Raw genomic sequence first — 57671 nt, 5'->3', positions numbered from 1 at the left:
CGCGGTCCGGCGGAACGGGCACGCCCGCGTCCCAAGCCCAGGAGATGTGCGCGGCGCAGGTGGCCTGGGTGCAGGTGGCCAGCGAGGGGCGCCCGGTCTCCGCGTCCGGGAAGAAGCGCACGGGGGCGCCGGGGAGCGCGTTGGGGGCACTCACGCCCAGCCGGACCTGCAACTGCTCGATGTCCTGGGACACCGCGGTGTAGCCCGCGGGCCCCAGGGGCCCATCCGCGTCCATCTCCAGCACGGGCGTGCCGCCGGGCCAGTTCACCCGGTAGCTGCGGCTGGTGAGCGGAAGCAGGTACATGCCTCCTTCGCGCGGTTCCCGTATGCCAAGCCAGGGCGACTCGGGAAGCGTCACGGCATCGGGATGACAGTTGCCGTCGGCGGGCGCGGGCCGGCCTGGGATGGCGGGCGTCCACTCCACGCCTTCCGCCACGAGGTTCGTCACCTGCCCCACGCAGGCCCAGCCCCGCTCGTCCTCCGTGCCCGGGAACACCACGGCGATGACCGCATTGTCCAGGAAGGCGGGCGGCAGGCCTCCGATGCACAGCGTGTCCTCGAACCAGGCCGCGGTCGCCGGCAAGGGACACTGCTCCAGCAGCACCATGCGCGCCGGGTCCGTCTCCCAGACCTCCAGGGCATCCGACAGCAGCGCGGCGTTGGCGGGTGGGACGAAGGTGGCGTCATCCGGGAAGGTGGCCTGGGGCCGGGCCCACACGGCGTAGAACAGGTCTGCTTCGCCGGCGGGCGTCCGGCCGCCGGTGAGGGAGACGCTGCCGATGCCCGCGCCCGCCCGTTGCACGCCGAACGCCATCAAGTCACGCGCGGCCCGGCCCTTGTTCTGTGTCTCCATGATGCGCTCTTCCAGCAGGCCCCGGCGCTGGAGGTGGACGCTCACGCCAATGGCGGTGGCGAGCACCACCATGGACATCGATGCGGCCACCATCAGCTCGATGAGCGTGAACCCGCGCGGCGTCGTCGAACGAAGTCGCTTCATGGCGCCATCCGGGTCTGCAGGGCCACCGCGCGGCGGGGCGCACCGGGCTCTTCCATCCAGCTCACGGTGACGCGGACGTTGACGACCTGGTGCAGGGCCAGGTTGCTGGCGTGGGGAAGCGGGATGGCGCGGTTCAGCGCGGGCTCGCCTGTCTCGGCGCCCTCGAAGGGTGGGTCCACGTCCAGCGTCAGCGTGTAGGCCATTTGCGGCGTCGCGCCCGGAAGGGGCGGCGTCTCCGTCATGCGGCCATTGGCGGACCACCACACGTCGCGCCTCGTGTTGTCGAGCTGCTTGATGTTGACGCAGGGGTCGTTCAGCGGCTCGCCCACGCAGCGGAGGTTGACCACGCGCTCCAGTTCCTGTTCGGCGATGAGGCTCGCCTGGCTCAGGTTGTTGTTGCGGCGGTTGTGACGGGACGCGGTGCCCAGCGTGAGCATGATGCCCAGGATGCCGAGCATGAGCACCGCGGCGGTGGCGATGGTCTCCAGGATGCTGAGGCCGCGCGGATGGGCGTGGAGCCTGCGCCGGTTCATGGCACCACCTCCTGGACGCGTGAGCCGGACTGCACGTCCCAGATGAGGACCCGGGAGCTGCTTCGCGGCGACTCCGAGGTGGGGTTGTTGTACGTCCCGCTTCCCAGCGCGCGCACCTGTCCGTTCTTCACGATGAGCAGGTGATTGTCATAGAGCACGGGCGCGTGCGTGCCGTGGCCGTCGATGGGGGTGTCGTTGCCCGCGAGCGCATTGCCCGAGGTGCTGTAGGCGTAGACCCTGCCGCTGGTGGTGCTGTCCAGGTCGCACGCGCTGGCGGCGCGGCCCACGGCGCTGGTGGTGAAGACGCCATCCTGGGTGGTGGAGACGCCGCCCCAGACGACCTGGCCCTCGCCCAGCTCGCGTGTCCATTCGAGGTGCGCGGGGCAGCTGGCCCCTGGACGCGTGGCGGGCACCGGGTCGCGGTCCTCGAAGGCCATCAGGTGATAGCGGGGCCGCGGGTTGGCGGTGTCGTCCGGCTCGTTGGCGATGTCCGGGTTGTTGGCGGTGCCGAAGTACAGCCGCACCCGGCGGGAGCCGCTGTCAGGCACCACCGACGCGGAGATGGTGGAGTAGATGCGCTGGCTGGTGGGATTGCGGATGCCGGGCACGGCCTGCGCGTCCGCGACGACACAGGAGGCCAGCACCTTGCCCAGCGGCGTGTTCGTCCCGGTGTTCGAGTAGGTGGGGTTGATGCGGTAGATCTTCCCCGAGGTGGACGGGACGTAGATGACGTCGATGTTGCCGTCGCCATTCACGTCCAGCGGGATGGGCTCTCCGCCGATGCCTTCATTCGCGTCCGCGGTGGTGCCCAGCGTGACGACGCCCGCCAGCCGCGCCTTCGCGCTGTTGCCCGTCACCTGCGCGGGCAGGCCCGTCTTGAGGTCCATCAGGTAGACGGTGCCCACCGTGCCGGACTCAGGCGAATAGTCCGTGCCGAACATGGACACCCACTTCTTGCCGCCCGCCTGGCCGAAGTCCATGCGCACCAGCGAGGGCGCATGACGCGAACCGCGTGTGTCGGGCTTGGGCGTGGCGCCGGTGAAGAGCGCCGGCAGCGGGTTGCAGCCGTTGCCGGTGCTGGTGCACGGAATGCCCGCTGACGTGAAGCGGTCCCGCTTCATGTCGAACTCCCACAGGGGCGTGGGATAGCTCGAGTCCGTGGGGTTGGTGACGTCGAGCGCGAAGAAGACGCTCTGCTTGGGGCCCGTGGCGCTGGCCAGCACCGTCTTCGCGCCCTCGTTCCGGGCGGGGCGGGGACGCCAGGCCTCGTCGGTCTCCCGAGGGTCGTGGCCGGTGTCCGGGCGGTAGTCGTCGCTCCGCAGGTCCACGTCCGCCACGGAGGGCGTGGCGTCCATCGTGGCGCGCTCGGTGGAGTACGCGTCATTGGCGCGGCGGTAGTTCTCCACGTAGTAGGGCAACATCTTGAAGGGCAGGTAGGCGAACAGCTCGTTGCCCGCGCCGTAGTCGTGGCCACTGGCGCAGCTGCCGGCCCGGCCGAAGTAGCCCTGGTACTCCACGCGGCCTGGCGTGCAGGGGTCATCCCCCGTGCGGAAGTAGCCCGTGCCCAGCGCGTGGAGGTACCCCTGCGTGGTGCCCACGTACGTCACCGTGGGGCGGCCCGTGTTGGCCGCGCTGAAGTTCTCCGTGAACTTCCGGCGCTCCGCGTCCAGGTTGCGGCCTTCGATCAGCCACGCGGGCACGTTGGGCGGCCCGATGACAGCCGCCGTGGACAGGTTGACGCCGCCCAGCGGCCAGGTGCGCATCCGGTTGCGGATGACCGAGGACTGGCGGTCCTCCCAGCCGTAGAGCCAGTCGCGCAGCGCCACGCGGTCATCCGCGGTGCAGCCGTTGCGGCCGTCCAGGTCATACAGGTACACGCTGCCGTTGCGGCGGGTGCAGTAGGTGTCTGGGAAGACGGGGCTGGTGGTGTTGGCGCGCGCCATCAGGTCCTTCACGTCGATGGCCTGCTGGTTCGCCGGATTGAGCGTGACGAGCCTGCGCGTGTCGAGCGGCTCGCCGGGACGGGTCTCCAGCGTGCGCATCAGGTCGCGCATCCACTTGCCGGAGTCCCAGACCTCCTGGGTGGGCTCATAGGGCACCAGCGTGGCGGGCTCGTAGAGCTTCTTCAGGTAGATGTGGCCCCGGTCGATGGTGTCTGGACGGTTGTCGTAGGTGCGGATGGAGACCTGGTCCACGCCTCCGTCGGCGACCCAGGCGCGCCCGGGCGTTTCATAGACGCCGTGGATGACGGCGTTGGCCATGGGGATGAGCGACGCGCGGCCGTATTCACCGCTGCGCTGCGCCTTGTAGGAGACGTTGATGTTGTGGATGGTGGGCTGGCAGGACTCACCCGGGCTCTCCATCACCGCGCGCCAGCACAGCTGTGTTCCCACGCGGCCCTGCTCCAGGAAGTCCTGCAGGACGGCCGTCTCATTGCGCACGCCGCCGTCGCTGTCCGGAATGGGGACCCGGAGCCAGTTCGGATTGTCGTTGAGGATGTACGTGGGATTGGAGGTGTTGCAGGGCTCCTGGCAGACCTTGCAGTCCAGCGCCACGTCATAACTGATGTCCGGCCTGCGCTGGCCCGTGCCGCCGTCCGGCAGCTTGACGGAGAGCGAGCAGGGCGCGACGCCGCCGCCATCCGCCGCGTAGTAGGGCTGGTCCTCCACGGTGAACGTCACCTCGGTGATGGTGAAGTCCAGGGAGATGTCCGGAGCGATGTCCGACACCACGTCGGAGCGGTAGGAGCCGTTGTTCTGCTTGTTGATGAGGATGACGATGTCGCTGTACGTGCGGTCACCGCCCGCGTTCTGGTCTTCCCAGCCCAGAATCCAGACCAGGGGGTTGTCACGCGGCGCGCCCACAATCGTGTGCGCCGCGCGGCGGTTCACGGAGGGGACATCCTGCGTCTGGTCGAACGGGAAGACGACGCCGCCATAGGCCGGGTCGTTCTCCAGCCGGGGGTACACCACGGGATTCAGCCAGTTGGTGCGGAGGTTCTTCTGTCTCACCACGAGCGGGTCGCTGCCCTGGTGCAGGTCCATGTTGAGCGGCGTCTTGGTGAAGAAGACGTTGATGTCACCGTGCATCCACAGGTCGCACTGCACCTCGCGCCCATCCGCCGTCGGACGGGTGATGAAGCACGAATCCGTGGCCGGGCCGTACACCTGCTCCACGTAGGTGACGAGGAAGAAGACGATTTCACGCCGGTCCGCGAGGCGTCCCATGGGGACGACCTGGTCCTCGGCTTTGGTGATGGCGGCGGTCGTGCTCTTGCCGGTGATGAGGCGGCCCGCGCTGTCGAACGCGCTGGCCTTGTAATCAGGAATGCCGTCCGCCTCATCGGATTTGTCCCAGGCCGTGCCGGTGCGCATGAACTGGCCGTTGCCGTCGAGCGTCCAGCCCTGACGTGGCGCGAAGCACTCCGCCGATTCCGATTCGTGGCACGACGTCTCGTCGTCGTCCGTGGAGAGGAAGACGAGGTTGCCGATGCCTCTGTTCCCGTTGAGGGCATGCCGGGGCTCCAGCAGGTTCGGGATGTGCGGGAACAGGCCCTGGTCGCTGAAGTACGTGTCGATGAGGCCGGAGGTGACCGCGCTCTGCCGCAGGTTGTCTCGCCCGTGGTAGGGGTCATAGGCGAACAATGCGTTGGTGAAGTCGCGCACCGGGCGGCCTACCACGCCGCCCGTCGAAGGCCGCGTGGGGTAGTCAGCGCGCCCCTGCCACCTTCGAGGCCCCGTATTGGCGGCGTAGTTGCTGCCGGAGTTGCACGGGCCCATCAGCAGGTCGGGCTCGCGCAGCGTCACCGTCCCCGCGTCGCCCCATCGCTGGTGGGTGAACGTCCGGTTGGGGCAGCGGGGCTCCACGCCGATGTAGCGCGTGGGGTTGAGGTTGTAGAGGTCCTCGTGGAAGTCGGGCACGCCGTTGTTGTTCTTGTCCAGCAGCCGGTCGTCGTCGGAGTCCTCTCGCGTGCCGTTGTCGTCGATGTATTCGGCGTCGATGAGCTCGTCGTAATAGAACCAGCCCAGCGTGCTGGAGGCGCCGCTGCCCGCGCGGTCATCGACGATGAGCGCGGTGAGCTCCTGCTCGAAAGGCAGGATGATTTTCTCCGGGTCCAGGACGTTGAGGTTGGTGTTGAGCCGCAGCTTGGGCGGGTTGTCATCCGTGACGATGATGGCGCTGGGGATGCCCGCGTCCCTGCTGAAGTCGGGTTGCTTGTCCTGGTCCGTGGTGTCGATGCACAGCGCGAGGCTGCTGGCGCCGCCATCCGTGCCGCCACTGCCCGTGTCGCCGCCGGGACTTTGGGCGAGCACGGCTCCCGCGGCGGCCACGGCCACCGCGGCCATCCAGGTTCGAGTCCAGCGCATGATGTCCCCCCTGGCGGCCGGTGCTTCAGGGCCGCCCGATTCAGGTGCAACGGATTGCGGTCGAAGGCTTGGGAATCAGAATGTCGGAAGGCCGCTGCTGGAGGTGCCGTTGCCCCGGCAGCCCATCTTCATGCCGTAGCCGCACGCGAGCCCTCCCGGGGTGCTGCTGTGCTCCAGGAGTGAGCGGACGATGGTGCGGTAGGGGAGGCCCGCGCCTGGGGGTTGGACCTCGCCCACCGACACCAGCCAGATGCGGCCATTGGCGTCGGCGTTGCGGTCGGCGTCGTCGTCGTCCTCCACGACGAAGACGCGGAAGGAAACGCTGCGAGCCTCCGGGTAGGCGCGGATGGGCTCGCCCTCCACGTCGTTGATTTCGACGGAGGCGCCCTGCACGGTGTCGTCGATGGCCGTGCCACGCGCCAGCGTGTACGGCGTCTGGGGAATGAGCTCTCGCCAGGGTACGCCGCCCGCGGCGACGTCGGGCAGGCCCTGCTCGGCCACGACCTGCAGGCGCTGGAGGACGTCCTGGCTGTAGCTGCCAACGCCTCCCGCGACGGGGTTGTTCATCATCGCCAGGACGACGGCGCGCCCTTCAGCCATGCCCGCCTCAGCGGCGAAGAGGGCTTCACGCGAGCGGCGCTCATGGGATTGGAGCGTGCTCTCCGTGCTCACCGCGCGGAGGGACACGAGCACGCCCGCGGTGACGAGCGCGATGAGGCCCAGCGCCAGCAGCAGGGTGAACCCTCTCCTCGCGCCAGAGGCGTGTGCGGGCTTGCGGGTCGGATGACAGCGCACCGGGGACTCCTTGCCCTGAAGGGCAGCAGGGAAGCGCAGGTGTCTGTCTCAGCAATCCTCAGGCCCGCTCTCGCCATGCAGCCATGTCAATGCATCCAGCCGCTTGGCCAGAGGCCTGGGTAAAGCCTGACACGGAATCACACGACACGAATTGCGGACCTCGCAAAACTTGCGAGTCAGCGACAAAGTGGGACGGACCGTGAGGCTCATCCCAGAGGGCGAGACGGGTGGTGGCTCCGTGACAGTCTCACGGAGCGTCGTGTTTCAGCCGCGCCCGCGAGGCCAGAACGTCACGTCACGTTCCGGGGCGTTCAACCAGACGGACTTGAGGAAACGCACGGCGTTGCGGTCCGCGGTGTCATGCCGGCTGGTGAAGACATGCGCCGTGCCCAGCAGCAGCAGCAGCACCAGGGATGCCCCCAGCGCGGGCGCCGCGGGCCATGTCTGGCCGGGCTTCCGCGCCAGGCTGACGAAGACCCAGGCGGCGGTGCCCAGCAGCAGCCCCGCCAGCACCCCACCCGCCAGTCCCGTCGGAAGCCCCAGGAAGGTCAGCACGCCGGGCGGGAAGTAGCCCGCACGCAGCAGCGGCAGCGCCAGGGCGCCCACGGCGTTGGAGACGTCATCGGGGATGTAGTTGATGAAGGTGGCCACGCCGGTGGCGACGATGGACACCGCGCACAGGAGCGCGGCCATGCCCAGGGCCCACGCGCCCTGGCCGGCCGCGCGCAGGCGCTCCAGGAAGAGGCCGGCGGGCAGCAGGAGGAAGGGCACCAGGCCGGTGAGGTGACGCGGCCCCGTCGTCCAGCCCCACGAGTCGTAGGAGAACGACGAGGTGAAGTACGTGTAGCCCAGGAGCAGGGCCAGGCTCAGCCACGCCAGCGCACGGGCTTCCGGCGACTGGCTCCGGCGGCGCCACACGAGCACCAGCCCCGGTAGCGCCAGCAGGAGGAAGGGCGCCAGGGTGAACAGGCCCCGCAGCGGGGAGAAGAAGGACAGGGCGAAGGCGCGCGGGTCCGGCGTGCGGATGCCCAGGAAGCCGCCCAGGTGCCAGGGCTGGTAGCCCGCGTCGTTGAGGTACTTGTAGCCGCTCGTCAGCGGGTGGCCGAACGTCACCTGGTGGTAGGCCATCAGCGCCACCAGGAAGGGCAGGGCGCCCAGCGTGGCCAGCCCCGCGGCCCGGCCCAGGCGCGCCCAGCGAACACGCGCGGGCGCGTCCTGGAAGGCGATGGTGAGCACCGCGTACAGCACCAAGCCGAGCACGCCCAGCGCGCCGGTGTACTCGGCGGCCACGGTGGCGCCCGCGAAGGCGCCCGCCAGGACGTAGCCCCGCTCGCGCCATTCACCACGCGCGCAGCGCCACAGCGCGTAGAAGCTGGCGAAGAGCAGCACCGCCGTCGTCTGGTGGCTCATGAAGAGCAGCGAGTAGCTGAAGGCCAGCGAGCCCAGCCCATACGTCACCGTGAGCGCGTCCGCGACGAGCGGCTCCAGGGATGCGCGCAGGTAGCGGCGCATCAGCCACAGCAGGCCCAGCGTGGGCAGCACGGTGAGCAACAGGCGCGAGAAGAAGACCAGGGGGACTTCCGGCACGGCATGCCGGTGGCCGCCGCCCACCGCGCGCAGCGCGGCGTAGAGGGGCACGGCGGCGAACGACAGCAGCGGCGCCTTGCTGGGGTAGTACTTCCCGTCCTTCACGGACAGGTCACCGACCTTGCCGTAGTCGTGCAGCGCCTGGTTGATGTGCAGGGTGCCGTACTCCACCAGCGCGCGCGTCTGCCACAGCCGGCACAGCTCGTTGGGCGAGCGCAGGCCCGGGTGGTACGGGAACAGCAACACGTACAGCGCCGCCAGGGCGGCCCATACGGCGCGCGGCGCGCCTCGGGATGGCAGGGGCTGGCGCTCGGGAGTGGGGGCCGTGGTGGGCTCCGGGGGCGCGGCGGCGGGCAAGGGCGTGGAGTTCATGGCGGCGGGGCCCTGCTCTCGGGCGAGGCCGCCTCGGAAGGCGGCTGCGATTCAATGGACAGCCGGGGTGTCACGCGTGGCGGCGGTGCCTCACGCATCGCCGCCGGTGGCGCGCGCCACGGCGAAGAGGCTCATGCCCACCGGCAGCTTCACGTGCGACTCCGCCCGCGCAATCAGGGGCGCCAGCGTGTCGTAGAGCTTGAGCTGGAGCTTGGGCACCGAGCGGCGGCGCAGCAGGCGGCTGTTGACGAACCATCCCGGCAGGCCGGCCAGGTTCATCCACTCCAGGGTCTCCACCTGGAAGCCGTTCTCCTCCAGCACCGCGCGCAGCGTGGAGGGCGTGTAGCGGCGGTAGTGGCCCACGGCCTCGTCGATGGCGCCGAAGAGCTGCTGGAGCGCGGGCACCAGGATGACCACCCGGCCCCCGGGCGCCAGAATCTGCTTGAAGCGCCGGATGGCGGACGCGTCATCCGGGATGTGCTCCAGCACGTTGGAGAGGACGATGGTGTCCAGCCGCTCCGTCTTGAGCGACTCCCAGTCCGCCAGGGCCACGTCGGACAGGTACGGCCGGATGTGCGGCTTGCCGCGGAAGAGGTTCTTCAGGCGGTCCACGTAGAAGCGGTCCACCTCCAGCGCGATGAGCAGCTCCAGGCCCGACTCCAGCTCGCGGGTAATCGTGCCGATGCCGGCGCCAATCTCCAGCACCCGGCGGCCCAGGTGCTCGCGGAAGCGGCGGCCCAGCCACTGGTTGTAGTGGACGGCGCCGTCCATGCGCTCCAGCGTGGTGTAGCCCTCGTGCTGGTTGTCCGCGTCGTCGCGCACCGTGGCGTAGCGGACCAGCGTCTTGAGCCGGGACAGGTGCGCCGCGGGCGTCCGGCGAGGCACCGCGCCCGGGGGCAGCGTCACCTCGGTGAGGCGGAACAACTGCGCGGCCAGCTTCACCACCAGCTCCGCGTCCACCGCGTCGTCGTCGCTGGTCAGCGTGACGGAGCGCAGCGCCTCGGTGCGGAAGGCGCGCAGACCGGTGAGCGGGTCCGTCAGCGGCACGTCGGTGACGAAGCGGGTGACGTGGCCCAGGGCCCGGTCCGCCAGCAGCTCCGGCGCCAGCCCCTGCGCCGTGCGCAGGCCGAAGACGGCGTCCGCGGTGTCCGCCTGGATGGGGCGCACCAGCGCGTCATAGACGTCCTGCGAATACGAGGTGTCTGGATCCTGCAGCACCGTCACCGCGCCCGACACCTTCTCCAGCGCGGCGCGGATGGCCGCGCCCTTGCCACCCGGCACCGAGAGGACGTGCACGTTGGGCGAGGAGGCGGCGTCGACGGAGCCCTCTCCAGCGAGGACGACCTCCGCGCCAGGAGGCAACGCCTGGGCGAAGCGGGAAGCGGCAGCCGCGGTGTCGGGCGAGAAGGGGAGGACGAAGGAAAGCGGTGGCGTCACGCCGGGCTGACTAGCACAGGCGGCTCGGCCATGCGCGTCAGTGCCCGCGAAGAAGCGTGGATGGAGGGCATCCAGGCGACCGCGGAACGATGGACAACCCCGCGGGGACACGGCACGCTCGTCGCGGTCCCCAAGCGTGTGGGTGTAGGTCGGCGGAGTGCCGCCAGGCCGTGGAGTCGCTCTGGAGACAGCAGGGAGACGTGACGTGGATGGAACCGGTTTCGACCCCGCCGGCGGCGCCGGTGGCCTGACGCCCGCGGGCCTCATGCAGTATGTGCGCGCGGTGTGGCGCCGCAAGTGGGTCGTCCTTGGCGTGGCGGTGGTGGTGGCGGCGCTCACGGCCGCCCACACGTTGCGCCAGCCCAAGGTGTACTCGGCCAGCGCCTCGCTCATCATTGACGTGATGGCGCCTCGCTTCCTGGATGGGGAAGTGAAGGAGGTGATGGGCGAGGAGCGCAGCAACTACTGGTTCAACAAGGAGTACTACGCCACCCAGAGCCAAATCATCACCTCGCGCGCGGTGGCGGGCCGGGTGGTGGACAAGCTGGGCCTGTCCACGGACGCGGACTTCCTGGGCTTGGCGCACATCACCGACGAGAAGGCCCGCCTGCAGGCGATGCAGGGCGCGGACGCGGTGGCGCTGGTCCAGTCGCGCATCCGGGTGATTCCCGCGAGGGACTCGCGGGTGATGAACATCGCGGTGGATGACTTCGACGCCAAGCGCGCCGCGCTGCTGGCCAACGAGGTGGCCGCCGCGTACATGGCGGAGAACCTGGCCCTCAAGCTCCGGACGACGGAGGACGCGCGCGACTGGTTGGAGATTCGTCTGGCCGAGCTGGAGTCGCAGTCCAAGACGAGCGAGCTGGCCGTCTACGACTTCAAGAAGGACGCGGACATGCTGTCCACGTCGCTCGAGTCGAGGATGAGCATCGTCAGTGAGCGCATCAACAGCTTCAACCTGAAGCTGACCGAGGTGCGCATCCAGATTGCCGCTCAGCAGGCGCGGGTGGAGGCCATCCACCGGCTGCGCAAGGCATCTCCGGAGGATGAGACGTGGGCGGAGGCGCTGTCGGGCGCCTCGGACGGACCCATCCAGGACCTGCGGCGCAGCTACACCGAGCTGCGCATGACGTGCGCGGAGCTGGGTGAGCGCTACCTGGCCGAGCACCCGAAGCTCCTGGAGTGCAACCGCAAGCTGTCGGTGGTGCGCGAGGACTTCCTCAAGAGCCTGAGCAACGTGGTGCGCAGCGCGGAGACGTCGCTGGCGGAGTCGGTGGCGCAGGAGAAGAACCTGGTGCGCCTGCTGGACGCGGAGAAGTCGGAGGCCTTCCTGGTGAACAAGAAGGCCATCGAGTTCGACCGGCTCAAGCGCGACTCGGACAACAACCAGCGCCTCTACGAGCTGGTGGCCAGACGCCTGAAGGACATCGAGCTGTCCGGCATGCTGCGCACCAGCAACGTGCGCGTGCTGGACCCGGCGCGGCCCATCCTGGTGCCGGTGAAGCCTCACGTGCGCCGCAACCTGGCGGTGGGGCTGGTGCTGGGATTGCTGGCGGGCCTGGGCGTGGTGCTGCTGCTGGAGCTCCTGGAGAACAGCGTGGCCACGCAGGCGGACGTAGAGGAGCGGCTGGGGCTGGCCTTCCTGGGCGTGATGCCGCGGCTGGACGGCAGCAAGGCGCCACGCGAGCGGGACCTTCACGTCCACCGCGAACCCAAGTCGACAGCGGCGGAGTGCTGCCGCGCCATCCGCACCAACCTGCTGTTCATGTCGCCGGACAACCCGTTCAAGACGCTGGTGGTGACGTCCAGCGGGCCGCAGGAGGGCAAGTCCACCACCTGCATCAACCTGGGCGTGGCCATGGCCCAGAGCGGCAACCGGGTGCTGCTGCTGGACACGGACATGCGCCGGCCGCGCCTGCACCGCGCCTTCGGAGTGCCCAACGAGCTGGGCATCTCCTCGCTGGTGGTGGGTGAGGGCACACTGGACGCGGCGGTGAAGAGCACCGAGGTGCCCGGCCTCTTCGTGCTGCCGTGTGGACCGCTGCCGCCCAATCCGGCGGAGCTGCTGCACACCCAGGCCTTCACGGACCTGCTGAAGGCCGCCTCCGAGCGCTTCGACCGCGTCATCCTGGACAGCCCGCCCATCAACGCGGTGGCGGACGCGGCGGTGCTGGCCACGAAGTGCGACGGCGTGGTGCTGGTGCTGAAGGCGGCCAAGACGAACCGCGAGTCGGCGCGGCGTGCGCTGCGCTCGCTGGCGGACGTGCAGGCGCGCATGTACGGTGCCATCCTCAACGACGTGGACCTGTCGGCGCCGCGCTACGGTGACTCGTATCTGGGCTACCAGGGCTACGGGCAGTACGCGGAAGACTCCAAGGATGGGGTGGCGCAGTCGTGAACGCGCCATCAGCGGGCGCGGGCTTGCGGGTGCTGCACCTGGGCAAGTTCTATCCTCCCGCGTCGGGGGGCATGGAAGCCCACGTGCAGACGCTGGCGCGCGCCCAGGCGGCGCTCGGCGCGCAGGTGGAGGTGCTGTGCGCCAACCATGCCGCGGACGGCGCGGGCACCAGCCACGAGTTCCAGGGCCGCAGCCCCACGTGTGAGACGTGGGACGGACCGGTGCGCGTGACGCGCCTGGGCCGGCTGGCCTCCGTCGCGCGCATGGACGCGATGCCGGACCTGCCGCGCATGCTGGGACGCGCGTTGTCGCGGGGCGTGGACATCGTGCACCTGCACACGCCCAACCCGACCTGGGTGCTGGCCCTGGATGTGGTGCGCCGGCTGCCTCCTGTCTTCATCACCCACCACAGTGACGTCATCCGGCAGAGGGTGGCGGGCGCGCTCTTCAAGCCCTTCGAGGCGCTGCTCTACGCGCGGGCCCGGCGGGTGCTGGCCACCAGCGAAGCCTATGTCTCGGGCTCACCGCTGCTGCGCGCCTTTCGCGGCAAGGTGCGGGCGCTGCCGCTGGGGCTCGACCTGGCGCCATACCTCCATCCCTGCGCCGCCGCGCGGGAGGCGGAGGCCCACTGGCGGGCACAGGCCGCGGGCGCGCCGCTGTGGCTCATGGTGGGGCGGCTCGTCTACTACAAGGGCCTGTTCACCGCGCTGGAGGCCCTGCGCCGGGTGCCGGGGCGGCTGGTGGTGGTGGGGCAGGGGCCGCTGGAGGCGGAGGCTCGACGCCGGGCGCGCGCGCTGGGCGTCGCGGACCGGGTGACGTGGGCGGGCTATCTGCCTCCGGACTCGCTGGTCGGCGCGCTGCACGCGGCCACCGCACTCTGGTTCTGTGGCAATGCCCGCAGCGAGGCGTATGGGTTGTCGCAGGTGGAGGCCATGGCCAGCGGTCTGCCCGTGCTGAACACGGCGATTCCGCACTCGGGCGTCGCGTGGGTGAGTCTGCATGAGCAGACGGGGCTGACGGTGCCGGTCGGCGACGCGGAGGCCCTAGCGGCGGCGGCGCGGCGACTCCTGGAGGAGCCCGCGTTGGCGCAGCGACTGGGGCGCGAGGCCCGCGAGCGGGCCGTGGCGGAGTTCCGGCATGACGTCATGGCCTGGCGCAGCCTGTCCCTGTACTCGGAGGCGCTGGGCCGGCCCGCGCCGGTGATGGCGCCCGACGTGGCGCTGCTGCGCTTGACGGGGAGCGTATGAGCCATCCCCTGCGCGTGTTGCACATCTCCAGCGGCAACCTCTACGGTGGCATCGAGACGCTGCTGCACACGATGGCGCGCGAGCGGAACCTTCGCCCGTCGCTGTCACATGCCTTCGCGCTCTGCTTCGAGGGCCGGCTGGCTCGGGAGCTGCGCGACGCGGGCGTGGAGGTGCGTGTGCTGGGGCCCGCGAAGACAGGCCGGCCCTGGTCCGTGTGGCGCGCGCGGAGCGTCCTGCGAGAGCTGCTGCGCAGCGGGCGCTACGACGTCGTCATCTGCCACGCCATCTGGCCTCAGGCCCTGTTCGGGCCCGTGGTGCGCACCGCTGGCGTTCCCCTGGCCTTCTTCCAGCATGACGCACTGACGGGCCAGCATTGGCTGGAGCGGTGGGCGCGTGTCACGCCGCCCGACCTGGTGCTGACCAACAGCCGCTTCGCCGCGGGCACGCTGGTGTCCGTCTATCCCCAGGTGCCTTGGCGTGTGACGCACTGTCCGCTGCCCATGCCACCGCCGGCGCTGGGCGCGTCCGAGCGCGCGCGCGTGCGCTCGGAGCTGGGGGCCTCCGAAGGGGACGCCGTCATCTTCCACGCCAGCCGAATGCAGGAGGGGAAGGGCCAGCGCTTGTTGCTGGAGGCGCTGGGCCGGCTGCGAGCGGTGCCGGGCTGGCGCGTCTGGTTCGCTGGCAGCGCTCAGCGTCCGGACGAGGACGCCTATCTGGAGGGGCTGCGGGCGCAGGCGAAGCACCTGGGGATCGAGGGGCGGCTGCGGCTCCTGGGGCAACGCTCGGACGTGCCGCGGCTGCTGCGCGCCGCGGACATCCACTGCCAGCCCAACTCGAGGCCGGAGGCGTTCGGTCTGGTCTTCGTGGAGGCGCTCCAGGCGGGCCTGCCCGTGGTGACCACGCCGATGGGGGGCGCGCTGGAAATCGTGGATGCCTCCTGCGGGGTGTTCGTCCGTCCGGAGCCGGAGTCACTGGCCCTGGCCCTGGGGCGGCTCATCGAGGACCCCCAGACGCGTGCCCGGCTGGGCGCGGCGGGGCCCGCGCGTGCCGCGGCGCTGAGCGATGCGGGAGGCTTCCTTCGCGGCATGGAGGAGGCGCTGCGCGCGCTGTCCGAGCAGGCGGTGCCGGTGTGAGGGCGCCCCAGCTTCAGGGCCCCGGCGTGCTGAAGCGCCGGTACGTGCGCCGCCCACCGGGGGCCGCGCTGGAGGCGGTTCCGGAGGGGGCCTCGCCCACCGGGCCCGTCGCTCGAGGTGCGCGCATGGGCGGCGGCCTGCTGGCGTCGAGCCGATTGGTGCCGCTCTTCGTCGGTCTGCTCATCTGCTGCCAGCTCGCGCTGCTGGTGGAGGCCATCGCGCCGCTCCGCGTGGCGGTGCGCGTGCTGGCCTTCAGCGTCAGTCTGGTGCTGCTGGCGCTGGTGCGGGGACGGAGTCTGAAGCACCCGGCGCTTCCCTTCATCCTGGCCGCGCTGGGCATCACCTCGCTCCAGCTCTTCAATCCTGGCACCGGTGCCCCGCTGGCGGCGGTTGCGCAGTTGGGCATCCAGCTCGCCATCGCCGCGCCACTGCTGTGGGTGACCCGGCTGGCCATCGACCCGAAGACGTTCCGTCGCACGCTCGCGCTGCTCTTCTTCTTCAACGCGGCCAGCGCGGGCGTGGGGGTGCTGCAGGTCTACTTCCCCGGCCGTTTCCAGCCCGCGCTGTCCGCCGCGGTGCAGGGCCAGGGCGAAGGTTATGTGAGCAGCCTCCAGTTCGAGACCTCGGACGGCGTGCGCGTGTTCCGTCCCATGGGCCTGACGGACATTCCGGGCGGCGCGTCCACTGGTGGCTTCTACGCGGTGCTGCTGGGCGGCGGCTTCCTGCTGTCATCCCGTCGTGGGCTGACGCGCGTGTTGAGCGTGGGCGGCATCCTGGTGGGGCTCTTCGGCATCTACCTGTCGCAGGTGCGCGCCACCGCCGTCATGCTGGTGGTGTGTCTGGTGGCCCTGGCGGCGGTGCTCCTGGTGAGTGGCCGCGTGGGACGGTTCTTGGCCCTGCTGGCGGTGGTGGGCACCGCGGGCGTGGCCACCTTCGGTTGGGCCGTGGCGGTGGGCGGCGACGCGGTGATGAATCGCTGGGCCTCGCTCTTCGCGGCCAGCCCCGACGAGGTGTACCACCGCAACCGCGGCTACTTCCTGACGGGGACCTTCGCGGACGTGCTGCCTGAGTATCCGCTGGGCGCGGGCCTGGGCCGCTACGGCATGACGAATGCCTACTTCGGCGACAACAGCGACCGCGAGCGCCCGCCGTTGTGGGCGGAAATCCAGTGGACCGCCTGGGTCTACGACGGCGGCATCCTGGGCGTGCTGTTCTACCCGCTGGGGGTGTTGATGTCGCTGCTGTGGGCCTTCCGGGTCGCTCGCAGGCGTGACGGTCCGCAGGACGAGTTCTGGCTGTGGGGCAGCGTCCTCTTCGCGTACAACCTGGGCGCCTTCGCGCTCACCTTCAGCTATCCGTTCTTCATGAGCCAGACGGGCATGGAGTTCTGGTTGCTCAACGCGGCGCTCTTCGGCGCCCTCGCCCATGCGAAGACCGTACACCCTCATCGCCGGTGACTTCGTGGATACCGGCGGCATGGACCGGGCCAACCTGGCGCTGGCGCTCTGGCTGGCGAAGCAGGGGCACCCCGTCCGGTTGGTGGCACACCGCGTGGCGGAGGTCCTCCTGCGCCATCCCAATGTGCGCTTCGTGCGAGTGCCTAAGCCCGCCAATGCGTATCTGCTCGGCGAACCGCTGCTGAGCGCGGTGGGCCGGGCCTGGGCGCTGCGTACCCGCGCCGAGGGCGGCCGCGTGGTGGCCAATGGGGGCAACTGCCCGGTGGCGTCCGCCAACTGGGTCCACTACGTCCACGGCGCCTATGCCTCCGAGCCCAGCGGCGGTGTGCTGCGCCAGCTCAAGGGCCACGTGAGCCACCGGTACTACGTGCGTTCGGAGCGGCAGGCCCTGCGGCGCGCGCGCGTCATCATCGCCAACTCGGAGCGCACGCGGGATGATGTGGTGGCGGCCACGGGCGTTCCTGCGTCCCGGGTGCGCGTCATCTATCTCGGTGGGGATGCGGAGCGCTTTCGCCCGGTAACCGCCGAGGCGCGCCGTGAGGTCCGCGCGTCCCTGGGGTGGCCAGAGTCCCGGCCCGTGGCGCTCTTCGTGGGCGCGTTGGGCGACCGCCGCAAGGGCTTCGACACCCTCTTCCAGGCGTGGCTGCGGCTGTGTGCGCGTGCGGATTGGGGCGTGGACCTCAAGGTCGTGGGCTCGGGCGCGCAGCGGGATGCGTGGGAGCGCGAAGCCGCGGACAGAGGAGTGGGGGAGCGCATCCAGTTCCTCGGCTTCCGTGACGACGTGGCGCGCTTGCTGTCGGCGGCGGACGTGCTGGTGTCGCCCACGCGGTATGACGCATATGGGCTGAACGTCCACGAGGCGCTGTGTGCCGGGCTGCCTGCGTTGGTGAGCCGCTCGGCGGGCGTGGCGGAGCGCTACCCGGAGGCGCTGTCGGGCCTGCTGCTGGACGCGCCGGATGACGTGGACGCGTTGGTGCGGCGCCTGGAGGATTGGCGCCAGCACGCCGCGGCCTGGGCGCCTCATGTGGCCGCGCTGTCGGAGACGCTCCGGGCGCAGACATGGGACACCATGGCCGAGGCCATCGTGGACACGGTGGAGCGCGAGGGCTGAGGCGCCTGCTTCGTCAGCCGCGCCGCTCCAGGACCTCGGTGAAGAAGTCCAGGTGTGCCTTCGCCACCACCGGCCACGAGAAGCGGGTGACGGCGCGCTCTCGGCCCCGTGTGGCCAGTTCTTCTCTGCGCTGGGGACTCTCCAACAGGTTGGCGATCGCCTGCGTCCAGGCGGACACGGACGCCTCCGGCAGCACGATGCCCGCGTCGTCCATGGTGCGCGGGACTTCGCCCGAGTCACTGCCGAGCACGGGCACGCCACACGCGAAGCCCTCCGCCAACATGCGGCCGAACTGCTCCCGCCATTGGCGCGTCGTCTGACTGGGGGCGCACAGCATGTCCATGGCGTTGAGCGCGCGTGGCACGCCTGAGTGGGGCACGCCGGTGAGGACTCGCACCGATTGGGGGTGCCGGGCCGCCCAGTCACGCAACGCACCTTCCATCGGGCCACCGCCCACGAAGAGCGCGCGCCACGGGGTGTCGAGCGCGTCGAGCGCAGCCATCAGCAGGGGCACGCCCTTCTCCGGGACGAAGCGGCCGAGAAACCCCACCACGGGTGGGCCTGAGGTCTCCCACCCGAGCTCGCGCCGCAAGGACTCGCCCGCGGCGCGATCCGGTTGGAACAGGTCCGCGTCCACGCCCATGGGAATGGCGCGCGCGGGACGCTCCGCATAGCCGGGACGGGTGAGGAGGTTGTCCCTCACGGTTTCACCCCAGGCCACCCAGCCGGAAGCGCGCTGGACGACGAAGCGCTCCGCCTGGGCAAAGGGCGGCGGGTAACGCTTGGACAGGTTCTGCGCGGTGCTGAAGACGAGCGGGATGCGACGCGGTGTGAGCAATGCCAGCTCCAGGCCGGCCAGCACATAGGGCTCTTCCCACACGTGCACCAGGTCCGCGCCGCGCGCGAGGTGAGCACGCACCTCCGGACCGTAGAGGAAGGTGTGGAGCGAGCGGCTGAAGAAGGCGCGCACGCCTTCCGTCCTGGCCGGCTCGTCCGCTTCGAGTCGCAGGGCGAGCGGGCTCAGGTCGCCGTGGAAGAAGCGGGGTGCCACCGTGGTGACATCCCATGCACCCGCGCCCACGCGCACCATCTCGTTGGCGAGGCGCCGGTTGAGGCCGACGACGTAGGAGTGGGAGAGGGTGATGAGCCGGCGTGACTGCTTCAAGGGATGGGGGCTCCACGGCTTTCAAATGGGGGACTGCTCCGCACGAGCGTGCGGTAGAGGGTGAGCACCTCGCTCGCGTAGCGTTCGCGCGAGAAGCTCGCCGCCGCGGTGAGTCGCGCGGCCGTGCCCAGCCGGGCTCGCAGGGCTGCATCCTCCAACAGCGTTCGCATCGCCTGGACCAACGCGTGCACATTGCCCGGCGGTATCAGCAGCGCGTCCGTGCCATTCGTGAGTGCCTCCGCCGCGCCGCTCGCGCTGGAGACGATGGCGGGCCGCCCGCAGGCGAGCGCCTCCGCGATGGTGAGGCCAAAGGGCTCCCGGCGGGTGCTGGCGTGAACGAAGACGTCCAGGGCCCGGTACACGGAGGCTGGATGGGACTGGAAGGGCACCAGGCCCACGCGCTCCGCCAGGCCTCGTGAGGTGATGAGCCGGCGCAGTTCCTCCTCGGAGAACTGCGAGCCGGGCGTCTGATACAGCGGCGCGCCCACCAGGTAGAAACGCACGGGCAGGGCGGGGTACAGGCGCGTCAGCGTTGCCGCGGCTTCGAGGAAGACGTCCTGGCCTTTCCATCGGGCATAGGTGGCCACCAGTCCCACGCGGAGCGTGCCCTCGGGGGCTTCGGGTAGACCGGCCAGCCGGTCCAGTTGTGCGCCGTCCGCGGGGCCGGGGGAGAAGTGCGTGGTGTCCACGCCGTTGTAGACGACGTGCACGGGCACTCGGAACAGCACCTCGCGCGTGTCGTCGCCCACCGCCCGTGAGTTGGCGATGGCCGCCGATGCGAGGGGCGACAGCAGCCTCAGCGCGCGGCGGACCAGGGGCCGTTCGCCCAGGAAGTCGTGGATGTGCCACACCCGCTTCAAGGGCAGGCCCGCGGTGGCGGCGCTGAGCAGGTGCGTCTTGATGCCGTTGGAATGCACCAGGTCGGGGCTGATGTCGGCGACGTCCCGGCGGAGCGCGCGTCCATGGTCCACCAGCAGTCCGGATGTGGGCGCCAGCCGACGGGCGAAGCGCAGCGCTTCCAGTGGACCGTGGCCTCGCAATGCGGAGTCGCCCAGCGTGGACAGGTGCTCTGGCAATGGCAGCAGCCGCGCATCCACGCCCAACGCGCGCGCTTCGTCGAGCAGCGGCCCCGCCGTTCCCGCCAGCAGGTGGAGCGACAGCGTTGAGTCCTGCTGCTTCAGGCACGCCATCAAATCGAGGAGCGCGCGCTCGGCTCCACCAAGGATGCCCACGGGATTGAGGAAGAGGAGGCGCACGGCGGGTGGACCGAAGCAAACACCTCTCCCCGGGTCAAGGCACGTTGCTGGGGCTTGCGGCACTGACAACGCCGCCGCGCACTGTGTTCGCGCGATGACCCTGGGCGTGTCCGTATCGCCAAGGGCGAGCGGAACGCTCCGGGTGGGGCGAAGCCTGCCGACCTCACGGCGTGGAGGCACCGAGCAGCCGCAGGTAGGCGTCCAGCACCGTACGTGCATGCGCGGCCCAGGTGAAGCGCGAGGCGCGGGTCAGCCGTACCTCGCGCGAGGGCTGTGCGTCATGGCCGGCGAGCAGCGCGGCCACGGACTCCACCCACGCCGGCACGTCCCCCACGGGGCAGTAAGTGCAGGCTGCTGCTCCGACCTCCCGAAGCACGGGCAGGTCGCTGGCCACCACGGGGGCACCACAGGCCATCGCCTCGATGACGGGGAGCCCAAAGCCCTCCGCCTCGCTCGTCACCAGCACGGCCGTCGCGCGTCGATAGAGGCCCGCCAGCGTGGCCCGCTCCTGCCGAGGAGGCTGAAGCAACGCATCGCCAATACCCAACGCCTCCACCTGCGCGCGCTGTGTGCCGTTCAGTGCGCCGCCCTGCTGCACCAACCGAAGCTCCGGGTAGCGCGCGCGAAGCGCGGCGAACACGGCGAAGAGCACGTCCAGCCGTTTGCGAGGAATCGCGCTGCCGACGTGGAGCAGGTAGGGCCGGCCCCCCAGCGGTGCGAGCACGGCTTCGCTGGCATCGGGCGTTCCGGGCGTGGGCTCCGGGCGGTATTCGGGGGACACGCCATACGGCGCCCAGACGAGCCGCGACTCCGGCACCACGCCATGCGCGAGCAGCTCCATGCGCACCGCCTGGGTGCTGTGGAACACGAGGGCCGCGCGCTCCAGTCCCGCGAGCTGGGCACGGGCCATGGCGCGGAACCACGCAGGACGCGGCTCGCGCCGAGGCTCCAGCACGGAGCGGAACGCATCCAGGTCATGGCAATAGACACCGGTGCGCGACGCGGGCAACGCGTGGACGAGCTGCGCGTAGGTGTGGTCCACCACGTGGAAGGCGTCGTGCCGCCCCCGGGCGAGCAGCGCACGGCTCGGGTAGAGGCCGAAGCGGGTGAGGAGCCGGTCCGCGTTGAACGCCGCGTTGCGCGCGCCTGCCCGGGGAAGCCGCCGCAGCACCGCGGGCATGTCTGGCCGCACGGCCGTCGCGTGGACCTCGGAGGGATGCTCGGCAAGTCCCGCCAGGAGGGCCTCGCCCACCAGGTCCATGCTGGGCCAGCCCTCCTCGCGCGGGTCCATCAGCAGCGCCAGCCGGGCCGCGGGTGTCGCGTGGCGGGGCGTCATGTCGGGCCGGCGCGCAGCAGCGCTTCCACCGTGCGCTCCAGCGCGAAGTGCTCGCGGTAGATTCGGGCCGCGTGCTGGCCCAGCTCCCGCCGCGTGTCCGCGCTCGACAGCAAGCCCTCGGCGCACTCCACCAACGCGGCGGGCGCCGTGCCTTCGGCCAAGGCGACGGCGCCGTGTTCGCGCCACAGCGGTTCCGTGAGGTGCCCGGTGTTCGTGACGACAGGAAGCCCCAGGGCCAGGCCCGCCATGACCGTGGTGCGCCTCGTGCTCACGCCGTCCGGATAGGGCTGCAGGAGCACGTCACACGTCGTCAGATGCACCGCGATGTCGTCCAGCGCGAGCGAGTCCCTGACCACGAGCCGGCCTCGCAGCTCGGGGTGGCGCGTCTCCACGCCTTCGACGAAGGCGCGGCTGCCTCTGCCCAGCATCAACGCCCGGCGCGTTCCCTCACCGCGCAGCAACGGCACCAGCGCGGCCTCCAGGGGCTCAGCGGTGAGGCGTCCGAAGGTGCCGAAGTGTCCCAGCCAGGGCCCCTCACCCAACTCCGCGCGGAGCGCGTCCCCGGCGGCAGGGGAGACATCGACGGGCAGATTGCTGGGAACCGGCAGCCAGGCCGCATGGGGCCGGACGCGAGCGGGCAGGTGCTCCGCCCACTGGGGAATGGAGACGAACACGCGGTTGGCGGCGCTCGCCACCAGGCGCACCATCAGCCGCGTGGTGCCGGCCAGGATGTGGTGGCGCCAGGGGCCGCGCGGGCTCCACGGATGTACCGCCTCGTGGATGTAGACCCAGCGCGCGTCGTGCCGCCGCGCGGCGAACCACGCGCAGAAGGGGACGTTCATCGCCCTCAACCCCAGGGCATGGGGAACGTACTGGAGCAGCAGGCGCCGGGGCCCCGGGCACGCATCCAGCCCGCGTGACAGGCCGGGCAGTCCCCTGGGCGTCAGGAGGTCGGGGGCGCGGTGCACGGTGACGCCGTCCTCGTCGCGGACACCGCCTTCACCGGGAGCCCAGACGTGGACCTCCTGCCCGGCACGGGCGAGCGCGCGGCTCAGTTGCCGGGTGTAGTCACCGACGCCGCCGGGCCGCGGCGGGTACTCGCCGGTGAGGACATGCCAGGCGGGAGCGGTGCGCGAAGGAGGCATGGCGCGGCGTCAGGACACTTCCATGTCGCGGATGGCGAGGAGCTGGAAGGCGTGACGGGGCCAGCGCGTGGCGAAGGGCTCGGTGAGGATGGACAGGCGGCTGCCCAGCCGGAAGGGCCGGATGCGCGGCAGGGCGTAGTCACCGCGCAGGGGCTTCCAGCCGCTCATGCCGGTGACGTGGTAGCCGCGCAGCTCGAAGTCGTAGACCTCCCAGCCGGAGCGGTGCACCTGGTGGACGTTGTTGTCCCACTCGTCCTGGGGGAGGAAGCCATTGGGCGTGAAGATGATGACGCGCTTGCGCGCCAGCGACTCCATCATCTCCAGCAGCCGGAATCCGTCTGGCTTGTCGAAGTGCTCGATGACGTCCAGCGCGACGACGGCGTCGAAGCTCTTCGGACCGAAGCGCTGGCCCGCTTCCATCAGGTCCATGCAGTGGTACTCGCGGTGGATGCCCGCGGCCCGGCTGCGCTCGATGCTGGTGGGGTGGCCATCCACGCCCACCGTGTGCGGGAGCAGGTTCGAGAAGCTGTGGAGCGGCGAGCGCGAGCCACAGCCGATGTCCAGCACGCTGTCACAGATGCCGACCAGCGCCTCCTTCAGCGTGCGGTGGAGCACCTCGTGCTCGCCCACGAGGACTTCGCGCTTCAGGAACTGGAAGATGTTTCCACCGGGACGCATTGTGGGCGGACCGTAGCCCCGGCGCTTCGGGAAGGGCAACCCTGGCGCGGTGTCCAGGCAGGCGAGCGGGGCATCCCGCCGTGCGGGGAACGCGCGTTGCTTGTAGGCCCTGCGCGCTGTCGCTAGCATTTCCGTTCCCGCGCGTTCCCGCGCGCTGGCCCTGCCCAGGACACCCGGAGCGGGCCGCTCCGCACCATGAACGCGACCCCAGCGCCTGAAGCCACCGCCGTCGAAGTCAAGGCGCGCGCCCTGAAGGGCATGTTCGTCCTGGCGGCGCGGACCGTGGCGTCCCAGGGGCTGCGCGTGGTGAGCGCGCTGTTCCTGTCCCGGCTGCTCTTCCCGTCGGACTACGGCCTGTTCGGAATCGTGTCCTACGCGGCCTCCCTGGGCGTGTTCCTGGGGGACCTGGGCCTGAGCGCGGCGCTGGTCCGTCAGCCGCACGAGCCCACGCGGGATGAGACCTTCACCATCTTCTGGTGCCACCAGGCGCTCACCGCCGTCGTGGTGGCCTCCGTCTGTCTGCTGGCCCCCCAGTTGACGCGGGGCTATGCGCTGGGCGACGGCGCGGTGCCCATGGTGTGGGCGCTGGCGCTGGGCCTGTTCCTGTCCTCGCTGCGCGTGATTCCGTTGATGGCGCTGGAGCGCCAGCTGGCCTTCCCCGTCATCGCCCGCGCCGAGTTGATTGAAAACGTGGTGCAGGTCATCACCACCATCTCCCTGGCGGCGCTGGGCTTCGGGGCCTGGGCGCTGGCGCTGGGCGGCCTGGTGCGTGGCGGGGTGGGGCTGGTGTGCATCTGGTGGGCATCCCCCTGGCGTCCCCAGGGGCGCTTCCGCGTGGACGTGTTGCGGCGGCTCCTGGGCTTCGGGCTGGCGTTCCAGCTTCCGCCCCTGGTGGCGGCGATGGTGGCGGGCTGGGTGCCGCTGGTGGTGGGGCACCTGTTGGGCAAGGAGGCGGTGGGGCTGGTCAACTGGGCCTGGGCGCTGGCCTCCACGCCGATGATGCTGAGCGTGGTGCTCAACCGCGTGGCCTTCCCCGCCTACTGCCGGTTGCAGGATGACCCGGAGGGCTTCGCCGAGTACCTGCGCACGTCGCTGCGCCGGCTGTCCTCGGTGTTGCTGCTCGCCATTCCCCTGGCGGTGCTGGCCGTCCCCGTGGCGGTGCCCCTCTTCTTCGGCACGCGGTGGCTGCCCGCGGTGGTGCTGGTGCAGTGGTTCAGCATGGAGTGCATCCTCACCACCCTGGTGGGGCTGCTGGCCACGGCGCAGAACGCGGGCGGCAGGCCCTGGGAGCGGCTGGCCGTCGTCGTGGGCGTGGGTGCGGCGAAGTGGGGGCTGGGGACGTGGGCCATCCAACGCTTCGGCCTGGAGGGCATGGGCCCCGCGGGCGTGGTGGTGGGACTGGCCGAGGTGTGGGTGACGGCGTGGCTGGTGGAGCGGCTCAACCCGTCGATGCGAGGGCTGGTGCGGCAGGTGGTGGAGCCCTTCATCACCCTGGGGCTGGTGCTGCTGGGGGCGTGTCTGGCGGCGCCGCGGCTGGTGGAGGAGGGTGTGGTGGCGCAGGCGCTGGTGGGCGCGGGGCTGTTCGCCATCCTGGTGTGGGCCCGTGAGCGCCTGCCGGGAACGCTGCCACTCCTGGGCGAGCTGAGGCAGATTCTCGAATTCATCCGGGCACGGAGGGCCGCGAGGCCAGCTCCGGTGAGCCCGGCGTCGACGTGAGCAGACATGCGGAGGTCCCGATGAAGAAGCCCGACCTGGTCATCTCCATCGTCAATCACAGCAATCCGGAGTTGCTGCACGACTGTCTGCGCACGCTGTATGCGACGACGCGCGACAGCTCCTTCGAGGTCTGGATTGTCGACAACGCCACGGACGGGCGAGGCGTGGACGCCATGCGGCGCGACTTCCCCCAGGTGCGCTGGCTCTTCAACACGGAGCGCAAGGGCTTCTCCGCCAACCACAACCAAGTGCTGCGCCAGGCCCGGGGCCGTCACTTCTGTATCTTCAATGACGACACCATCGTCCACGAGGGCGCCTTCGACGCGCTGGTGCGCTTCATGGATGACAACCCGCGCGTGGGCATGGCGGGCGCGCGGCTGTTGAACGCGGACGGCACCATCCAGAACTGCACCTTCCGCCCCATGTCGCTGGCCGGGCAGCTCTTCGACATCGTCTTCCTGCCGCGTCCCCTCCACTTCCTCAAGGCGATGGCCATCGACCCGGCGCAGTACGGCCACGACGAGGCCCGCGTGAGCTGGGTGCTGGGCGCCTGCATCGTGGTGCGCGAGGAGGCGCTCGCGGAGGTGGGCCTGCTCGACGAGCAGATGTCCCCGCTGGGCAACACCGAGGACACCGACTGGTGCGTGCGGGCCTGGAAGGCGGGCTGGGAGGTGGCCTTCTGCCCGGAGGCGGTGATTACGCACCTGACCAGCCGCTCGTTCCGTCCGTCCGACACCGGGGCGGACAAGGTGCGCATCGAGCTGTGGCGCACGCGCCTGGCGTACTTCCGAAAGCACCACGGCCGGCTGCACGAGACAGCCATGCGGGCCATCCTGGTGGGGACGTTGCCGTACAACTCAGCGGTGCTGACGCAGACGCTGCTGCGCGGGCGCATGAGCCTGCCGGAGTACCGCAAGCAACTGGCCACCTTCCTGGGCATCTCGCAGATGGGCCTGCGCGCCCGCGTGTGACATGCCGTTCTTCTCCGTCATCATCCCCACGTACAACCGGGCCCGGCTGCTGGAGGCGGCGCTCGCGTCCGTGTTCGCGCAGGAGGAGCGTGACTTCGAGGTGCTCGTCGTGGATGACGGCTCCACCGACGACACGTTGGAGACGCTGGCCCGCTACGGCGAACAGGTGCGCGTGCTCAGCCAGCGCAACGCGGGCCCTGGCACCGCGCGCAACCTGGGCATCCAGGAGGCCCGGGGCACCTACGTGGCCTTCCTGGACAGTGACGACGTGTGGTTCCCCTGGACGCTGGCCACGTACCGGCAGGTGCTCGAGGCGGAAGGGACGTCGCTGGTGCTGGGCACGGCGGCGCTGTTCTCCCGGGCCGAAACCCTGGCGACGGTGAGCCGCGAGCCGCTCCAGGTGCTGCGCTTCGCGGACTACCTGGCCAGCGCGGAGGACCGGACGCCGCGCACCGCGTGCGTGCTGGCGGTGCGCACGGAGGCGCTGCGGCGCGTGGGGGGCTTCACCCCGCTGCGCATCAGTGGCGAGGACTACGACCTGCTGTACCGGCTGGGCACGGACCCGGGCTTCGCCTGGGTGCGCGCGCCCGTGGTGGTGGGCTACCGGCAGCACGTGGGCTCCACGTCCACGTCACTGGAGTCCGGCTACCGGGGCACGCGGTATCTCCTGGAGCAGGAGCGCCTGGGGCGCTACCCGGGAGGCACGGCCCGCAGGCGTGAGCGGCTGGAGATGCTGCTCTACAGCTTGCGCCACGTGACGCACTGGTTGTTGTCCCAGCGCCGCGTGGACCTGGCGCTGGACTTGTACCGGCGCGGCCTGCCGCTCCACCTGGAGGCGCCGCGCTGGCGCTACGTGCTGGGCTTCCCGCCGTGGGCGCTGGCCACCACCTTGCGCCAGCGCGTGGCGGGCCGCTGACGGTGCGGGGCTTCAGCGTCCGCCGCCCAGCAACCCGCCCAGCATCCCCCCAAGGCCGCCACCGCCGGGCGTGTTGCCACCACCGCCCGCGCCGGCCAGCAGCGGCACCACGGAGAGGATGCGGCCCACGAGCGCGGGGTCCAGGCGCGACTTGAGGAAGTTCAGCAGCAGGGGCGCCACCAGGGACGCCTTGCTCGCGTCGATGTTGAAGCGGCCCAGCAGGGACACCACGGCGGCCACATCACTGGCCTGCCCCGCGGCGCCACCCAGCGCGCTCAGCATGCCGCCCGCGCCGCCCTCCTGGCCGGACATGAGGCCGCCCAGCGCGCCCATCAGCCCGCCCCCCTCATCCGGCGCCGTCTGGGGCGCGGACGTGGCGCTGGGGGCCTGCTGCCAGGTCTCCATCTCCGGAATGGCCTGACCCATCTGGTTCGCGGCGTCGGGGCCCAGCTTCTCCTGCACCGTGCCCTGCACCCGCTTCAGCAGCGAGCCCGCCAGCCCCTGGGCCTGCGTTCCATTCACTCCGAGCTGCTGAGAGAGCTGTCCGATGAGGTCCATCCCTTGCCCCTTTCCTGTCGCGCGTCCGTGTGGAGCGCCTTTCTAGCGGGCCCCGCGAGGCGCCGTGGAAGCGTTGGTGGGGAATCGTTGCTCACGGACAGGCCGGGCGGCACGCGGGCCGGCCGCTCCCTTGCCTCCCCGTCGCCTTCACCCGGTCCGTGGCGGACTGCGCATCTTCGCTGGGGAGGCGTGTCATGCGGGAGGCGAACGCGGTGGGCTCGCGAGGGAAGGCTGCGGAGCGCGACACCCTGGAGTGCTGGGGCGGCGTCGACCTGGGCGGGACGAAAATCGAGGCCGTGGTGGTGGACCGCGCCGGCACCGTCCTGGGGAAGATGCGCCAGCCCACGCCCGCCGACGGCGAGCCCGGCGACGTGGTGCGCGCCATCCACGACGCCTTGGAGGGCGCGGCGCACGCGGCGGGCCTGACGTCCCGTCAGCTCCTGGGGGTGGGCGTGGGCGCGCCCGGCGCGGTGAACGCCAACGAGGGCACGCTGGGACATGTCAGCAACGTGGGCCAGGGCTGGAGCACGCCCTACCCGGTGGCGGGGGACCTGGGCGCGCGGGTGGGCCGGCCCGTGGTGCTGGGCAACGACGTCCAGGTGGCGGTGGCGGCGGAGTACCGGCTGGGCGCGGGCCGCGCATATCGCTCCCTGCTGGGCGTCTGGTGGGGAACAGGCGTGGGCGGTGGGCTGGTGCTGGACGGAGTGCCCTGGCGAGGCCGGGGCGCGGCGGGCGAGGTGGGCCACATGGTGGTGAAGCCGGGCGGGGCCCGTTGTGGTTGTGGCCGGCGCGGCTGCCTGGAGGCCTACGCGGGCCGCGCGTCCATGGAGCGCCGTGCGCACAAGGCCGTGCGCCAGGGCGAGACGACGATTCTCTTCGACTTGATGCGGAAGAAGGGGCGCACCCGGTTGACCAGCAGCCTCTGGGCCCGGGCGCTGGCGCAGGAGGACGCACTGGCCACGTGGCTCATCGGCCGCGCGGTGCGGATGCTGGGCGTGGGGCTCGCCTCCGCCATCAACCTGCTGGACGTGGAGGCAGTCGTCCTGGGCGGAGGCCTGGGCACGCGGCTGGGGCCTGAATTCGCCGGCCGCATCCACGAGGCCATGCGCCCCCACATCTTCGTCCCCGAGCGCCAGCCGCCCGTGCGCGTCGCGGAACTGGGAGAACTTTCCGGTGCCATTGGCGCCGCGCTGCTGGCCCAGCCACCCATGACGTGAGCCTGGGGACACAGGGCATGGGGCGCTCCGCTGGACGCCCTCCCGCACGCAGTGTGGTAGACGACAGAACCCCGACCCCAGGCGCATGGAACGCCCGGGGGCCTGTCAGGTAGTCTCCGCGCCCTCCCGCTCCCTGGTCGGCTCCTGGAGGCACTTGTCGTTGGCACGTCGCGCACGGATTCCCAAGACCTTGTTCTTCCAGCGGCCCCCCTCCAACCTGTGGCCGTTGGTGGGCGTCATCCTGGCCTCGGCGGTGCTCGTCGGGGCCATGGAGCTGACCATTGCCGTCTTCTCGTCCGCGGGCCTGGAGGGCATCACCCAGCGCAACGTCTACTCCATGCTCCTCAGCGTGGGAGTCATCTCCGCGGTGACGAGCCTGCTGTGGGCGGTGACGAACCGGGTGGGAATCTCGGGGGCCCTGGTGGCGGCGGCGATGCTCTTCACCGTCACCCTGCACATCCGGAAGGTGCAGCTCATCGACCGGCCACTGATGCCCTGGGACTTCCTGGAGTGGCGGCAGGTGACGTCGCTGGCGCCCACGCTGCTGCCCGGCGGCGGCGCGGTGGCGGCCATCGGCTCGTGTCTGCTGTTGGTGGCCATGCTCGCCGTCATGTGGCGCGCGGTGGCGCGCGGCACGCCCCGGTACCCGTTGCCCAAGGCCGGACGCCGCAACCTGGCGCTGGCGGCGGTGGCCTACCTGCTGGTCATCATCTTCCAGCAGCACCTGCCCGTGCGGCGCGTCTTCAACCGCTTCGGCATCTACGACCAGGTGTGGGACCAGCGCTCCAACTTCCAGATGAACGGGCTCACGCTGATGATGCTCTGGAACTGGGAGGGGCTGCGGCTGGAGCCGGGCAGTGAGTACTCCCAGGCGCAGGTGCACGCGGCCCTGGGTGTCCCTCCGGGCGTGGTGCCCGCCGCGCCCCAGGAGCCCGTGGACGTCGTCGTCTTCATGGCCGAATCGCTCTGGGACCCGACGCGGCTGGGCATCCCCTTCAGCGAGGACCCGCTGCCCTTCGTGCGGTCGCTCATGGGGAGCCACAGCTCGGGCAACCTCATCAGCCCGGCCTTCGGTGGCGGCACGGCCAACGCGGAGTTCGAGCTCCTGACGGGCATGTCCTCGTCGTTCGCCCCGGACGGCGCGTTTCCCTACCAACACTATGTGATGCGGCCCGTGGACGCGCTGCCGTCGCTGTTCCGCCGCGCGGGCTACCAGACGGTGGCCATCCACCCGTTCCACGCGTTCTATTGGAGCCGCGACGTGGTGTACCCGTTGCTGGGCTTCGACACGTTCCAGTCGCTCACGGACTTCACTTCCCCCCGGCTCGAAGGGCCCTGGGTGTCGGACGAGGAGGTCGTCGACCACATCCTCCACGAGCTCTCCGACGAGCGTCAGCCGCGGTTCATCATGGCCGTGACGATGTCCACCCACGGGCCCTACAACCTTCCGCTCACCGGCGAGGAGCGGATCGAGGTGCAGGGCGAGAAGCTCTCGCCGGACAACCGGCTGCTCTTGAAGAACTACGTGCACAAGCTGCGGCAGATGGACTCGGCCGTGGAGCGGCTGGTGCGCAGGCTGGAGGCGCGCAAACGCAAGACGCTGCTGGTGCTCTTCGGGGACCACCTGCCGATGCTGGGCTCGGACTACGCGACCTATCGCGAGGCTGGCTACTTCCAGGAGCCCTGGACGGACGCGCAGCGCGAGCGCATGGCGGAGGTCCCCGTCGTCCTCTGGACGAACTTCCCCGTGCCCCGGCAGGACATCCACCTGAGCATCAGCATGCTCACCCCGCGCATCCTCGAGACGGCGGGGCTGCGGCCTCCGGGCTTCTTCGCCTTCGTCTCCGAATTGTCCAAGGTGCTGCCCGTGGTCCGGGGAGACCTGCTGCGCAACGCCTCCGGCGAATACCTGCCCGCGGGCGACAAGGTCCCCAAGGCCCAGGAGCCGGGCTCGTGGGAGGACTGGATGCGGCGCTACCGCCTGCTCACGTATGACCGGCTGGCGGGCGACAACTTCAGTGCGGCCCAGCCGGCCGGGACGGCGTCTTCGGAACCGCTGTGACGGAGGCCGCCAGACGCCTCACCCACGCGGGGAGCCTGTCCTTGCGCCGCAAGGCGGGCTGCTCCACCCACCGCCACGACAGCGCCGCCAGCAGCAGCACACAGGGGAATGCCACCGCCGCGTTCACCCACCACGCCGTGGGCCCGCCCAGCAGGGTGCTGACGGCCTGCTGCACGGGGAAGGCGTAGAGGTAGACGCCGTAGGACAGGTCGCCCCGGCGCCCGAAGTCCGCCAGCGCCCCCATGGGCCGGAAGGCGAGGTACAGCACGACGTATCCGCCCAGCAGGCCGGTGGCGATGCGGCAGCCGTATCCGAGCCGGGCCGTGATGAGCCACCCCACCACGCACGCCGCCGCCACCCAGGGGCTCATGCGCACGTGTTCGCGCCACTGGTACAGCGCCACGCCGCCGCCGAAGTACAGGTACAGCTCCGGCCAGAAGCCCAGCCGTCCGGTGACGAAGGTGGCCACCGCCGCGCCGACGAGGCCGAAGATGACCATGCCCTTGCGCAAGAGGCCCGTCAGGCCCAGGCCCAGCGTCAGCAGGTAGAAGCCGACCTCGTACTTCAGCGTCCACAGCGAGCCGTTGACGGCGTGGGGATAGGCGTTCGCCTCGAAGACGCCCGGCAGGTGCCACTGGGGCCAGTTCAGGGCGAAGTTGCCCAGCAGGTACAGGGCCGTGTCCGGGGCCGTGAAGTAGTCGCCCAGGGACAGCCGGGTGAAGGCCGGCCCCAGCACCCCCACCGTCAGCAGCAGCATGGCCCCCAGCCCGGGGAAGATGCGCAGCACCCGGGCCCAGATGAAGCGCGCCGCATCGGGCGTCCGCTCCCAGCTCCGGGTGATGAGCACGCCGCTGATGATGAGGAACACCGCGACGCCCAGCCGTCCCAGGGAGAACTGTCCCCGGGTGAAGGACTCCAGCGGCTCCACTGTCCCCTTGCCCTCGCCCAGGGGGAAGGCATGGCTGAGCAATACGCACGACGCCGCGGCGAAGCGCAGGAAGTCCAGGTTGTTGCGGCGCGAGTCGAGGCTCGCCTGCAACGTGGGAGCGGAATGCAGGGACATGGGGGCGGGAAACGGTGGCATTCTGGCCCACGCCGCACACCCCTGGAAAGCAGGCAGGAGAGGGTCGCTCCGTTCCCATGCGCGTCTTGCTTGGCATCCACCATCCGTTGAACGCGAACATGGGGGCGCCGGGGGTGACGCTCGCGCTGGGGCAGGCGCTGGCGGCGCGGGGCTGCCAGGTGGACTACTTCAGCTACGACGACGCCTATCCCGGCCTGCGGCACCACACGACGCTGCACGAGCTGCGGTTCCCCTGGATGCTCACCGCGCACCTGCTGCGGGCCGCGAGCCGGTATGACGTGCTGGACATCACCACCGGGGATGCGTGGCCCTGGATGCGCTTGGGCCGTCCGGGGGCGCGGGCCCGCCATGCCCTGGTGACGCGCAGCCACGGCCTGGAGCACACCTTCTCCGAACGGCTGCGCGCCGACGCGCGTGCGGGGCACCTGTCGCTGAGCTGGAAGTACCCGCTGTACCATGGCGGCTATCGCCTCTGGGAGGTGCGCCAGACCCTGCTGCGCGCGGACCATGCGGTGCTGCTCAACACGCAGGATGCCGCCTACGCGACGGAGCGGCTGGGCGTGCCCGCGCGTCAGTTGAGTGTCATTCCCCATGGGCTGGATGTGGCCTTCCAGGGGCTGCCTTCGCCCACGCCTTCCGCGCCCGGTGCGCCGCTGCGGGTGGCGTGTGTGGGGAGCTGGCTGGCGCTCAAGGGGCGCGCGGAGATGGTGGCCGTCGCCACCCACCTGTATGCCGAAGGTGTGTCCTTCACGCTGACGTTGTACGGCACGGGCAACCCGGAGGCGGAGGTGCTGGCGGCGTTTCCCGCTGGGGCGCGCGAGCACGTGCGCGTGGTGCCTCGTTATCCACGCGCCGAGCTGCCGCGCCTGCTGCGGGACGAAGAGGTGCTGTTCTTCCCCAGCCATTCGGAGGGCTTCGGGATGGCGCTGGTGGAGTCGATGGCCAGCGGGCTCACGCCGGTGTCGACGCCGGTGGGCGTGGCGCCCCAGGTCGTGCGTGACGGCGAGACGGGGTGGTTGGTACCGATGGGAGACGTCGCCGCGCAGGTGGCGGCGCTGCGCTCGCTGGCGGAGGATCGCGCTCGCCTGCTCCGGTTGCGTGAAGCCGCGCAGGTCGCGGTTCGGGACATGACGTGGCGGGACATCGCCGAGCGCACGTCAATCCTTTACGAGTCGCTTCTCCGCTCGCCGCGGACCGTCTAGAAAGGGCGCTTGCCTGGTCGGACTGCGGGCGGACGCAAGCGCCCATTGCTTTACAAACCTATCGTACTCCCGCGTGCATTGACGCGTGGAGCCGCCGGCCGCCACGATGCGCGGACGGTGCACGCCCCATGATTACGCTTCTGGTCGCCTTCTTCGTCTCGCTGCTGGTGGCACTGGCGCTGACGCGGCTGGTGCGCGACCGGGCCCTGGCGTGGGGATGGCTGGACCAGGCGAATTCCAGCCGGAAGGTCCATGTCCGGCCGATTCCCCGGCTGGGTGGGGTGGGCATCGTCGGTGGATTCTTCGCGCCGCTGTGCGCGTTGTTCCTGGTGGACTCTGGCGTGGGGTACCACTTCCGCTCCCACACGGAGCTGGTGGCGGGCCTGTTCCTGGGCGGCGCGGCGATTGTGGCGCTGGGCCTCTACGACGACCTGCGGGGCGCGGGCGCCCGTCTGAAGTTCGCTGTCCAGTTCACGGTGGCGTTCGGCTTGTATGCCATGGGGTTCCGCATCGACGTCATCGCCAACCCGTTCGGCCCGGAGTTGGTGTTGGGCGCGTTGAGTCTGCCTTTCACCGTGTTGTGGGTGGTGGGCGTGGTCAACGCGCTCAACCTCATCGACGGCCTGGATGGGCTCGCGGGCGGCGTGGCCTTCTTCGGCGTCGGCACCAACTTCATCCTCGCGCTGTCGCGAGGCGACGTGTTGCTGTCATTGCTGATGGCGGCGCTGGCGGGCGCCATCCTTGGGTTCCTGGTGTTCAACTTCAACCCGGCCTCCATCTTCATGGGGGACACCGGGAGCATGTTCCTGGGCTTCGTGCTGGCCGCGGTGTCCATCAAGACGAGCACCAAGAGCGGCACGGCGGTGGCCATGCTGGTGCCGGTGATGGCGCTGGGGCTGCCCATCATGGACACGCTGCTGGCCATGGTGCGGCGCTCGTTGCAAGGGCGGCCGATGTTCAGCGCCGACCGGGAGCACATCCATCACCGGCTGATGAGCCACCTGGTGCTCAGCCACCGCGCCACGGTGCTGGTGCTGTATGGCCTGTGCGGCCTCTTCATGCTGGTGGCGCTGGCGCTGAGCTTCGCCAGCAGCGCGCAGAGCGCCATGCTGCTGTGTGGCATGGGCGTGCTCATCGTGTTGCTGATGCGGCGGCTGGGCTACCTGGACCTGGGCCGCGCCAGGGACATGCGCCAGGTCCGTCAGCGCAACCTCTGGCTGCGGACCATGGTGAAGGACGTCACCCGCGCGGTGCGCGCGTCGCCTTCGCTGGAGGCGGTGTGGAACGCGGTGCGCCCGCTGGCGGATGCCCTGGGCCTGTCGCGCCAGGAGCTGCACTTCCAGCGCGCCCGTCCCACGGGGCTCGCGGACAACGTCGTCTTTGAAGCCCAGCGGCCCGCGGGCTCGGGGATGCCGTTCGAGGTCCGCATCACCCTCGAGGCTGACGGCGAGGTGCTGGGCGCGATGCTGCTGGTGTGGCGGGATGGCCGGGCCGCCATCAACCGCGATGAGGAGCTGGCGCTGGAGCAGGTGGCGGACGCGGTGGCGGAGAGCGCCGGGCGGCTCCGGCCCCGGGCCGACGCCGAGCCCGGACGCCTGGTCGCGATGAGGAAGTGATGCCAGACGGGCGAGCGCCGTCTCGCGCCAGTCCGGGGGGGGCGATGTCCCCGGGGGCAAGCGCGCTCCATGCGTTGCTGAGGGCGTGGCCGGACGCCCCGGTGCGCGCCGCTCCGGAGGGCGCGGAGGCGGACGGACTGGTCCACACGGCGGTGGGGCACGGCCTGGTGGGCTTCGTGGCGCACGCGGTGGAACGGGCGGGCTGGGTGCTGCCCGAGCCCGCGAGTGCGTCCCTGCGCCGGGAAGCGTTGGGGAACGCGGCGCGGGCGCTGCGCGTGAAGACACTGCTGCTGCGAAGCCTGGACGCACTGGCGACGGTGGGGCAGGTGCCGGTGCTGCTCAAGGGGTACGGGCTGGCGCTGCGGCTGTATCCGGACCCGTTGCAGCGAGCCACCACGGACGTGGACCTGCTGGTGGCGCGCGCGGATGTGGGCGCCGCGGCCCAGGCGCTAGCCCGCGTGGGGCTCTCGGTGCGGCGGGGCGACGGCGCCCGGCACGGGGAAGAGGACTCTCACCACTTGGAGCTGGCGGGGCCGGCGGGGCTGGTGGAGCTGCACTACCGCGCGCTCGCGGGATGGGGCGAGGCGCTGGAGGGCGACGCGCTGCTGGCACGGGCGGAGACGGGCGCGGTGGATGGCCGGGCGGTGCGGTGGCTGCGGCCCGAGGACGAGGCCGTCTACCTGGCGCTGCACGCGAGCAACCACGCGTTGCAGCGGTTGGCATGGCTCTTCGACTTGAAGCTGCTGGCGCTGGCGGACACGCGGCTGGACTGGCGGGTGGTGGTGGAGCGGGCACGCGGCACGGCCTTCCCACATGCGGCCTGGTATGCGTGGGACGTGGCGCGGCGGCTCCTGGCGGCGCCGGTGCCGGACGAGGTGCTGGCGGCGCTGGCTCCGCCTCGCTGGCAGCAAGTGCTCGCACGGCGCTTTTTCTCCGACGCGCGGCTGCTGGGGGCGTCACTGCTGGATGGCCGGACCGGGTGGATGGCGGCGAAGCTGCTGCTGGCGCCACGGATGGGCTCCGTGGCGCGGTATGGCGTCCGGCGAGCCCGGAACGCCGTGCGGGCGAGGCTGCGCCGTCCGGGCTGAGCTGGGGGCGTGGCATGCCTCTGCCGCAGCCAGCCAGCCAGCACTCCCACCGCCAGCGCGCCAGGCAGCGTCTTCATGCGAACCTGCCTCATGAAGGAGCGGCCACATCTCCCGCCGTGCGACTCGGTCCGTGGGCCACGGTCATTTGGGCGGATGCCGCCGCGGGAGCCAGAACGCGTTCAGAGGGCTTCTTGGCTTCGTTTCGTAGAGGCTTGAATTTGCTTGGGTTTTTCAGGGCCCGGCCGCCGTGTCGATTTTCTGGGGGCCGTGTCGATCCGCGTTCGGCTGATTCGTCGCCATTTCAGAACGGGGCGGTGCCCCCCCAACCGAAAGGACGATGCGATGAAGGTCATGGTGCTTGTGAAGGCGACGAAGAACTCCGAGGCCGGTGTGATGCCCAGCGAGAAGCTGTTCGCGGACATGGGCAAGTTCAATGAGGAGCTGATGAAGGCCGGGGTGCTGCTCGACGGAGACGGCCTCAAGCCGAGCAGTGCAGGCAAGCGCATCCGGTTCTCGAACGGCACCAAGCGAGTCATCGACGGTCCCTTCGCCGAGACGAAGGAACTCGTGGCTGGCTATTGGGTCTGGCAGGTGAAGTCGATGGAGGAGGCGATGGAGTGGGCGCGCCGTTGCCCGGACCCGATGCCCGGAGAGGAGTCGGACCTGGAGATCCGCCCCTTCTACGAGTTGGACGATTTGGGCGCCGAGTTCACGCCGGAGCTGCGCGCCCAAGAGGAGAAGCTGCGCGCCGAGCTGGACCAGCGTCGCGGCGCCTGATGCGCGGGGCGGAAGCGGGGCGGTGGAGCGACGCCGCTCCACGCCCCTGCTTCGCTCACCTCACGGGCACAGCGGGCTGCCGCCCAGGCCCGGCGAGCAGCCCAGGCCCACGCAGTACTTCGGCCCGCTGTCGTTCACCTGCTGGCCGGCCGAATCGCGCGGCACCTCCACCGTGCAGCGTCCGTCGGCCCGGTTCCCGGACGGGTCCTCCACCACGTAGTGCACCGTGTAGACGCGGCCATCCCCGGCGTCGTCGCGCTCTGCGCGCAGCTGGACGGAGGTGGCATTCACCCGCACGTCGATGTCGTCGCACGTGGCGCCGTCGCAGATGCCCGCGACGTCCTCGGACTCATCCGACGTCACCCGGACGATGCGGCCGTACCGCTCCAACGACAGGTCCCCCATGCACGCGTCCTTCGCGGGCGCCGCGCACTCGGCCAGCGTCACCGTGCGGTACTGGTGGTCCGCCGGCCACAGCCGCTTGCCCAGGGACGCGCCGGGCACGGGCGCCCGCGTGTCCCGCACCGTCACGGAGAAGGCGCAGCCGCACGCGTTGCCGGAGCCATCCACCGCGTTGCAGTCCACCACCGAGCGCCCCAGCGGGAACCGGGAGCCATCCGGCGGCGTGCACGTCACCGACACCGGCCCGCAGTTGTCCTCCGCCCGAGCGGTGTAGGTCGCCTCCGCGCCGCCCGCCACGCACTCCAGCACCTGCGGCGCCGGGCAGAGGATGGACGGCAGCGTCGTGTCCACCACCTTCACCGTGGCCTGGCACACCGCGCTGTCCTCACCGTCGTGGGCCGTCAGCGTCACGGCATGTCGCCCCAGGCCGAAGGGCCCGGGCGCCGTCTGCGTCAGCGTGAAGGGGCCCGGCAGTCCGTCCGGGTCATGGCTGCCGTGGTCCACGTTGGCCGACGCGCGGCACTGCGCGTCCGCCTCCACGACGACGTCCCGGCACAGCGCCACCGGAGGCTCGTTGGGCGCGCACGCCAGCTTCAGCTGCGCCGACGCGACGTTGTTGTCCTCGCGGCACTCCAGCTCACGTCCCTTGCCGGTGCCGTCGTCATCCACCACCGCGTAGACCAGCACCCAGCCACTCTCCGGGGTGTTGAGCGCCAGCTCCACGGACGTCTCCGCGCCCGCCTCCAGCGTGTGCGCCACGGTGGCCACGCCCAGGAGCGTACCGCCTTCACCCACCGCGTCCTGGTAGAAGGCCACCTGGACCCCCGCCGAGGCCGCCGAGTCCCCCTGGTTGCGCACCCGCGCGCCGAGCATCACCGCCCCCTCGCCCGTGCACGTGGCCGTCACCTGCCCGACGGCGAGGTCCGGCGCCGCGAAGGGCCGCACGGTGCCCGTGCCCTGGCTGTTGGTGCGGAAGGTGTTGAGCCCCGGCGCCAGCCAGTTGCTCACCGGACGCGCGGGCAGGGTGCCGTCGTCATTCACGTTGGTGACGGAGTAGGCGTGCTGGTTCCAGATGCGCCGCGTGTTCACCCAGCCGTCCTTGCGGTCCCGGTACACGCGGATGCCCTGGAAGTCGCCGTAGCCGCAGGCCGTGTTCTGCGCGACGATGATTTCGGCGTTGCCATCACCGTCCACGTCCGCGACCACCGGATTCTCGTACGCGGTGCACGAGCTGTGCGGCGCCTCGAAGCGGACCTGGCCCGTCACTCCGTCGTAGATGCGCAGCGTGGTCTCGTCCGCGTAGACGACCTCGGCGCGGCCATCGCCCTCGAAGTCGAAGGTGGAGGAACCGGTGCGGTTGGAGCTGTGGTCCTGCGTGGGGCTCAGCCACTTCACCGTGCCGTCAGGCTCGAACACGGCGTAGTGGGACGCGCCCGCCACGCCAATCTCCGGCTGCCCGTCCCCGTCGAAGTCCGCGATGTTCGGTGGTCCACCCACGCCGCCGCCCAGGTGCTGCACGGTCCACTTCACCTGGCAGTTCGCGTCCATCAAGGACACGTGGCCATCCCACACCACGACGACTTCGCCCTCGGGGCCCGCGTCGAAGTTGCCCACGCCCGCGAGCCCGTGGCCCAGCTCCGCCGCCTTGCACTTGAGCGCGCCGTCATGCCGGTAGATGGCGCGGCCATTCACCACCTCCTGGAGCCCGTCCCCGTCCAGGTCCACCGCGAACGCCAGCGGTCCGGTGTCGTTGGCGGGACTGCCCACGCCGTCACTCCCCACCCACCGGAGCGTCCCGCTGCGGTCGTAGACGTGGTTGCCGGCGATGATTTCCACCGACCCGTCCCCATCCAGGTCGGCCAGGGACACGCCGCCCCAGTCGAGCGGGGGCCCGTCCTCGCGGAACTTGAAGGCGCCGGTGTGCTCGAAACAGATGATGCCCTGGGCGCTCTCCGGCACGGTGCACAGCTCCACCTTGCCGTCGCCGTCGATGTCGCCCGCGGCGACGCTGGCCGAGCCTCGGGTGCGGTACGCCGGGTCCGTCACCGCCCACAGGTCCGAGCCGTCCGCGCCGCTGATGGCGCGCAGCACGCCGTTCGTCTTGAAGTTCCAGCCCTCGAAGCTGTTGAACACCACGTCGGGGACGCCATCCGCGTTGACGTCCACCACCACGGGCGTGGCCTGCACGTTGGTATGCGTGGGCATGAGGGGACTGGCCGTCCACGCCCACTCCACCTCGGGCTCGAAGTGGGGCTCGAAGGGCGGCCGCACCTCGCACCGGGCCTCCGACTCCACCGCCGTGGTGTTGTCGAATGCCGGAGGTTCCGCGGGGGTCGTGCCTGTGCACGCCACCCATCCGAGCGCTCCGAGCGTGAGCCAACGGCCCGGACGCCCGTCCGACCATCCCTGCTGCGACATGCCGCCTCCCAGAAAGCCTGCCCGGCCCGCGACGTACCGGGCGGCCCAGGTATTCACTCGGACCGGTTTGGGGACCCACCCTGGAAGGCCGCCCCGTGTCGGCTGTTCACCTCTTGGCGATCGGGCGTGACGCCATCCGGACGTTGCAGGCCATGCGTCCGGACCGTTAAAGGGGGCCCCATGTCCGCCGGTCTTCTCGACACCTTCCGAGTTCTCTCTTCGTTCGACCCGCCGCGTGGCGCGCTTCGGGGGGCGCCCTGGGATGAGTATGTGGACTGGGCCATCATGCAGGGCCTGGCGCCCCTGGCGGCCTACAACCTGGAGTACCGGCTGGGCGCGGGCAACGCGCCGGAGTGGGCGCGGGACAAGCTGCTCAGCATCTATCAGGGCTCCGTCAACGACAACGTGATGAAGCTCGTGAACTTCAAGCGCATCGTGGGCGCGCTGGAGGGACGCAAGCTGGTGCTGATGGGGGCCGCGTCCTTCGCGGACTCGCTCTATCCGCACGTGGGCTTCCGGCCCGTGCCGGAGCTGCAAATCCTGATGAAGCGCATGGACGTGGACGGCTTCTCTGGCTTCCTGTCCCACCACGAGTTCGCCCCAGAGCCCGACACGGAGAACAGCGGCGCCACGAAGGTGGTGTCCGACGGGCGCACGGTCATCCTGCTCTATTCGGACGTGCTGGGCCCCCAGCGCCGCGAACAGACGGCGGGCATCCTCGAGCGGGCGAAGCCCATGCGCGTGTATGGCTCCTCGCTCTACCGCCCGGAGCTGGAGGACGCGGTGCTGCTGGTGGCGCTGGAGCATGCGCGCCATGGGTACGCGGTGCCGTGGTTGTCCTTCATCGACCTGCGCGAGCTCGTCACCGGCGCGAAGTGGATGGGCGGCGTGTACTCGCGTCCGTTGGATGTGCCGGTGCTGCTGGCCCGGGCCGCGGAGTGGCGCCTGGAGCGGGCCCTCTACACGTCCCTGTCGATTGTCGCGCGCTTGTTCCCAGACGCCGCCGCGGACGCCACCGCCGCGCTGCCGCCGCTGCGCCGGGCGACGCGGGAGCTGCTGGAGCGGACGGTGGTGGGTCCTGTATGCACCCCCGGCCGGACCTCGGCCCTCAAGGGGATGGAGCGGGTTCGCCGCCTGCTCACGGGCCAGTAAGCCCGGCTGCTCGCAGAGGAGTCCCGGTGAGGGGGGGATGGGCTTTCTTTCGGACTCCCTCCCGGCGTATGAGTCCTTCAAGAGACATTCACTGGGGCTCCCTCAATGCGTATTGCCATCATCGGAACCGGCTACGTCGGACTGGTCGCGGGCACCTGTTTCGCCGACTCGGGTAACGACGTCACGTGCGTGGACATCGACGAGCGGAAGATCCGCATGCTCCAGGCGGGCGAGGTGCCCATCTACGAGCCCGGCCTGGAGGAGCTCATCAAGAAGAACGTGCGCGAGAAGCGCCTGTTCTTCACCCGGGACCTGACGGAGGCCGTCACCAACGCCCAGGTCGTCTTCATCGCCGTGGGCACGCCGGAAGGTGAGAGCGGCGACGCCGACCTCCAGTACGTGCTGGCCGCCGCCGAGCAGATTGGCAAGGCGATGAAGCAGTACACGGTGGTGGTGGACAAGAGCACCGTGCCGGTGGGCACCGCGGACAAGGTGCGCGAGGCCATCCGCAAGGTGACGGACATCGAGTTCGACGTCGTCTCCAATCCGGAGTTCCTCAAGGAAGGCGCCGCGCTGGACGACTTCCTCAAGCCCGACCGCGTCGTCATTGGCGTGGACTCCGAGCGCGCCCGCAAGGTGATGGCGGACCTGTACTCGCCCTTCGTGCGCACCGAGAACCCGGTGCTGTTCATGGACACGCGCTCGGCGGAGCTGACGAAGTACGCGGCCAACGCGATGCTGGCCACGCGCATCTCCTTCATGAACGACATCGCCGCGCTCTGCGAGAAGGTGGGCGCGGACGTGGACTTCGTGCGCAAGGGCCTGGGGTCGGACAAGCGCATCGGCTATCCGTTCCTCTTCCCGGGCGTGGGCTACGGCGGCTCCTGCTTCCCCAAGGACGTGAAGGCGCTGGTGGCCACCGCGCGTGAGTACGGCCTGGAGCTGGACCTGCTGCGCGCGGTGGAGCGCACCAACGAGCGCCAGAAGAAGCTGCTGGTGAACAAGGCGGCCAAGCACTACGGCTCGCTGGAGGGCCGCAAGTTCGGCGTGTGGGGTCTGGCCTTCAAGCCGAAGACGGACGACATGCGCGAGGCGCCGTCCATCGAGGTCATCGAGGGCCTCATCGGCAAGGGCGCCCAGGTGATTGCGCACGACCCGGTGTCTCCGCACACGGCCAGGCGCGTCTTCGGTGACCGCATCCGCTACGCCTCCGTGCCCTACGAGGCGCTGGAGGGCGTGGACGGCCTCTTCGTGGTGACGGAGTGGAACGAGTTCCGCCACCCGGACTTCGAGCGCATGAAGACGCTGATGAAGTCGCCCGTCGTGTTCGACGGCCGCAACGTGTACGACCCGGCGCGCATGCGTGAGCTGGGCTTCACGTACTACGGCATCGGCCGGCGGTAGCGGTGAGCGGGAGCAGGGCCCTCGACGCGCTGACGGGGCTGCGCTTCGTCGCGGCCCTGCACGTCGTGTCGTTCCACTTCGCGGCGCCGTGTCTGGGCACGGCGCCGGAGGCGCTGCGGAACTGGGTGGGCGCGGGCTACGCCGCGGTGGGCGTCTTCTTCGTCCTGTCCGGCTTCGTGCTCGCCTGGAACTACCTGGACGCGGACGGGCGCATGGAGACGTCGCCCCGGGCCTTCTGGGCCGCGCGCGTCGCCCGCGTGTATCCCGTCTACGTGCTGACGTTCCTCCTGTCCGCGCCCACCACCATCGCCGCGTCCGTGGCGGACAACGGCTGGAAGGTGGCCGCCGCGAAGCTCGCGGTGGGCGGGGTGGCGACGCTGGCGCTGCTCCAGGCCTGGGTTCCCCGGCTCGCGCTGTACTGGAATCCGCCGGGCTGGTCCGTGGCGGTGGAGGCCTGCTTCTACGGCCTCTTTCCCCGGCTGGCGAAGGGGCTGCCCCGGCTCAAGCCCGCGTGGCTCCCCGTGGCCCTGGGCGGCGCGTGGGGGCTGGGGTTGCTGCCGCCGCTGCTGTACCTGGCGCTCCTGCCGGACGGCCCGGGCCCCGTGGACGTGCATGCGTCAGGGCCCTGGCTGATGGCGCTCAAGTTCAACCCGCTGGCGCGGCTGCCGGAGTTCCTCTTCGGCGTCCTGCTGGGCTGGTGCTTCGTGCGCGAGCGCGCGGCGGGAGGGGTGAAGGGCTCCGGCGCGGTGCTGGCGGCGCTGGGGACGGCGCTGCTGGTGGCGGCGGGCGCGGCGGGCTCGAGGGTGCCGTATCCGCTGATGCACAACGGCCTGCTGGCGCCCGCGTCGGGGCTGCTGGTGTACGGGCTGGCGCGGGGCGGAGGCGCTCTGGGCTGGCTGCTGTCACGGCCCACGCTGGTGAAGCTGGGGGGCGCCAGCTACGCGCTCTACCTGCTCCAGTACCCGGTGTCGGAGGCGGCCAAGGGCCTGGGGGCTTGGGTGTCGCCCTGGGTCGAGTTGCGCACGCCCGAAGGGCTGCTGGCCACCGTGTTGCTGCTGGGCGTGCCCGCGTCGCTGTGGGTGCACCGCGCCGTGGAGTCACCGCTGCGCTCACGCGTCCGCGCCGCGCTGGCGCCCTGGGTGGAGGGGGCGCCGCGCGAGCCCGGGAAGCCGGTGGTGTCGGGGACCTGAGCGGCGCGCTGGCGCCGTCCAGCGAGACGGGGGGCGTCCAGGGCACAGGCGCCCGGAGCCTCTGGTCAGGTGGGCCGCCTCAGCGGGAGAGGCCGCAGGCGCGCTTGCCTTCGTCGGTCTCGATGGCGCGGCAGTCGCAGCCGGCCAGGCGCTCCTCGCACACGGCCTCGTCCTCGGCGGTGGGCTCCACGCGGTTCTCCTCCTGGGAGGCGCGGCGAAGGCACAGCTCCTTCTCCACCGAGTTGATGGAGCAGTCGCACAGCTTCTCGGACAGCTCGCGGCAGGCGCCCTTGCAGCCGGTGAGGCCGGACAGGGCGGAACAGAGGAGGGCGGCGGTGACGATGAAGCGGCGCATGGCTGCGGCGAACATGCCAGAAGGTCCCCTGGATGCAAGCTGGCTTCGAGTCCTTCGTGCCTGGGCGGATGCTAGGGTCGCCCGCCTGCTCCACACCTGGGGGAAGCGCCACACATGTTGTCAATCGTCGCCGCTGCGTTGTTGGCCACCGCGTCCACTTCTTCGACGCCCCACTCACTTCTGACGCCCGTGTCCGAGCGGCCCGTGTCCGCCCGGCTCCTCGTGGCCCAGGTCCCGGCGGAGGAGGCGCCCGACGTCTCCGGGACGTCCACGCCGCCGCCCCTGCCGGAGGACCTGGAGGCCCGCGCTCGCGAGCTGACGCAGCAAATCGCGATGCTCCAGAGCGAGATTCGCTCCGTTGACACGAACTGGCCCGCGGGGTCGTTGGTGATGGCGTACTCGGGCTACGTGCTGTCCCCGCTGCTGCTATTGGGCATTCCCCTCATCATCGTCGGCATGAGCTCGTCGAATGACGACGACGCCGGCACCTTGCTGGCCCTGGGGGTGGGCACGACGCTGGGCGGAGTCGCGGGGGTAGGGCTGCTCATCGCGGGCATCGTCACGGGTTCCAAGCAAGCGGGTATCAACCGGGCCCACCGGGAAAGCCTGGTTCGCGAGCGCATCCGCCTGGAGGATGAGCTGCGCGACGTGAAGGCCCGCCGGGACGCGCGGGGGGCCATGCAGACGCGGCAGTGGACGCCGCGCGCCGGCATCCCGCTGGTCGTCTTCGCCTTCTGATGTCACCTTTCGTGCACGTCCGGTCTGCTGGCGGCTCGCCCTGGAGGCGGGGTGGCGGGCGAGGGGCGCGGGTGCTGTGATACTCACCTGGCCCATCCCCGCATGCCTCGCGCTTCCCGCAGTGCGTCTCGATTCACCCTGTTCGCCGAGGCGGCGCTGGCGGCGCTCGTCGTGGTGTGTCCGCTGGCGTTGGGCGGCGCCGCGGGGTGGTTGCTGGGGCCGCTGGTGCTGTTGTCCGGCGCCGCGGCGGTGCTGGCGGCGATAGGGGCGAAGCGGCAGGGCCAGTCGCTGCGCGTTCCGCTGTTGGCAGTGCCCCTGGCCATGGGGGCGGGCCTGTGCGCGGTGCAGCTGGTGCCGCTGCCGGCCGGTGTCCTGCGCCTGCTGAGTCCGGAGGCGGCCGCGCTGCGGGAGTTCGCGCTGGTGCCGCTGGGGCTGGAGCGGGCGCGGCCGGTGTCGCTGGACCCGTCCGCCACCTGGCGCGAGCTGGCGAAGCACCTGGCCTACCTGCTGGCCTTCCTCGCGACGGTGCAGGTGACTCGCTCGCGGGGCAGCCGGGAGCGGTTGCTGGCGGTGGTGGTCTTCACCGGCGCGGGCCTCACGGTGGTGGGGCTGGGCCATGCGTTGCTGGGCGTGAAGTCCCTCTTCGGGCTGATGCTCTGGATGCACGCGCGGCCCACGCTGGTGACGCCCTTTGGCAACCCGAACCACCTGGCCGGCTTCCTCGCGCTGGCGTCCACGCTGGGCGTGGGGCTGACGCTGACGCGCGGACAGCGGTCGCGAGCGTTGCCATACGCGCTGGCGGCGGGCGTGTCGGGGCTGGGCGTGGTGCTGTCGCTGTCGCGCGGAGGCATTGCCTTCTTCGCCTTCGGACAGGCGCTGCTGGCGCTGTTCCTGCTTCGCAATCGCCGCGCGTCCGGTGAAGGGGCGCCCCCGGTATGGGCCCGGAGCGCCGCGGCGCTGCTGGGGCTGCTGGGCGTGCTGATGGTGGGGGCGTACGCGGCGGCGGACGGCCTGTGGGCGGAGGCGCGCACCGCGGACAGCGTGGAGAAGCTGCGCCAGTCCAAGGTGGCGCTATGGCCGATGCTGGCGGACGCCGCGCGGGCGTTTCCCGTGCTGGGCATGGGGCGCGGCGCCTTCGAGGCGGCGTTTCCGCGCTACCAGTCGGAGCCCAATCCCAACACCTTCACGCACCCGGAGAACGCGGTGTTGCAGGTCGCGGCGGAGCTGGGCGCGCTGGGGCTGGTGTTGCTGGCGGTGGCCGTCTGGGGCTTCTTGCGGCTGCTGCGCCGTGAGGGGCTGGAGACGGTGGACCTGGCGGCGCTCGCGGGCGTGGCGGCGCTGGCGCTGCACGACCTCTTCGATTTCAGCTTGGAATTGCCCGCGTGCGCGGTGGCGGCGTTGGTGGCGCTGGGCGCGGTGGCGCGTCCCCGGGAGCGGGCCGTCGAGGAGAAGGCGTGGTGCGCGCGGCCTTCGGGCGCGGTGCTGGGGACGGGGCTGGCGCTCACGGCGCTGGCGCTGGTGGCGCTGGTGCCCGGACGTCATCGCCTGGGCGACGCGGAGGCGGAGCTGGCGCGGCTCGTCACGTCGGGGGCATCCGCGCGGGAGGTCCACGCGCGGGGACTGGCGCTGGTGGACCTGCACCCCTCGGACTACCTGTTGTACCGGCTGGTGGCATCGGCGCACGCGGCGCGAGGGCGTGAGGGGGCAGGGGAGGCGCTGGCCCTGGTCAACCGGGCGCTGTACCTGGCGCCGTTGGATGCCAGCTCCCACCGGGTGGCGGCGCGGGCGCTGCTGGCGTTGGGCCGGAGCGCCCAGGGCTTCCTGGAGTACCGGCTGGCGCACGAGGCCGGGGATGCCACCGTGCTGCTGGGCGAGGCCCTGCCGCACGCGGAGACCCTGGCCTCGCTCACGGTGCTGACGCCGCGGTCGCCGGCGACCGCGGTGCGGCTGCTGGATGCGCTGGTCAACACGCCGGGGCGCCTGGCGCTGGCGCTGGACTACTCGGGCTGGGCGCGGGAGCAGTTCGCGGGTCAGCCGGAAGCCGCGGCGCTGTGGGCGCGCGAGGCCCGGTTGCGAATCCTGCGAGGGGACCTGGAGACGGCGGAGGCCGCGCGGGCGCAGGTGGAGCGCCTGGCGCCGGACGCGCTGGACACGCACCTGCTGCGCGCGGACGTGCTGCGGGCGCAGGGGAAGCGGGAGGAGGCCCTGCGTGCGTTGGAGCAGTTGTTGGCGCGCTTTCCAGGCAACGTGGCGCTGTCCTTCCAGTTGGCGGCGCAGCAACTGGACGCGGGGCTGACGCGGCGGGCGAAGGACACGCTCCAGGCGCTGGCGCCCTTCATCACGGACTACGCCCAGCGCGCGCGGTTGTTGGCCATGGAAGCGGCGTGCCTGGAGCGGGAGGGGTTGCTCTCCCACGCACTGGAGCGGCGGCAGACGGCGGCCCGGCTCGTGCCTGGCGCGGATGCGTTCTTCGCGGTGGCGCGGACCCAGGAGGCGCTGCGTCGCTATGACGCGGCGGCGCGTTCGGTCCACGAGGGCATGCGGCATCTTCCCGTGGGCGCGCGGGCCGAGGCACAGGCCTGGGTGTCGCGGCTGGAAGGCGCGGAGCGCGAGCGCGTGGATTCGCGGCGCAAGACGCTGTCGGAGGACCCGCGCGAGGCGGAGCTGGAGTACCTGCTGCGCGGCCCGGGTGTGGATGGCGAGGCTCGGGACGCGCGTTAGGCGCCCGGGCCTCGCTCCGGTTCAGATGTGGGCGTGTGCCTCCTCACGGGAGCGGCTGGGCGCGCCGGTGTTGTTGAGGGCCTGGAGTTGCTGCTCCTTCTCGATGAAGGAGGCCACCAGGGGCCACTCCAAGGTGGCGAAGTCCTGGAAGCGCAGCTCGAGCGACTCCTCGTGGGAGCCCGCGCGGAAGAGCAGTCGTTCCGCCAGGCTGAGGGATTCATCAACGGCGACAGGCAGGCCGTAGAGCTCACCAAAGGGGGGCTCCGCGCCCACCTCGCAGTCGGGAAAGTGGCCGGAGAATTCCGGCTCGGTCGCGAGTCGGACGTGCCGGGCACCCAGCATGTCTCGGACCTGGTTCAAATCGACGGTGCCCGCCGCGGGGACGACGACAATCCATGGCTGCCGGTCCGCCATCACGATGACGGACTTGGCCACGCGCCAGCCGGAGACGTGCAGCGACTCGGCCACTTCTTGAGCGCTGACGGCACGCGGGTGCCAGTACCGCTCGAAACGCACCCCGTTGCGGCGCAGATAGTGCTGTATCGCTTCGGGAATCATGGGGAATCTCACCTCCTCTAGAAAGAAGGTGATGACCGCCAGCGCGTCCGACCACGGGTGCCTGCCACACTCGGGCATACAGCCGACCATGGAGCGCCCGTCCGCCCGTCCGTAGGGCAGCCGGGCGTTCGGATAGGCTGAGCCGCCATGAACGGGTCGCTACGGCTCCTGACGCTCTGCTGCCTCCTTCTGGGCGCGCTCGCGTGCAGTACGGCGTCCTCTCCCGTGATGCGTGAGTGGGAAGCCGCGAAGTGGCAAGCGGATGTCGAAGGGTGCAGCGCATCGAGCGTGCCGCGCTGCCTCGTCCTGGTTTGTGATGAAGGTGATTGCGGCCTCTTCCGGTGCGAGGACGTGGCGGACGACGTCGTAACGCATGCACCGAGGGTAGGGGCGGCCGAGAAGGCGACGGGCAGCCCCGCTTTCCGTGGGACGGGCACCTACCGAAACTGGTGGCAGCGCCGTACAGGGATTCGAGGGGACGCACGGCCTCTCGCGATGGCTCCGCTGGCGCGGCGCTCTCCCGTCTTCATCCCCGCGATACCCCGACCACAGGGCAAGCTCATCAAACATCACCTCTTTCCGCAGGAACCCCGGCTCGCGGCGTGGTTTCGAGCGGCGGGTATCGACATCCACCAGTTCACCCTGGTCGTCCCCGAGCACGTTCACCGACAGATTCACAGCGGGAAGGGCATGGGGCCGGGAGGAGCGTGGAACAACGCATGGCGCCAGTTCGTGGTGGCCAATCCCCGGCCCCCATCGCGGGATGTCATCATGCGGCACGCGGTCGAACTCGCCTTTCGTTTCGAGCTATCCGGCCCGGTCGTGCCCTACAACATGCCCATTGCCCCCGGAATGCGTGGGCCTCGGATAGAAGCCTTATGAAGGCGATTCTCAGGAGAAGGAGTGCGAGGGCGTGAGGTTCTACCGAGTCGAAGCGAGCACGACGTCACGCTTCACGGGAAACCTGAGTCGCGCCGCGCACAAGTGGGGCCTCCCAGGCGTGGAGCCCTGCACGGAGTGTGGGGTGGGCGGCGGCTGGGCGGGCTTGCAGTATCCGTGTGTCGACCTGTCGAGCTTCTCGAGGGCTGAGCTGAAGCCGTTCTCCGACCCCTGGCCCGTCCCCTTCGAGGTCTTTGCCCAACTGCGCGAGCGTGTCAGGCCCCTGGCGCCCGAGGGCGCGGTCCTGGAGCCCGGAACCCGGCTCGGCCCCCTGACAGGCGCGGCGACAGGGGCATTCGGGCAGCTCGCATTGCAGGACTGGACGCTCGTCATTCGCGACGAAGCGCTAGAGGTGTTGCGGGGCGAAGGCGTCCGGGGACTCACCGGGTGTCGTCTCGACGTGACCTTCCGAGGGAAGAACCCTCCGGTGCTCCGCGAGTTGCAACTGGCGCTTCATGGCCGGCTGCATCCCGACTGCTTCGTGCATCCCCGTGCGCCCACCTGCGCGAAGTGCGGAAGCGAGGCCAGTGAGCGTCTGCCAGACACATACTGGCTCGCTCGGGAGACGCTGCCCGTCGAGGTGGACCTGTTCCGGCTGAGGGATTACCCCACCCTCGTCATCGCGACCGAACGCATGGTGGTCGCGGCAGACCGGCTGAAGCTGGAGGGCGTCACCTTCCAGCCCCTGGACGCGCGCTGAGCCGGAAGCTCAGCGGTCGTCTTACGCCTCAGCGTTGGAAGTCGTAGACGCTGCCCAGGTTGAGAATCCGGGTCAGCTCATCCAGCGCCGTCATCGTCTCTCGCGCCAGCTGCGGGTCCTGCAGGTCCTTGGGTCGCAGCACCTCGCGGTAGTGCCGCCGCACCCAGCCGGCCAGCGAGTCATGCAGCGCGGGCGTGTAGAAGACGTCCGCCTTGATGGCCCCGCGCTCCTCGTCCGTGAGCCACACCCGCTGGCGCAGGCAGGCCGGTCCGCCGCCGTTGTTCATCGACTGGCGCACGTCCAGGTAGTGCACGGCCTTCACCGGCGTGTCCTCGGCCACCACGCGCTCCAGGAACTGCCGCGCCGCGGGCGTCTCCCGGCTCTCTATCGGCGCCACAATCGCCATGGTGCCGTCCGGCAGCGTCAGCACCTGCGAGTTGAACGGGTAGGCCTTCACCGCGTCCTTCGCCGGCAGCTCCGCATTCGTGGCCACCACCGCGCGGAAGTCCTGGCCCAGCTTCTCGCGCAGCACCGCCAGCAGCCCCGCGTGGTCCACGAAGGCCAGCTCGTGCAGCATCAGGAACCGCTCGTTGCCCACCGCCAGCACGTCCGTGTGGAAGGCCCCCGCGTCGATGCCCTCGGGGTGCTGCTGCGGGAAGAGCACCGACTTCGCGTCCAACTGGTGCAGCCGGGCCAGCGCCTGGCTGGCCTCCAGCGTCTGCCGCGCGGGGAAGCGGCTGGGCCCCTGCACGTCCTGCCATGCGCTGCGGCCCCAGGCGAGCAGATGGACGCCCGCGTGCCCAGGCGTGGCGAGCCGCGTGTGGTTGGCCGCGCCCTCGTCCGCGAAGTGCCCGCTGCCCGGCAGCGGCGCGTGCACCGCGAAGTGCTTCTCGCTGGAGAAGATGGCGCGCAGCACCGAGTGCGTCGTCTCCGCCTCGATGGCCCGGTGGTACATCTGCGACAGGTTGGCTGGCGTCAGGTGTACCCGGCCATCCGCCGTGTCCGTGCTGGGCGCCACCGTGGCCGCGTTGGCCGTCCACATGGAGGACGCGCTGGACGTCAGGCGCAGCAGGTGCTCGGCCTCGCGCGCGGCCCGGGTGATGACCTCCTCGTCCGAGCCCGTGAAGCCCAGCGCCCTCAGCGCGTGCAGGGACGGGCGCGGCTGGGGCGGCAGCACGGCCTGTCCCACCCCCAGGGCGGACACGAAGCGCATCTTTTCCAGCCCTTGGAGGGCCGCGTCCCGGGGGTGGCTGGGCTCACCGACATGGCTCTGCGACGCCAGGTTGCCGGGCGAGAGGCCGCCGTAATTGTGGGTGGGCCCAACGAGCCCGTCGAAGTTGTATTCGCGCATGGGATATTGAACGCCTCGTGGAGCGTCCACCCTTAGCAAAGCGCCTCAAGCGTTTCCTCCGCTACGTGCTCATCCGTGGCGTCCTGTTGCTCCTTCAACCTCTGCCCCTGGGCGTCGCCCGGAGCCTGGGTGCGCGTCTGGGCGCCCTGGCCTACACCCTGGCCGGAGGGGAGCGCCGCAAGGCCCTCAAGTCCCTTTCCGTGGCCTTCCCGGAAAAGTCTGACGCGGACCGGCAGGCCCTGGCCCGCGACGCCTTCCGCCACCTGGCCGCCGCCGCGCTGGAGGTGGCCTGCACGGGCGCCCTGGACGAGGCCCTGGAGCGCCTGGTCGCCTGGCCGGACGCCGACCGGCAGGTGCTGGAGACGGCCCTGGCCCGGGGGCGCGGCGTCGTCTTCGTGTCCGGGCACGTGGGAAACTGGGAGCTGCTCGCCCGCCGCGTGGCGCGCGCCGGCTACCCCAGCCAGAGCATCGCCAAGGAGACCACCGACCCCCGGCTGACGGAGCTGGTGGGCCAGTTCCGGGCCCGCGGCGGGGTGCGGAGCATCTGGCGCGGCCAGGAAGGCGCTGCCCGGGCCATGCTGCGCGCCCTGCGCAACGGCGAAATCCTGGGCATCCTCATCGACCAGGACACGAAGGTGCAGTCCCTCTTCGTGCCCTTTTTCGGCCAGCTGGCCGCCACCCCGCGCGCCGCCGCGGACCTGGCCATCCGCACGGGCGCGGCGGTGGTGACGGGCTTCTGCCACCGCGAAGGGGCGGGGTACCGCCTGTCCATGGAAGAGGTCCCGGTGCCCCAGGACGCGGACCGCGAGGCGGCCGCCCTGGCCCTCACCGCCGCCCTGTCCAGCCGAATCGAAGCCGCCATCCGGCGGACGCCGGAACAGTGGGTGTGGATGCACCAGCGCTGGAAGACGCGTCCACCGGTGAGCGAGGACGTCCCACTTCCGGAGGCGGCGCCCGCATCCGCCGGGTGATAAGGAAGCCCTGTGTCTCGCCTGCTCGCCGCCAGCCTCGTCATCCTGGTGTTCGCCCCCGGTTGCAAGCCGGGCACCGGCGAGGGTGCGTCCGGCGGCCAGCCTCCCCCGGAGGTGGTGCTGCACGGCGCGCGTCTGGAGTCCTTCGAGGGCGCCCGGCTCATCCGCTCCGGCACGGCCCGGCAGGTGTCCTACCAGCGCACCACCGGCGAGGTGTGGGCCACCGACGCCACCCTCCGGATTCCGCCGGGTTCCTCTTCCCAGGCAGCGCCCCCAGGGGCGGAGGGAGGCGTGGAGGTGAGCGCCCCGAATATGGAGGGGAGCCTCGCGTCCAAGCAGGTGGTGGCCTCGGGCGGTGTCATCATCCGCACCGGGAAGGGCATGGAGGCCCGCACTCCCCGGTTGACGTACGACGCCACCACGGAGCGGGCGCATGGAAACGAGGGGGTGACGGTGAAGGGACCTGACTACCGGCTGCGGGCGGACCGCTTCGAGCTGTTCTTCCCGGACGAGACGTTCAACTTCGCGGGCTCGGTGGAGTCCGTGCTGGGAGCGCCAGAGTGATTGAGTTCCTCGTGATGGCCTTCTTCGTCGCGCAGCCCGCGCCCGCGGTCGCCGCCACCCCCGCGCAGGGCACGCCTCCCGCCGCCGTGGGGGGCTCTGACCCCACCGCTGGGACGGGGACCCGCGCCCCGACCCCCCTGGGCGGCAAGGAGCTGACGGAGCCCGTTCAAATCAACGGCGACCACGTCACCTTCCAGAAGTCCCAGGCCACCCTCACCGGCAACGTGAAGGTGAAGCACCGCACGCTCGACTTGAAGTGCGACCGGATGACGGCCAACTACACCCCTCAACGCGAGGTGACGCGGGTGGTGTGCACCGGCGGGGTGCATGCCGTGGACGGCGACCGCATGGCCAAGGGCGAGCGCGCCGAATACGACGTGCCCAGCGGCGTGCTGGTGGTGACGGGCTCGCCCGAGGCCCACCAGGGCACCACGCACATGCGCGGGACGAAGGTCCGGCTGACGCTGGGCAACGAGCGGCTGGAGGTGGAGAACGCCGTCATCGTCTTCGAATCGCTGCCCTCCAACCCCGCCCCGGCCAGGCGCAAGGGGCGGCAGTCCGCGCCCCGTCCGGCCCCGTCCTCCGGGACGGCCCCCTCCGCCCAGGGAGGCACGGCTCGATGAGCGCGAGGCTGATCGCCGAGGGCCTGGAGAAGAGTTTCCGCGGCCGCAAGAAGGTGGTGGCTGGCGTGTCCTTCAGCGTGGCCCCTGGGGAAGTGGTGGGCCTGCTGGGGCCCAACGGCGCGGGGAAGACGACCAGCTTCAACATGGTGGTGGGGTTGGTGTCTCCGGATGCGGGACGCGTGCGCATTGGCGACGAGGACCTCACGCACCTGCCCATGCACCGCCGTGCTCGCCGGGGCGTGGGCTACCTGCCCCAGGAAGCCTCCGTCTTCCGCAAGCTCACGGTGCGCGACAACTTCCTGGCCGTGCTGGAGCTCCAGAAGGACCTGGACACCAAGGCCCGCGAGCAGCGCGCCGACACCCTCCTGGACGAGTTCGGCCTCACGCACGTCGGGGAGTCCCTGGGGGGAGACCTTTCGGGCGGCGAGCGCCGGCGCGCCGAGATTGCCCGCAGCCTCATCCCCCAACCCCGCTTCATCCTCTTCGACGAGCCCTTCGCTGGCGTGGACCCCATCAACGTGGGCGACCTCCAGCGGCAGATCTTCCTCCTCCGCGAACGCGGGCTGGGCGTCCTCATCACCGACCACAACGTCCAGGACACCCTGGGCATCTGTGATCGTGCGTACATCATCGCACAGGGACAAATCCTCGAAGAGGGCACCCCCGCGGAGATCGCCGCGTCCCCCAAGGCCCGCGCCGTCTACCTGGGGGAACGGTTCCGCCTCCAACAAGCGCTCTGAGCACGGCTGGCCACCTGTCAGAGGAGTGCTTAGAATGGGTTGGCCCCGCTTTTGCGTCGACCTGTCAACGTGCATGTGACACACTGAGTGGTCTTAAGCCCCTGGATTCCTTGTGGAATTCTGAGCATGCAAGCAAGGGACCCGCGTTTCGGGGCTAGACGAAGTCAGGGCTCCTTGTTACGTTGGCACGGTCTTTGATGGTGGTCCTCTGTCCAGAGGGACCGAATCAACCCGGGAGACCCCGTCTCATGGCGATGGAACTGAAACAAAGCCTGAAGCTTGCCCAGCAGCTGGTGATGACGCCGCAGCTGCAGCAAGCCATCAAGCTCCTCCAACTGTCTCGCATGGAGCTGCTCGAGCAGGTCCGCGAGGAGATGGAGCAGAACCCGCTGCTGGAGCAGCCAGACGAGCAAGCGCCGGGAGATGTGGGAGACAAGGAACCCGGGGAAGCCTCCCTGGAAGCAGACAACATGGAGATGCCGCGGGACGTGGACCTGCCCGCGGCCACCAGCGACACCGCCACGGAGTTCAAGGCGGACGGGGAGGGCCCCCCGGAAATCGACTGGGAGCAGTACCTCAACAGCTACCAGTTCAATGAGCCCACCACGGCCTCCAACAAGGGCAACGTGGCCACGGACGACATGCCGTCGTTCGAGGCGAACCTCGTCAAGAAGGCGGACCTGGTCGACCACATCCAGGAGCAGCTGGGCACGCTGCGCCTGAATGACGCCGAGCGCCGCATCGCCATGCTCATCCTGGGCAACCTGGATGACGACGGCTACCTCAAGCTGCCGGAAGTGGACGGGGATCCGCTCATCCGCCTGGCCAACGAGGCGGACGTGCCCATGCACGTCGCGGAGCGCACGCTGCGGCGCATCCAGATGTTGGATCCGCGCGGCTGCGGCGCCCGTGACTTGCAGGAGTGCCTGCTCATCCAGCTCCAGGGCATCCGGGAGCCGCACGCGCCGCTGTTGGGCCTCATCATCAAGCGGCACATGAAGTACCTGGAGAGCAAGAACCTGCCCGCCATCGCCAAGGACCTGAAGGTCACCTTGGAAGAGGTGGTGGGGGCGGTGCGGCTGCTCCCGAAGCTGGACCCGAAGCCGGGCCGCAACTTCAGCGGGGACGACGCGCAGTACATCTCCCCCGACGTGTTCGTCTACAAGATGGGGGACGACTACACGGTGGTGCTCAACGATGACGGCCTGTCCAAGCTGCGCATCTCCGGCACCTACCGGAACGCGCTGAAGACGGGCGCGGTGGGCCCGGGCCAGACGAAGGACTTCATCCAGGACAAGCTGCGCAGCGCGATGTGGCTCATCCGCTCCATCCACCAGCGGCAGCGGACCATCTACAAGGTCACCGAGAGCATCGTGAAGTTCCAGCGGGACTTCCTGGACAAGGGCATTGCCCACCTCAAGCCGCTCATCCTCCGGGACGTGGCCGAGGACATCGGCATGCACGAGTCCACGGTGAGCCGCGTCACCACCAGCAAGTACGTGCACACGCCGCAGGGCATCTTCGAGCTGAAGTACTTCTTCAACTCGTCCATCGCCCGCGTCTCCGGTGAGGACACCGCGAGCGAGGCGGTGAAGCACCACATCAAGCAGCTGGTGGCGCAGGAAGACGCCCGCAACCCGTACTCGGACCAGAAAATCGTCGAGCTGCTGCGCTCGCAGGGCACCGAGATTGCCCGCCGCACGGTGGCCAAGTACCGCGAGGTGCTGGGCATCCTCCCCAGCAGCAAGCGCAAGCGGTACTACTGAGTCACGGCTGTTCGGGCGCGCCGCTTGTCGACGGCGCGCCCGGGTGGGCAGAGTGGGCGTCCCATGAGCGCCACCCTCCCTCCCGACTCCGCCGTGCACCGGCGTGACTGCGTCCCCCTCGTCGTTCCGCCCGTCACGCTCGAAGGGCACGACGTCCGCCTGGAGCCGCTGCGCCTGGAGCATGCGCCGGCCCTGGCCGCGCTGTGCGAGGACGACATCTTCACCTGGTTCTCGAGCGTGCTGCGGACCGAAGCGGACGTAGCGGCCTTCATCGACAGCGCCTGCCAGGCGGCCGAGCGAGGGAGCGAGCGCCCCTTCATCATCATCGAGCGGCGGACGGGCGCGCCGGTGGGCACCACGCGCTTCCTCGAAATCCAGCGCGACCACCGGACGCTGGAGATTGGCTACACGTGGCTGGGCCGCCGCGTGTGGCGCACGCGCATCAACACGGAGTGCAAGTACCTGCTGCTGCGGCACGCCTTCGAGTCGCTCGGCGTCATGCGGGTGCAGTTCAAGACGGACAAGCACAACGCGCGTTCGCGGGTGGCCATCGAGCGGTTGGGCGCTCGCTTCGAGGGGGTGCTGCGCCACCACAAGCTGGTGCGCGGCGGTGTGGTGCGTGACAGCGCGTACTACAGCGTCGTCGACACGGAGTGGCCGGAAGTGAAGGTTCGACTGGAAGGGCTGCTCGCGGACGGCGGGGCGCGGGTATAGGGTGCGGCGGCGCATGAATCCCATTCTTCGTCGCAACCTTCTTCGCATCCCGGCGGGGGCCTTCGTCGCGGTGGGCCTGTTGTCGGGTTGTGGCAGCAGCCTCACTTCGGAAGTCGTGGACCTGGCGGGACTCTCCGACCGGACGCTGACGCTGTCCCAGTCGGACGTGGACATCTTCGAGGGCGTGGACGAGCCGGGCGCCCACCGCGTCACCGTCACCTTCTCGCAAGCGGCGGAAGGGGACCGGTGCACCGAGCTTCGCGAGGGCGTCACGGCCACCTTCAACGGCCAGCCCATGGCACTGGAGCGGGGCGGGGTGGACGGCACCGCGGGCCGCGACGTGTGCGTGCCCACGCGGGCCTACTACGACTTCGACCCCAACGTCTGGGTGCGGGAGCCCATGGCGGACGCCCGCATCGTCCTCCAGGACGGGACGCACACCATCACCCTGGTGATGAAGAACGGAAAGGCCAAGCGCCTCTTCTCCTTCCAGGGCCCCGGCGCCGAGGACCGGCTCACGCGCGGCCAGGAGTATTCGTTCCGGTGGCTGCCCGAGGGCGAGGTCCCCAGCCGCGTCGCGGCCACCCTGCTGCGCGAGGGAGGGAGCGCCACGGCCACCATCCCCACGGAGCAGGAAGAGGCGGTCGTCCGCTTCACCCTGCTGCCGACGACGCCTGTCGCCGCCCACCTGCTCACCCTGAGCGCGACCGCGCCCGGCGAGGTGCTGGAGTGCACGGGCGTCGCCGCGTGCGAGGCGACGGTGTTCCACTCCGAGGGGCGGGTCGTCAACGTGCAGTGAGGGGGTGGGGAGCGGGCGGGGGAGCGGGCCCGGACCAGCCCGGGCTTGATTGCCGCTGGGTACCGCCACCCCCACCGTGCCTGGGTACTTCCTTCCGGAAAGGACCCAGACATGGCCCAGAAGAACCCTGACCCGCGTGAAGCCGGCCCCAAGCCGCCCTTTCCCAAGCAGTCGCAGCCGCACCCCGGCCACGAGGGGCGGATGGCTCCGGAGCCTGACTACGGCGAACAGTCCTACAAGGGACTGGGCCGGCTCGAGGGCCGGGTGGCGCTCATCACCGGCGGCGACAGCGGCATTGGCCGCGCGGTGTGCCTGGCCTTCGCGCGCGAGGGCGCGGACGTCGCGGTGTCCTTCCTCAGCGAAGGGGACGACGCCCAGCAGGTGAAACGCGTGGTGGAGGACGCGGGGCGCAAGGCCCTGCTGTTGCCCGGTGACCTGACGGTGGAGGCCCAGTGCCGCAAGCTGGTGGAGGACACCGTGAAGCGCTTCGGGCGCATCGACATCCTCGTCAACAACGCCGCGTACCAGGGCGAGGCGGTGGAGCGCTTCGAGGACTTCGACCCCGAGCGCCTGGAGCGCACCTTCCGCACCAACATCCTCGCGATGTTCCACCTGGTGCGCCACGCGCTGCCGCACATGAAGGAGGGGAGCACCATCATCAACACCAGCTCCATCCAGGCGTATGACCCCTCGCCCGCCATCCTCGACTACGCCGTCACCAAGAGCGCCATCGTCAACTTCACCAAGGGCCTGGCACGGGAACTCATTGAACGGGGCATCCGCGTCAACGCCGTGGCGCCGGGCCCCGTGTGGACGCCGCTCATCCCCCAGTCGTTCGATGCGGAGAAGACGTCCAAGTTCGGCAAGGACTCGCCCATGGGCCGCCCCGCGCAGCCCGCGGAACTGGCGCCGTCCTACGTGTTCCTCGCCTCGGATGAGTCCCGCTACGTCAACGCGGAGGTGCTGGGCGTGACGGGCGGGCGGCTGCTCGCGTGAGCTGACGCGGCGCGTGATGTCCCCGGACGCGTCCTGGCATGGTTCCAAACAGGGGCCATTGCCAGTGACGCGAGGTGCAGGCGGGATGTCCTGCCTCGGACGGGCGGTGTGTCCGGGAACAGGCAACCTGGTGGGGCGGGTTGCTTTCCAGGGCTGGGAAAGTTTCAGATCCGTCACGGAGCTCACCTCTCACCCTAGGAGGCAGCCACGCATGCAGTTCAACATCACCTTCCGTCAGTTCGGAGCGTCCGATTCCCTCAAGGAGTACGCACGCGAGAAGGTCGAAAGGGTGAACCGGTTGCTGGACCGAGCCGGCGAGGCCCATGTGGTTCTGTCGTTGGAACGCCAC

General features: G+C 70.5%; 47 protein-coding genes (2 of these 47 only partly in view). 30 read left to right on the top strand and 17 right to left on the bottom strand.

All coding sequences use genetic code 11. The annotated features are described in order from the left end of the window. The 6 genes from BLU09_RS03055 to BLU09_RS03030 form a co-directional block, all read right to left on the bottom strand. Window positions 1-997, bottom strand: the 5' portion of a protein-coding gene (locus tag BLU09_RS03055; protein WP_090485142.1) for a PilW family protein. 209 nt of this gene lie to the left of the window's left edge; 997 of the gene's 1206 nt are visible here — the first part of the coding sequence; its start codon is at window positions 995-997; its stop codon lies beyond the left edge, outside the window. Beyond that, window positions 994-1530, bottom strand: a complete 537-nt coding sequence (locus BLU09_RS03050; protein WP_090485140.1) for a type IV pilus modification PilV family protein — start codon at window positions 1528-1530, stop codon at window positions 994-996. Before BLU09_RS03050 ends, BLU09_RS03055 begins: the two co-directional genes overlap by 4 nt. Next, window positions 1527-5897, bottom strand: coding sequence for a pilus assembly protein (locus BLU09_RS03045; protein ID WP_090485138.1), 4371 nt, complete (start codon window positions 5895-5897; stop codon window positions 1527-1529). Before BLU09_RS03045 ends, BLU09_RS03050 begins: the two co-directional genes overlap by 4 nt. Window positions 5898-5972: 75 nt before the next feature. After that, window positions 5973-6692, bottom strand: coding sequence for a hypothetical protein (locus BLU09_RS03040; protein ID WP_090485135.1), 720 nt, complete (start codon window positions 6690-6692; stop codon window positions 5973-5975). Window positions 6693-6956: 264 nt separating this feature from the next. Next, complete coding sequence (locus tag BLU09_RS03035) at window positions 6957-8651, bottom strand: hypothetical protein (protein WP_090485133.1); 1695 nt, start codon at window positions 8649-8651, stop codon at window positions 6957-6959. Between the two features lie 90 nt (window positions 8652-8741). Continuing rightward, on the bottom strand, window positions 8742-10088 hold the full coding sequence (locus BLU09_RS03030) for a bifunctional glycosyltransferase/class I SAM-dependent methyltransferase (RefSeq protein WP_090485131.1): 1347 nt from the start codon (window positions 10086-10088) through the stop codon (window positions 8742-8744). 205 nt (window positions 10089-10293) lie between these two features. Here BLU09_RS03030 and BLU09_RS03025 point away from each other — a divergent pair, with 205 nt between their 5' ends. Genes BLU09_RS03025 through BLU09_RS03005 form a run of 5 tightly spaced genes read left to right on the top strand, consistent with a single transcriptional unit; the run spans window position 10294 to window position 17434 of the window. Next, a complete protein-coding gene (locus tag BLU09_RS03025) occupies window positions 10294-12486 on the top strand; it encodes a GumC family protein (RefSeq protein WP_090485129.1) in 2193 nt (730 codons plus the stop codon). Continuing rightward, the gene (locus tag BLU09_RS03020) at window positions 12483-13733 is read left to right on the top strand and encodes a glycosyltransferase (RefSeq protein ID WP_090485127.1); all 1251 of its coding nucleotides are present in this window, start codon (window positions 12483-12485) and stop codon (window positions 13731-13733) included. The genes BLU09_RS03025 and BLU09_RS03020 overlap by 4 nt, the downstream gene beginning before the upstream one ends. After that, a complete protein-coding gene (locus tag BLU09_RS03015) occupies window positions 13730-14866 on the top strand; it encodes a glycosyltransferase family 4 protein (RefSeq protein WP_090485125.1) in 1137 nt (378 codons plus the stop codon). Before BLU09_RS03020 ends, BLU09_RS03015 begins: the two co-directional genes overlap by 4 nt. Next, on the top strand, window positions 14863-16323 hold the full coding sequence (locus tag BLU09_RS03010) for a hypothetical protein (RefSeq protein WP_090485123.1): 1461 nt from the start codon (window positions 14863-14865) through the stop codon (window positions 16321-16323). Before BLU09_RS03015 ends, BLU09_RS03010 begins: the two co-directional genes overlap by 4 nt. After that, on the top strand, window positions 16292-17434 hold the full coding sequence (locus BLU09_RS03005) for a glycosyltransferase family 4 protein (RefSeq protein ID WP_090485121.1): 1143 nt from the start codon (window positions 16292-16294) through the stop codon (window positions 17432-17434). The genes BLU09_RS03010 and BLU09_RS03005 overlap by 32 nt, the downstream gene beginning before the upstream one ends. A gap of 13 nt (window positions 17435-17447) precedes the next feature. Here BLU09_RS03005 and BLU09_RS03000 read toward each other — a convergent pair whose 3' ends face one another. From BLU09_RS03000 to BLU09_RS02980, 5 genes are all read right to left on the bottom strand, one after another. Continuing rightward, entirely contained in the window at window positions 17448-18599 is a 1152-nt protein-coding gene (locus BLU09_RS03000; RefSeq protein ID WP_090485119.1) for a glycosyltransferase family 4 protein, read from the bottom strand. Further along, on the bottom strand, window positions 18596-19855 hold the full coding sequence (locus tag BLU09_RS02995; protein WP_090485117.1) for a glycosyltransferase family 4 protein: 1260 nt from the start codon (window positions 19853-19855) through the stop codon (window positions 18596-18598). Before BLU09_RS02995 ends, BLU09_RS03000 begins: the two co-directional genes overlap by 4 nt. A 163-nt stretch (window positions 19856-20018) precedes the next feature. Beyond that, window positions 20019-21191, bottom strand: a complete 1173-nt coding sequence (locus BLU09_RS02990; protein ID WP_090485115.1) for a glycosyltransferase — start codon at window positions 21189-21191, stop codon at window positions 20019-20021. Then, on the bottom strand, window positions 21188-22336 hold the full coding sequence (locus tag BLU09_RS02985; protein ID WP_090485113.1) for a glycosyltransferase family 4 protein: 1149 nt from the start codon (window positions 22334-22336) through the stop codon (window positions 21188-21190). The genes BLU09_RS02990 and BLU09_RS02985 overlap by 4 nt, the downstream gene beginning before the upstream one ends. Window positions 22337-22345: 9 nt before the next feature. Continuing rightward, complete coding sequence (locus BLU09_RS02980; protein WP_090485111.1) at window positions 22346-23014, bottom strand: class I SAM-dependent methyltransferase; 669 nt, start codon at window positions 23012-23014, stop codon at window positions 22346-22348. Window positions 23015-23209: 195 nt separating this feature from the next. On the opposite strand from BLU09_RS02980, the gene BLU09_RS39790 reads away from it, so the two are divergent. Genes BLU09_RS39790 through BLU09_RS02965 form a run of 3 tightly spaced genes read left to right on the top strand, consistent with a single transcriptional unit; the run spans window position 23210 to window position 26617 of the window. Further along, window positions 23210-24730, top strand: coding sequence for an oligosaccharide flippase family protein (locus BLU09_RS39790; protein ID WP_090485109.1), 1521 nt, complete (start codon window positions 23210-23212; stop codon window positions 24728-24730). Between the two features lie 20 nt (window positions 24731-24750). Next, entirely contained in the window at window positions 24751-25701 is a 951-nt protein-coding gene (locus tag BLU09_RS02970) for a glycosyltransferase family 2 protein (RefSeq protein ID WP_090485107.1), read from the top strand. Window position 25702: 1 nt separating this feature from the next. Beyond that, entirely contained in the window at window positions 25703-26617 is a 915-nt protein-coding gene (locus BLU09_RS02965; protein ID WP_090485105.1) for a glycosyltransferase family 2 protein, read from the top strand. Between the two features lie 12 nt (window positions 26618-26629). Here the strand turns inward: BLU09_RS02965 and BLU09_RS02960 are convergent, their stop codons facing one another. Continuing rightward, window positions 26630-27175, bottom strand: coding sequence for a DUF2780 domain-containing protein (locus BLU09_RS02960; RefSeq protein ID WP_090485103.1), 546 nt, complete (start codon window positions 27173-27175; stop codon window positions 26630-26632). 194 nt (window positions 27176-27369) lie between these two features. On the opposite strand from BLU09_RS02960, the gene BLU09_RS02955 reads away from it, so the two are divergent. Then, window positions 27370-28392: an ROK family protein gene (locus BLU09_RS02955; protein ID WP_090485101.1), complete on the top strand. Its 1023-nt coding sequence runs from the start codon at window positions 27370-27372 to the stop codon at window positions 28390-28392. A 160-nt stretch (window positions 28393-28552) separates the two neighbouring features. Beyond that, a complete protein-coding gene (locus BLU09_RS02950) occupies window positions 28553-30454 on the top strand; it encodes an LTA synthase family protein (protein ID WP_186817671.1) in 1902 nt (633 codons plus the stop codon). Here the strand turns inward: BLU09_RS02950 and BLU09_RS02945 are convergent. Next, window positions 30408-31538, bottom strand: coding sequence for an acyltransferase family protein (locus BLU09_RS02945; RefSeq protein WP_090485097.1), 1131 nt, complete (start codon window positions 31536-31538; stop codon window positions 30408-30410). The two genes, BLU09_RS02950 and BLU09_RS02945, sit on opposite strands and share 47 nt — an antisense overlap. A 56-nt stretch (window positions 31539-31594) precedes the next feature. Between BLU09_RS02945 and BLU09_RS02940 the strand changes: the two genes are divergently transcribed. The 4 genes from BLU09_RS02940 to BLU09_RS02925 all read left to right on the top strand — a co-directional run bounded on the left by BLU09_RS02940 (window position 31595) and on the right by BLU09_RS02925 (window position 36221). Beyond that, window positions 31595-32740 carry a glycosyltransferase family 4 protein gene (locus BLU09_RS02940; protein WP_090485095.1) on the top strand — a complete coding sequence of 382 codons (1146 nt, stop codon included), beginning with the start codon at window positions 31595-31597 and terminating at the stop codon, window positions 32738-32740. Window positions 32741-32868: 128 nt separating this feature from the next. After that, window positions 32869-34356 carry an MraY family glycosyltransferase gene (locus BLU09_RS02935; protein WP_090485093.1) on the top strand — a complete coding sequence of 496 codons (1488 nt, stop codon included), beginning with the start codon at window positions 32869-32871 and terminating at the stop codon, window positions 34354-34356. Between the two features lie 44 nt (window positions 34357-34400). Then, on the top strand, window positions 34401-35444 hold the full coding sequence (locus tag BLU09_RS02930; RefSeq protein ID WP_261770647.1) for a nucleotidyltransferase family protein: 1044 nt from the start codon (window positions 34401-34403) through the stop codon (window positions 35442-35444). Window positions 35445-35786: 342 nt separating this feature from the next. Continuing rightward, a complete protein-coding gene (locus tag BLU09_RS02925) occupies window positions 35787-36221 on the top strand; it encodes a YciI family protein (RefSeq protein ID WP_090485091.1) in 435 nt (144 codons plus the stop codon). 60 nt (window positions 36222-36281) lie between these two features. Here the strand turns inward: BLU09_RS02925 and BLU09_RS02920 are convergent, their stop codons facing one another. Continuing rightward, window positions 36282-39041, bottom strand: coding sequence for an FG-GAP-like repeat-containing protein (locus BLU09_RS02920; RefSeq protein ID WP_090485089.1), 2760 nt, complete (start codon window positions 39039-39041; stop codon window positions 36282-36284). A gap of 180 nt (window positions 39042-39221) precedes the next feature. Here BLU09_RS02920 and BLU09_RS02915 point away from each other — a divergent pair, with 180 nt between their 5' ends. The 3 genes from BLU09_RS02915 (at window position 39222) to BLU09_RS02905 (ending at window position 42787) form a co-directional block, all read left to right on the top strand. Further along, window positions 39222-40193, top strand: coding sequence for a nucleotidyltransferase family protein (locus tag BLU09_RS02915; RefSeq protein ID WP_186817672.1), 972 nt, complete (start codon window positions 39222-39224; stop codon window positions 40191-40193). A 105-nt stretch (window positions 40194-40298) separates the two neighbouring features. Beyond that, entirely contained in the window at window positions 40299-41597 is a 1299-nt protein-coding gene (locus BLU09_RS02910) for a UDP-glucose dehydrogenase family protein (protein WP_090485087.1), read from the top strand. A 2-nt stretch (window positions 41598-41599) separates the two neighbouring features. After that, window positions 41600-42787 (top strand): acyltransferase family protein, encoded by a 1188-nt coding sequence (locus BLU09_RS02905; RefSeq protein WP_090485085.1) that lies wholly within the window; start codon window positions 41600-41602, stop codon window positions 42785-42787. Between the two features lie 79 nt (window positions 42788-42866). Here the strand turns inward: BLU09_RS02905 and BLU09_RS02900 are convergent, their stop codons facing one another. Beyond that, window positions 42867-43157 (bottom strand): hypothetical protein, encoded by a 291-nt coding sequence (locus BLU09_RS02900; protein WP_011551171.1) that lies wholly within the window; start codon window positions 43155-43157, stop codon window positions 42867-42869. Between the two features lie 99 nt (window positions 43158-43256). On the opposite strand from BLU09_RS02900, the gene BLU09_RS02895 reads away from it, so the two are divergent. Both BLU09_RS02895 and BLU09_RS02890 read left to right on the top strand, forming a co-directional pair. After that, on the top strand, window positions 43257-43880 hold the full coding sequence (locus BLU09_RS02895; protein ID WP_090485083.1) for a hypothetical protein: 624 nt from the start codon (window positions 43257-43259) through the stop codon (window positions 43878-43880). Window positions 43881-43982: 102 nt separating this feature from the next. Beyond that, window positions 43983-46601 (top strand): O-antigen ligase family protein, encoded by a 2619-nt coding sequence (locus tag BLU09_RS02890; RefSeq protein ID WP_186817673.1) that lies wholly within the window; start codon window positions 43983-43985, stop codon window positions 46599-46601. 21 nt (window positions 46602-46622) lie between these two features. Here the strand turns inward: BLU09_RS02890 and BLU09_RS02885 are convergent, their stop codons facing one another. After that, the gene (locus BLU09_RS02885; protein WP_186817674.1) at window positions 46623-47159 is read right to left on the bottom strand and encodes an aminoacyl-tRNA deacylase; all 537 of its coding nucleotides are present in this window, start codon (window positions 47157-47159) and stop codon (window positions 46623-46625) included. 147 nt (window positions 47160-47306) lie between these two features. Between BLU09_RS02885 and sitA6 the strand changes: the two genes are divergently transcribed. Continuing rightward, complete coding sequence (gene sitA6 / locus BLU09_RS02880; RefSeq protein WP_090485079.1) at window positions 47307-48041, top strand: SitA6 family polymorphic toxin lipoprotein; 735 nt, start codon at window positions 47307-47309, stop codon at window positions 48039-48041. A 31-nt stretch (window positions 48042-48072) separates the two neighbouring features. Further along, window positions 48073-48798, top strand: a complete 726-nt coding sequence (gene sitI6, locus BLU09_RS02875) for a SitI6 family double-CXXCG motif immunity protein (RefSeq protein WP_090485077.1) — start codon at window positions 48073-48075, stop codon at window positions 48796-48798. A 28-nt stretch (window positions 48799-48826) separates the two neighbouring features. Here sitI6 and astB read toward each other — a convergent pair whose 3' ends face one another. Then, window positions 48827-50149 (bottom strand): N-succinylarginine dihydrolase, encoded by a 1323-nt coding sequence (gene astB, locus BLU09_RS02870; protein WP_090485075.1) that lies wholly within the window; start codon window positions 50147-50149, stop codon window positions 48827-48829. 17 nt (window positions 50150-50166) lie between these two features. Here astB and BLU09_RS02865 point away from each other — a divergent pair, with 17 nt between their 5' ends. The 9 genes from BLU09_RS02865 to hpf form a co-directional block, all read left to right on the top strand. Beyond that, entirely contained in the window at window positions 50167-51120 is a 954-nt protein-coding gene (locus tag BLU09_RS02865; RefSeq protein WP_090485073.1) for a lysophospholipid acyltransferase family protein, read from the top strand. Between the two features lie 12 nt (window positions 51121-51132). Then, the gene (locus BLU09_RS02860) at window positions 51133-51684 is read left to right on the top strand and encodes an LptA/OstA family protein (protein WP_090485071.1); all 552 of its coding nucleotides are present in this window, start codon (window positions 51133-51135) and stop codon (window positions 51682-51684) included. After that, window positions 51681-52307 (top strand): LptA/OstA family protein, encoded by a 627-nt coding sequence (locus BLU09_RS02855; protein WP_090485069.1) that lies wholly within the window; start codon window positions 51681-51683, stop codon window positions 52305-52307. The genes BLU09_RS02860 and BLU09_RS02855 overlap by 4 nt, the downstream gene beginning before the upstream one ends. Further along, complete coding sequence (gene lptB / locus BLU09_RS02850) at window positions 52304-53047, top strand: LPS export ABC transporter ATP-binding protein (protein ID WP_090485067.1); 744 nt, start codon at window positions 52304-52306, stop codon at window positions 53045-53047. The genes BLU09_RS02855 and lptB overlap by 4 nt, the downstream gene beginning before the upstream one ends. Window positions 53048-53295: 248 nt before the next feature. After that, window positions 53296-54813, top strand: a complete 1518-nt coding sequence (rpoN, locus tag BLU09_RS02845) for an RNA polymerase factor sigma-54 (protein WP_090485065.1) — start codon at window positions 53296-53298, stop codon at window positions 54811-54813. Window positions 54814-54876: 63 nt separating this feature from the next. Beyond that, complete coding sequence (locus tag BLU09_RS02840) at window positions 54877-55527, top strand: GNAT family N-acetyltransferase (RefSeq protein ID WP_090485064.1); 651 nt, start codon at window positions 54877-54879, stop codon at window positions 55525-55527. A 13-nt stretch (window positions 55528-55540) separates the two neighbouring features. Beyond that, window positions 55541-56326 (top strand): hypothetical protein, encoded by a 786-nt coding sequence (locus BLU09_RS02835; RefSeq protein WP_090486961.1) that lies wholly within the window; start codon window positions 55541-55543, stop codon window positions 56324-56326. A 111-nt stretch (window positions 56327-56437) separates the two neighbouring features. Beyond that, window positions 56438-57322, top strand: a complete 885-nt coding sequence (locus tag BLU09_RS02830; protein WP_090485062.1) for an SDR family oxidoreductase — start codon at window positions 56438-56440, stop codon at window positions 57320-57322. A gap of 211 nt (window positions 57323-57533) precedes the next feature. Next, window positions 57534-57671, top strand: the start of a protein-coding gene (gene hpf, locus BLU09_RS02825; RefSeq protein WP_090485061.1) for a ribosome hibernation-promoting factor, HPF/YfiA family. It continues 531 nt past the right edge of the window; 138 of the gene's 669 nt are visible here — the first part of the coding sequence; the start codon lies at window positions 57534-57536; the stop codon falls past the right edge of the window.

The organism is Myxococcus virescens (assembly GCF_900101905.1).
Taxonomy (GTDB): Bacteria; Myxococcota; Myxococcia; order Myxococcales; family Myxococcaceae; genus Myxococcus; species Myxococcus virescens.
This window is presented reverse-complemented; position numbering and strand designations above follow the sequence as displayed.

Bases quoted from the DNA above. Each gene is read 5' to 3' on its own strand.
- BLU09_RS03045 (WP_090485138.1), bottom strand. From the start codon at position 5,897: ATGCGCTGGACTCGAACCTGGATGGCCGCGGTGGCCGTGGCCGCCGCG.
- BLU09_RS02890 (WP_186817673.1), top strand. From the start codon at position 43,983: ATGCCTCGCGCTTCCCGCAGTGCGTCTCGATTCACCCTGTTCGCCGAG.
- BLU09_RS02915 (WP_186817672.1), top strand. From the start codon at position 39,222: ATGTCCGCCGGTCTTCTCGACACCTTCCGAGTTCTCTCTTCGTTCGAC.
- lptB (WP_090485067.1), top strand. From the start codon at position 52,304: ATGAGCGCGAGGCTGATCGCCGAGGGCCTGGAGAAGAGTTTCCGCGGC.
- BLU09_RS02935 (WP_090485093.1), top strand. From the start codon at position 32,869: ATGATTACGCTTCTGGTCGCCTTCTTCGTCTCGCTGCTGGTGGCACTG.
- BLU09_RS02940 (WP_090485095.1), top strand. From the start codon at position 31,595: ATGCGCGTCTTGCTTGGCATCCACCATCCGTTGAACGCGAACATGGGG.
- BLU09_RS02945 (WP_090485097.1), bottom strand. From the start codon at position 31,538: ATGCCACCGTTTCCCGCCCCCATGTCCCTGCATTCCGCTCCCACGTTG.
- BLU09_RS02910 (WP_090485087.1), top strand. From the start codon at position 40,299: ATGCGTATTGCCATCATCGGAACCGGCTACGTCGGACTGGTCGCGGGC.
- BLU09_RS02965 (WP_090485105.1), top strand. From the start codon at position 25,703: ATGCCGTTCTTCTCCGTCATCATCCCCACGTACAACCGGGCCCGGCTG.
- BLU09_RS02835 (WP_090486961.1), top strand. From the start codon at position 55,541: ATGAATCCCATTCTTCGTCGCAACCTTCTTCGCATCCCGGCGGGGGCC.
- BLU09_RS02895 (WP_090485083.1), top strand. From the start codon at position 43,257: ATGTTGTCAATCGTCGCCGCTGCGTTGTTGGCCACCGCGTCCACTTCT.
- sitA6 (WP_090485079.1), top strand. From the start codon at position 47,307: ATGAACGGGTCGCTACGGCTCCTGACGCTCTGCTGCCTCCTTCTGGGC.
- BLU09_RS03035 (WP_090485133.1), bottom strand. From the start codon at position 8,651: ATGAACTCCACGCCCTTGCCCGCCGCCGCGCCCCCGGAGCCCACCACG.
- BLU09_RS39790 (WP_090485109.1), top strand. From the start codon at position 23,210: ATGAACGCGACCCCAGCGCCTGAAGCCACCGCCGTCGAAGTCAAGGCG.
- BLU09_RS02985 (WP_090485113.1), bottom strand. From the start codon at position 22,336: ATGCCTCCTTCGCGCACCGCTCCCGCCTGGCATGTCCTCACCGGCGAG.
- BLU09_RS02840 (WP_090485064.1), top strand. From the start codon at position 54,877: ATGAGCGCCACCCTCCCTCCCGACTCCGCCGTGCACCGGCGTGACTGC.
- rpoN (WP_090485065.1), top strand. From the start codon at position 53,296: ATGGCGATGGAACTGAAACAAAGCCTGAAGCTTGCCCAGCAGCTGGTG.
- BLU09_RS02955 (WP_090485101.1), top strand. From the start codon at position 27,370: ATGCGGGAGGCGAACGCGGTGGGCTCGCGAGGGAAGGCTGCGGAGCGC.
- BLU09_RS02970 (WP_090485107.1), top strand. From the start codon at position 24,751: ATGAAGAAGCCCGACCTGGTCATCTCCATCGTCAATCACAGCAATCCG.
- BLU09_RS02960 (WP_090485103.1), bottom strand. From the start codon at position 27,175: ATGGACCTCATCGGACAGCTCTCTCAGCAGCTCGGAGTGAATGGAACG.
- BLU09_RS02900 (WP_011551171.1), bottom strand. From the start codon at position 43,157: ATGTTCGCCGCAGCCATGCGCCGCTTCATCGTCACCGCCGCCCTCCTC.
- BLU09_RS02990 (WP_090485115.1), bottom strand. From the start codon at position 21,191: ATGACGCCCCGCCACGCGACACCCGCGGCCCGGCTGGCGCTGCTGATG.
- BLU09_RS02980 (WP_090485111.1), bottom strand. From the start codon at position 23,014: ATGCGTCCCGGTGGAAACATCTTCCAGTTCCTGAAGCGCGAAGTCCTC.
- BLU09_RS02925 (WP_090485091.1), top strand. From the start codon at position 35,787: ATGAAGGTCATGGTGCTTGTGAAGGCGACGAAGAACTCCGAGGCCGGT.
- BLU09_RS02920 (WP_090485089.1), bottom strand. From the start codon at position 39,041: ATGTCGCAGCAGGGATGGTCGGACGGGCGTCCGGGCCGTTGGCTCACG.
- BLU09_RS02930 (WP_261770647.1), top strand. From the start codon at position 34,401: ATGTCCCCGGGGGCAAGCGCGCTCCATGCGTTGCTGAGGGCGTGGCCG.
- BLU09_RS03015 (WP_090485125.1), top strand. From the start codon at position 13,730: ATGAGCCATCCCCTGCGCGTGTTGCACATCTCCAGCGGCAACCTCTAC.
- astB (WP_090485075.1), bottom strand. From the start codon at position 50,149: ATGCGCGAATACAACTTCGACGGGCTCGTTGGGCCCACCCACAATTAC.
- BLU09_RS03050 (WP_090485140.1), bottom strand. From the start codon at position 1,530: ATGAACCGGCGCAGGCTCCACGCCCATCCGCGCGGCCTCAGCATCCTG.
- BLU09_RS02830 (WP_090485062.1), top strand. From the start codon at position 56,438: ATGGCCCAGAAGAACCCTGACCCGCGTGAAGCCGGCCCCAAGCCGCCC.
- BLU09_RS02885 (WP_186817674.1), bottom strand. From the start codon at position 47,159: ATGATTCCCGAAGCGATACAGCACTATCTGCGCCGCAACGGGGTGCGT.
- BLU09_RS03005 (WP_090485121.1), top strand. From the start codon at position 16,292: ATGCGAAGACCGTACACCCTCATCGCCGGTGACTTCGTGGATACCGGC.